Source organism: Ancylobacter radicis (assembly GCF_018449475.1).
Lineage (GTDB): Bacteria > Pseudomonadota > Alphaproteobacteria > Rhizobiales > Xanthobacteraceae > Ancylobacter > Ancylobacter radicis.
The window spans coordinates 112,942-170,612 of record NZ_JAHCQH010000012.1 but is presented as its reverse complement, the minus strand read 5'-3'; the positions used below and the strand labels follow the sequence as shown (position 1 = coordinate 170,612).

Here is a 57,671-nt window from a genome sequence, read left to right as displayed (position 1 = left end):
GGGCCAGCGCGAGTTCACCCTGATCCTGTCGGGATCGAATGGCGAGGCGGTGGAGCAGGCGGCACTGGAACTGGAGCGCGAGATCCGCGCCGATGTGAAGGGGCTGAGCAATGTCGTCACCACCGCCGCGCTGGACCGGCCGGAGCTGCGCGTCGTGCCCAAGCTGGCCGAGGCCGCCGAGCTTGGCGTGTCGGTCGCCGACATCGCCGAGACGGTGCGCATCGCCACCATTGGCGACGTGTCGCAGAACCTCGCCAAATTCTCCGCCGGCGACCGCCAGGTGCCGATCCGGGTGCAGCTCGACGAGGCGGCGCGGGCGGATATCTCGACTTTCGAGACGCTGAAGGTGCGCACCGCGGCCGGCGCCTCGGTGCCGCTCGCGGCGGTGGCCGACATCTCCTTCGGCACCGGGCCGACCGCCCTCAACCGCTATGATCGCGCCCGCCGCGTCGCCATCGAGGGCGATCTGGCCGGCAACACCCAGCTTGGCGAGGCGCTGGCCGAGGTCTATGCCCTGCCCGCCGCGCGGAACCTGCCGCCGGGCGTGGTGCTCCGGGAAACCGGCGACGCCGAGATCATGGCCGAGGTGTTCGGCGGCTTCGCCACCGCCATGGGAGCCGGCGTGCTGATGGTGCTGGCGGTGCTGGTGCTGCTGTTCGCCAATGTGTTCCAGCCGGTGACCATCCTGATCGCCCTTCCGCTCTCGGTGGGCGGGGCCTTCATCGCGCTGCTCATCACCGGCAATGCGATGACGCTGCCGGTGGTGATCGGCTTCCTGATGCTGATGGGCATCGTCACCAAGAACACCATCCTGCTGGTCGATTTCGCCATCGAGGCCATCCATTCCGGCACCGACCGGACGACGGCGCTCATCGAGGCCGGCCGCAAGCGCGCCCAGCCGATCGTCATGACCACCATCGCCATGGTGGCGGGCATGGTGCCGTCGGCGCTGGGGTTGGGGGAGGGCGGCGATTTCCGCTCGCCCATGGCGATCGCGGTGATTGGCGGGCTGCTCGCCTCGACCGCGCTGTCGCTGGTCTTCGTGCCGGCGGTGTTCACGCTGATGGACGATCTCGGCCACTTCTTCGGCCGGGTGTTCGGGCGCTTCGTCGGCGCGCGGGACGAGCCGGACGAGACCGCCACCCCGGCCGCCCTGCCGACGGTGCATGTGATGCCGCAGCCCGTCATGCCGCAGCCGGCGACACCGCGCCCGCCGCATCCCAATCCGCCGATCGCGGCGGAGTAGGGCCGCTACTGGAGCGAGTTGTCGCCGTCGCCGCCGGCGGTGCGGGCCATCGCCATCTGGGTGACGGCGATCAGCATCTCGGCGCGCGCGCCGAGCGTCGGCGCCTCCAGCAGCGCCTGTTTCTCGCGCGGGCCAAAGGGCGACATCATGGCGAGCGCATTGACCAGCGCCTCGTTCGGCGCGTCCTTGATGCTCTCCCAGTCGGCTTCCAGCTGGTTGGCGTCGAGATAGTCGGCGAGCGTGCGCAGCAGCGCCCCGCGATTCACCGCGTCGCCGCCCGCGCCCGGCTTGAAGTCGTCGGCGAAGGGCGCGAAATCCACCTCGCCCTGGCGGAACAGCGTGTCCGCCTCGATCTCCGCCAGCAGGCGGAAACGGGCGACGCCGGAGAGGTTGAGGATGTAGCGCCCGTCGCCGCTCTCGGCGATCTCGGTGATGCGCCCGACGCAGCCGACCCCGGCCAGCGCCGCCCCGCCGGCCATGGGCCGGCCGGTCGGGTCGAAGGCCGGCTGGATCATGCCGATCAGCCGGCTGCCGGCCAGCGCCGCGTCGACCATCGCCACATAGCGCGGCTCGAACACGTTGAGCGGCAACTGACAGCGCGGCAGCAGCAGCGCCCCTTCCAGCGGAAACAGCGGAATGGTGCGCGGCAGCTCGGAAGGGCCGCCATAGGGCTTGTTGATCGCCATCAAGGCTCCTTCGAGCGGGTGAGAAAGGCTCAGGCGAACAGGATGGAGGACAGGCGGCGCCGCCCGGTGAGGGTGTGCTCGTCGGTCGGCCCCCAGGCTTCGAAGAACTGCACGAGCTGCTTGCGCGCGCCGTCCTCGTTCCAAGTGCGGTCCTTGCGCACGATGGCGAGCAGATGGTCGGCCGCCTCCTCGCGCTTGCCATGGGCGTTGAGCGCCAGAGCCAGATCGAACCGCGCCTGATGGTCGAGCGGGTTGGCGGCGACCTTGGCCTCCAGGTCGCGCACATCGCCGAGTTCGGCGGCGGCTTCCTCAAGCTCGATGGCGGCCCGCACGGCGGTCAGCGCCGGGTCATTGGCGATCGCCTCGGGCGCCAGTGCCAGCGTCGCCTTGGCGGCGGCGAGGTCGCCGGCGGTCATCTGGGCGCGGGCGAGACCTGCCAGCGCCTTCACATGGCCCGGCTCCTCGGCGAGCACGGAGGCGAACACTTCCGCCGCGCCGACAAGGTCGCCCTCGGCCAGCAGGGCCTCGCCGGTCGCCACCACTTCGGCGATGTCGCCGGCGGCATCCTCGCCACCGGCCGCCGCGACAAGGCGGTCGATCAGCGCCTGGATCTGGGTTTCCGGCTGCGCGCCCATGAAGCCGTCGACCGGCTGGCCGTTGACGAAGGCATAGACGGTCGGCAGGGACTGGATGCCGAGCTGCTGGGCCACGGACGGGTGCTCGTCAGTGTTCATCTTGGCGAGGCGCACCTTGCCCTTGGCCGCGCGCACCACTTTTTCGATGATCGGCGTGAGCTGGCGGCAGGGCCCGCACCAGGGGGCCCAGAAATCCACCAGCACCGGGCGCTGGCGCGATTCCTCGACCACGTCCTTCATGAAGCTCCGGGTGGTGACGTCGATCACGACATCATCGCCGGCCGGCGTCGTCCCGTTCGGGGGGGTGGCGGGCTGGTTCAGCAACATGGGTGTCGTCCCCTCGCAATCCTCGTCGCGCCCGCCTCTCGCGTGCGCCGCTCTAACATGGTTGGCCGGTGCGTGAATGCAACCGCTTCGGCACGGCACGATCAGCCCGGCGTAGCCTCGCCCCCGGCCTCGCCGCCCGCCTCATCTTTCGTCTCTTCCGCCCGGCGCGGCACGGCCAGGATGATCGGCTCATGGCCGGTGGCGCGCAGGAAGCGGATCAGGTCGTCGCGGGCAATGGTGGTGGTCGCCGTGTTCACCAGCGGGTGGCAGTTGATGACCTCATACGCCATCAGCCCGGCATCGAGCACGACGGTGACGCGGCCCTGCGTGTCGTTGACCGGGCCGAAGGCGGTGACGGCGCCCGGCTTTACGCCCAGCACCTCCTCCAGAAGCTCGGCGCTACCGAAGGAGAGCCGGCTCGCCGCGCCCAGCGGGACATGCAGGCTCTTGAGGTCGACGCGGGCCTCCTCCTCGACCACGACAAGGAAGAGATTGCCCTTCTTGTCCTTGAGAAAGAGGTTCTTGGTATGCCCGCCGGCGATCTCGCCGCGCAGCGCCTGCGAATCCTCCACCGTGAACAGCGGCGGGTGTTCCACCGTGCGGGTGGCGATCCCCAGCTCGGTGAAGCGGTCGAACAAATCCTGCGAGGTCAGAGCTGTCGGCATGGGCGGTCCGCCGTGTGAACGTGCCCCGCTTCTAGTGCCGCCGGCCCCTGTGCCGCAAGAGTGGCGCACGCGAGCGGCGCACGAGAACCGCGCAGGAGGGCGGCACGGATTGCATGGCTCACGCGCGCTCTCCCGGTTGACAGGAAAGGGGTGCCGCTCCCACATCGGGGAACCGGAATTCAGGGTAGGCATCATGCGGCCAGTCATCGGCGTGATCAGCGACGTGAAAACGATCAATGGTCAGAACACTCACGGCGTTACCGAGAAATACATCTATGCCGTCGCGCGCGGCGCGCAGGCCATGCCGGTGCTGATCCCCGGCACCATTTCGGCGGTCGATGCCGCGATGGCGCCGGAGCGCGTGGTGATCGAGGAGATTCTCGATCTCGTCGACGGCATTTTCCTGCCCGGCAGCCCGTCCAATGTCGGCCCGCAGCATTATGGCGACCTGCCGCATGATCCGCCGCTGCCGGCCGATCCGCACCGCGACGATATCTCGCTGCCGCTGATCAAGGCGGCGCTGGAACGCGGCGTGCCGCTGTTCGGCGTCTGCCGGGGCTTTCAGGAGATGAATGTCGCGCTGGGCGGCACACTGTTCCAGAAGCTCTACCAGCAGCCCGGCCGGTTCGACCATCGCGAGGATTCGAGCCTCGACCTCGATGGCCAATACGCGCCCGCCCATGACGTGGCGCTGGCGCCGGGCGGCCTGCTGGCCAGCCTGGCCGGCGCGGATCGCTGGCGGGTCAACTCGCTGCACGGTCAGGGCGTGGCCCAGCTCGCCCCCGCCGTCGAGATCGAGGCACAGGCCGAGGACGGCACGATCGAGGCCTTCCGCGTGCCGAACACGCCGGGCTTCAACATCGCCATCCAGTGGCACCCGGAATGGCGCTTCTGGGAAGACAAACTCTCCTCCGGCGTCTTCACCGCCTTCGGCACGGCCGCCCGGCTCTATGGCGAGGCGCGCCGCGGCGCGCCGAAGCTCAAGGCGGCGGTCTGAGCGATCTTACGACGGTTCCTACCGTCATGGCCGGGCTTGGCCCGGCCATCCACGTCTTGGGCCGCTTCCGCAACGAATTCATGGATGCCCGGGCCAAGCCCGGGCATGACGGCACGACTGTAGCCCCTAGCCCAGCCTGGCCCTCAGATGGCCGATGCCGTCGCGAATGTCGGCCTCGATGGCGCGGCGCAGGGCCGCCTCGTCCCGGGCTTCCAGCGCCGCCAGCGCCTCGGCATGGCGGTCGACCGGGTAATGGGTCTCAAGGTCTTCCAGCGCCATGCGCATGAACGGGCCGATCTGAAGCCAGACCGATTCGATCAGCGGCAGCAGCACATTGTCCGGCCGCCCCCCATACAGCGCGCCATGGAAGGCGAGGTTGGTCTCGATCATCGCCTCGGTGTCGTTCGCCTCCACCGCCGCGTCCGAATCGCGGTTGAGCGCGTGGAGCCGGCGGATGAAGCCGCGATCCGCCAGCGGCAGGGCGCGCGAGGCCGCCTCGCATTCCAGCAGCGTGCGCGCGGCCATCAATTCCTCGAAGCGCCGGGCGGTCATTTCCGGCACGCGCGCCCGGCGGTTGTCGAGCAGCACCAGTGCGCGCTCGGCCACCAGCCGGCGCAGCGCCTCGCGCACCGGCATGGCGGAGACGCCCAGCGCCTCGGCAAGGCCGCGTATCGTTACCGCCTGTCCGGGCGGGAAGCGCCCGCTCATCACCGAGCGGCGAAGGCGGCGGAACACCCATTGCTGGACCGTCTCGCCATGCAGGCGCGGCTCATAGACGAGATCGAGCTGGGACGTGTCCATTGGCGGGGTTCTCTGGGGAGGCAAGATGCGGCGGCTGACGTGAGAATGTCAGCCGGCTGCGCTATATAGCGCAAAATCCCGGTGTCGCGCCGGGCCCTCGTCTGCTTCAGGAGATGCCGCCATGGCCGAGACCACACCGTCCCCCCGTTCCGGCTACGAGCTCGATCCCAAGCTGCTGGAAATCCTCGTCTGCCCGGTAACCAAGGCGACGCTGGAATATGACCGCGCGGCCCATGAGCTGATCTCGCGCCCGGCGCGCCTCGCCTATCCAATCCGCGACGGCATTCCCATCATGCTGGCGGACGAGGCCCGCCAACTCTCCGAGGAAGAGGCCGAGCGGCGCTGAGGCGTTACAACGCCTCGCCGCGCAGCAGGCGCGGGGCCGCCCCGACAATGCCGGCGGCGTCGCGGATGAAGAAGTCCTTCAGCCGCGGCAGGCGCTCCACCAGGCCGAGTCCGACATCGCGCATCAGCCGGGCGACATCGTTGCGCTGGCCGAACAGCCGGTTCAGCCCATCCGTCGCCGCGCCCATGGTCAGCGTGTCGAAGCGGCGCCAACGCTGGTAACGCTCCAGCACGTCGACGCTGCCCATGTCGAGGCCGAGCCGGGCGGCGTCGGTCATCGCCTCGGCGAGTGCGGCGACATCGCGCAGGCCCATATTGATGCCCTGCCCGGCGATCGGGTGGATGGTGTGGGCGGCATCGCCCACCAGAGCGAGGCGCTCGCCGATGAAGCGGCGCGCCATCTGGAAGCCGAGCGGGAACGCCTTCGGCTCGTCCAGAATCTCCAGCGCGCCCCATTCCAGGCCGAAGCGGCGCTCCAACTCGTCGAGCAGCAGGATGCGCGGCAGCCTCAGCAGGCTCTGCGCCGTCTCCGTTGCCTCGGTCCAGACGACGGAGGAGCGGTTGCCGGTCAGCGGCAGGATGGCGAACGGCCCGGCGGGCAGGAAATGCTCGATCGCCTTGCCCTCATGCGGGCGCTCATGGCCGACCGTCATGACGATGGCCGACTGGTGATAGGACCAGCCGACGACGCCGATGCCGGCCATCGCCCGCAGCTTCGAGCGCCCGCCATCGCAGGCCGCGAGCAGCGCCGCGCGGGTCGCCGTGCCGTCGGAGAGGGTGATCTGGGTGGCCGCAGTGCGGGGCGTGAAGGAGGCGACGCCGGCCGGCAGAAGTTCGATGCCGCGGTCGCGGGCCAGCTCGGTCATCGCGTCCTGAAGCACCGCGTTCGGCACCATATGGGCGAAGGGCTCGCCCGGCGCGACCTCGCCGTCGAAGGACAGGAACACCGGCCGTGCCGCGTCGGAGAGCTTGGAATCGGTGATCTCCATGGCGAGCATGGGCTGCGCCTCGCCCGCCACGCGCTCCCACACGCCGAGCGTCTCGAACAGCCGCCGCGCCCCGGCGGCGAAGGCGGAGGCGCGCATGTCCGCGCTCTTGACCTGTGCGCGGGCGAATACCGGATCGGCGACCGCCAGACGCGCCGTCTCGCCCAGCCCCTGGCGCAGCGCGAGCGCCAGCGTCAGCCCGGCGAGCCCGCCGCCGGCGATGACCGCGCCGTGAGATGTGGTGTGATCCATCGCTCATGCCTCCTTGATCGGGCCGTTCTGGCCCCGCTGCCGGCCTCTCTCAATACGTGGGAGTGCGCAGGCGGGACGACGACCCGCCTGCGGCGGATTGTGTCCGCCCCATCCTATGCCTTAGCTACGGGCAGGGGACAATGAGCCGGGAGCCGGAGCGACCATGAGTGACGCCGCAGCATCGCGCCCGCCGGGATCGAGCACCGCCGAACTGGTCGACCTGCTCGATCTTGAACCGCTCGAGGTGAATCTGTTCCGCGGCCGGAATCCGCCGGAATCCTGGCCATTCCGCACCCGTGTCTTCGGCGGGCAGGTGCTGGCGCAGGCGCTGGTGGCCGCGCAGCGCACGGTCGACATCGCCGCCCATTCGCTGCACGCCTATTTCCTGCTGGCCGGCGATCCCGCCGCCCCCATCCTCTACGAGGTCGAGCGGGTGCGCGACGGGCGCTCCTTCGCCACACGGCGCACGGTGGCGATCCAGCACGGGCGGCCGATCTTCATCATGTCGGTCTCCTTCCACCGCGAGGAACCCGGCCTCGACCACCAGCTCGACCTCGAAGGCCCGGTGCCCGCGCCGCAGGATGTGCCGGGTATCCATGATCTCGCCGACAGCGTGCTGGCGGGGTTGCCGGAGCCGGTGCGGAACTATTGGCTGCGCCCGCGTCCGATCGAGCTGAAGCCGATCGGCCTCGGCGAGCGCCATGCCGTGCCCCGGCGCAGGGTCTGGTTCCGCGCCGCCCAGGCGCTGCCGGACGATCCGGCGCTGCATCGTGCCGTGCTGGCCTACGCCACCGACATGACGCTGCTCGAGGCGACCACCGTGGTGCATGGCACCAGCGTGCTGGGTAGCCGCATCCAGGCCGCCAGCCTCGATCATGCGCTGTGGCTGCACCGCCCGTTCCGCGCCGATGGCTGGCTGCTCTATGTCCAGGACAGCCCCAGCGCCTCCGGGGCACGCGGCCTTGCCCGCGGCCTCATCTACGATCAGGCCGGCCGGCTCGTCGCCTCGGTGGCACAGGAAGGCCTGATCCGGCCCGTGGGTGAAGCCATTTGAGGCATTTGCCTAAAAATTAGATAGTGTGTGTCGAATTTTGGGCGGTGCCTAACAGCCGGAATCGTGGCCGATCAAGAATTGTGCAGGGTTGGAGCCGCGAGCGGAGGACGAATCCGGGCGGTCAGCCCCCTCATATCGCGTGAATCGGGGGCGCGAGGCGCATGAAAGGCTTGTTCCGTCACGGTTGGCACGCGAATTGATTCCTATCATCCCGGCTTGACCGAAAGGGTGGGAGTAAACCCGCCTGGCCGAGTACGACATCAAACGCCAGGAGCCCGATGTGCAGGGTTCTAGGCCAAGCGGGGACAGGAACCATGAAGATCGTCATGGCTATCATCAAGCCTTTCAAGCTTGAGGAAGTCCGGGATGCGCTCACTGGGATCGGTGTGCACGGACTGACCGTCACGGAGGTCAAGGGATATGGCCGCCAGAAGGGCCACACCGAGATTTACCGTGGCGCGGAATATGCGGTGAGCTTTCTGCCGAAGCTCAAGATCGAGGTCGCCGTGGCCTCGGAGAACGTGACCAAGGTCATCGACGCCATCACCACCTCGGCGAAGACCGGCCAGATCGGCGACGGAAAGATCTTCGTCTACGCGATCGACCAGGCCGTTCGCATCCGCACCGGCGAGACCGACGCCGACGCGCTCTGAGCCAGCGCCATTGATCCCGACTTTTCCGATTGCGACGGAGCATTGAACCCATGACGATGAAGAATTGGATACGCGCGGGTCTTCCCGCGCTGGCGGTGACGGCGCTGGCATCAGCCGCCGCGTTCGCCCAGGATGCGGCGGTTGCCGCGGCGCCGGCGGCGCCGGCGATCAACAAGGCCGACACCACCTGGATGCTGCTGAGCACCATCCTCGTGCTGATGATGGCCGTCCCCGGCCTCGCTCTGTTCTATGGCGGCCTCGTCCGCGCCAAGAACTTCCTGTCGGTGATCGCGCAGGTCTTCTATTCGGTCTGCATCGTCACGATCATCTGGTTTGTCTACGGCTACAGCCTGGCCTTCACCGGCGGCTCGTCCTTCATTGGCGGCTTCTCCAAGCTGTTCCTCAACGGCGTGACTCTGGAATCGCTGGGCGCCACCTTCTCGGTGGGCGTGGCCATTCCCGAGCTGGTGTTCGTGGTCTTCCAGCTGACCTTCGCCGCCATCACCCCGGCCCTGATCATCGGCGCCTTCGCCGAGCGCATCAAGTTCTCGGCCATCGTGCTGTTCATCCCGCTCTGGGTGACGTTCATCTATTTTCCGATGGCCCACATGGTGTGGTACTGGGCCGGCCCGGACGCGGTTGACGCCGCTGCCAAGGCTCTTGCCGCTGCTACCGATCCGGCTGCCAAGGAGGCCGCTCAGGCCGCTCTTGATGCCATCCTCGCCGACACCGGCCTGATCTTCTCCTTCGGCGCCATCGACTTCGCCGGCGGCACTGTGGTTCACATCAATGCCGGTATTGCCGGCCTCGTCGGCGCGCTCATCATTGGCAAGCGCACCGGCTACGGCAAGGAACTGATGCCGCCCCACTCGCTGCCCTTCGCGCTGGTCGGCACCGCCCTGCTGTGGGTTGGCTGGTTCGGCTTCAACGCCGGCTCCAACCTCGAAGCGGCGCCGCTCACCGTCCTCGCCGTGCTCAACACCTTCGTGGCCCCGGCCGCGGCGGCTCTGGGCTGGGCGCTGGTCGAGTGGCTCGCCAAGGGCAAGCCCAGCCTGCTCGGCCTGGCCTCGGGTGTCGTCGCCGGTCTGGTGGCGGTCACGCCGGCGGCGGGCTTCGCCGGCCCCGGCGGCTCCATCGTCCTCGGCTTCGTCACCGGCATCGTCTGCTTCTTCTTCTGCACCACGGTGAAGAACGCGTTCGGCTATGACGACAGCCTCGACGTGTTCGGCGTCCATGGCGTGGGCGGCATTGTCGGCGCCATCGGCACCGGCATCCTGGTCAGCCCGTCCCTCGGCGGCACCGGCATCTATGACTACGTCGCCGGCGCGGTTGCGCCCTACGACATGGCCACCCAGGTCATGGCGCAGATCAAGGGCGTGCTGGTCACGGTGGTGTGGTCGGGCGTCGGCTCCGCGATCCTGTTCTGGATCGTCAACATCATCGTCGGCCTGCGTCCGTCGGTGGAGAAGGAGCGCGAGGGTCTCGACATCGTCGATCACGGCGAGCGCGCCTATCACAGCTGATTTCGGCGCCGGCGCCTCGCGCGCCGGCCCGTCCCGCTGCTGCCGCTGTCGCGGCCTGCCCCGGCGCTTCGCGCCGGGGTTTTTCATTTCAGCCTCCCGCTGGCGCCCCGCGCCGGGGTTTCCGTTTCAGCCCCTGCGGGCGCCCCGCACCGGGATTTTCCATTCCAGTCTCTGGGGCCTCGCGCTGGGGCTTTCGTGTCCGTTTCTGCCGGAGCCGGGCGCCGTGGTTTCGTTCACGTCCGGCGCGGGCGTCCCGCACCGGTTTTCTTGCGCCCCATCTGGCGTCGGGGCGTACATGGTTAAGAACGCCTTTACCGCGCGCGCTCTATCCTGCCGGCGAGAGCCCGCATTTCCGCGGGGCCTGCCGAGACCTTTTCGTGACCGATCCCCTGCGCAGCGGCGATGCCCGACATTCCTCCGCCCCGGCCCTCGATGCCGGCCCGGCGGCGCGCTCGCCTTTCATCCGCCTCAACGAATTGCTCGCCGGCCTCACCCCCGGCAAGGCCCCGCTCAGCCTCGCGGTGGGCGAGCCGCGCCACGCCATGCCCGATTTCGTCGGCACCGTGCTTGCCGCCCATCTCGACGGTTTCGGCCGCTACCCCGCCGGCAAGGGCCTGCCGGAGTTTCGCCGCGCGAGCGCCGACTGGTTCGCCCGCCGCTACAGCCTGCCGCGCCCGCTCGATGCCGAGCGCGAGGTGCTGGTGCTCAATGGCTCGCGCGAGGGGCTGTTCTTCGCCGCCCTGATGGCACGCCGGCTGCTGTCGCCGCACAAGCAGGGGCAGCTCAATGGTGCGACTCCGGCCGTGCTGCTGCCCAATCCGTTCTACGCCGCCTATGGTGCGGGCGCCGAGGCCGCCGGCTGCGAGAGCGTGCCGCTGCCGCTGCCTCCCGGAGGCGGCTGGCTGCCCGATCTCGATTCGCTGGACCGCGCGCTGCTCGAACGGGCGGTCGCTGTCTATCTGGCCTCGCCGGCCAACCCGCAGGGCACCATCGCCCCGCGCGCCTATCTGGAGCGGCTGGTCGCGCTGTGCCGCTTCCATGAGGTGATGATCTTCGCCGACGAATGCTATTCGGAGATCTGGCTCGGCGATGCGCCGCCGACCGGCATTCTCGAAGTGGCCGGGCCGGACTATGCCGGCGTCGTCGCCTTCAATTCGCTCTCCAAGCGGTCCAGCCTGCCGGGCCTGCGCCTCGGCTTCTGCGCCGGTGACGGCCGCTTCATGGAAGCCTTCGGCGAGTTCCGCAACGTGGCCGCGCCTCAGGTGCCCGAGCCCCTGCAGATGGTCGGCATCGCCGCGCTGGCGGACGAGGCGCATGTGGTCGCCAGCCGCGACCTCTACCGGGCGAAGTTCGATCTGGCGGACCGGCTGCTGGCCGGGCGTTTCGGCTATCAGCGGCCCGATGGCGGCTTCTTCCTCTGGCTCGACGTGGCCAGCGTCGGCGGCGGCGAGGAAGCCTGCCGCCGGCTGTGGCTGCGCGAGGGGCTGCGCACCGTGCCCGGCGCCTATCTGTGCCGCGCCGAGGCGGACGGGCGCAATCCCGGCGAGACTTATCTGCGAATCGCGCTTGTTCAGGATCTGGCCACGACCGAGGCGGCGCTGCAGCGTCTCCTCGTCGGGCTGGGCTGACAGGGCCATAGGGGCGGGCAACCAGCATGGGCCGGACACAGACGACGATGCGGGCGCCGCGCCTCGAACCGGAGGCGCCGCGCGCCGGCCGCGCCCCGCGCAAGGGGGCCGCTCCCGCGCTGCCGCCGACGCCCCGTGGCCCGGCCCGCCGCCGGCAGAAGGTGGGCGGTTTCCTTCCCGAGGAGGTGAGGGGCGCCCTCGGGCGCCGCGCCGAGGAACTGATCGGTCTCACCCTCCTCATTGGCGCGATCGTCCTCCTCACTGCACTCAGCAGCTGGTCGGCGGATGACCCGAGTCTCAGCCGTTCCAGCGCCGCCGCGCCGGCCAATCTGCTGGGTTTGCCCGGTGCCATGGTGGCCGATCTGGTCATCCAGCTGTTCGGCCTCGCCGCCCTCGCCTTCGTGCTGCCGATCGGCGTCTGGGGCTGGCTGACGCTCACCCATCGCCGGCCTAACCGTATGCGCCCACGTCTGTTTTCCTGGGTTGCGGGTCTTGTCTTCGCCAGCGGTTTTGCCGCCTGCCTGCCGCGTTTCGGCGCCTGGCCGCTGCCCATCGGGCTCGGCGGCGTGCTGGGCGAGGGGGTGCTCGCCATTCCCGACGCGCTGCGCTCCAGCTGGCTCGGCAGCTTCGACTATGCGGTGGTCGGCGCGCTCTGCCTGTTCGGCATGGTCCTCACCCTGCCGATCGCCCTCGGCATGGGTCTTCGCTCCACCCAAGTCACTGACGAATATGGCGAAACAACCGACATCGAGGATGACGAACCGAGCCGGTTCGCCTTTCTTCTCGGCATGGCGACGCATGGCCTGCTGACGCTGAAGGCGCGTTTTTCCGGCAGCGGCCGCCGCCGCGCCCTGCGTGAGCGCCCGCGCCGCAGCCTCATGGCGCGCCTCCTCAACCTCGGCGCAGAGGAAGAGACGGATCACTACCGGCCGGGCGCGCGGCTGGAGCCCAATTTCGAGGGGCATGGCGACCTTTCCGTCCTCGATACGGCGGGATTCGCCAGCGAAGATGGGGACTTGGCCGAGGATGAGCCCTTCGAGCCCGCCCCCGCGCCGCCGCCCCGCACCGCCGCCCCGAGCCGGCGTCCGCCGCTCCGCTCCATCAAGGGCGGGCGCGCGGCACTGGAGGAACAGCGGCGCCGCTACATGCTGCCCGGCCTCGATCTCCTCTCGCCGCCCCCGCCGCGTGGTGGGCCGGCCCTGTCGCGCGAGGCGCTGGACCAGAACGCCCGCGATCTCGAAGGCGTGCTCGACGATTTCGGCGTGCGCGGCGCCATCGTCAATGCGCGCCCCGGCCCGGTCGTGACGCTGTATGAACTGGAGCCGGCGCCGGGCATCAAGTCGAGCCGCGTCATCGGTCTCGCCGACGACATCGCCCGCTCGATGAGCGCGATCTCGGCCCGTGTCGCCGTCATTCCCGGCAAGAACGCCATTGGCATCGAACTGCCGAACCCCAAGCGGGACAAGGTGTTGCTGCGCGAAATCCTCGCCGCCAAGGATTTCGGCGAGGCCGCGCACAAGCTCGCCATCGCGCTCGGCAAGACCATTGGCGGCGAGCCGGTGATCGTCGATCTCGCGCGCATGCCGCATCTGCTGGTCGCCGGCACCACGGGTTCGGGCAAGTCGGTCGCCATCAACACGATGATCCTCTCCCTGCTCTACCGCCACCGGCCGGAGCAGTGCCGGCTGATCATGATCGACCCGAAAATGCTGGAACTCTCCGTCTATGACGGCATCCCGCATCTGCTCACCCCTGTCGTCACCGATCCCAAGAAGGCGGTGGTCGCCCTCAAATGGGCGGTGCGCGAGATGGAGGAGCGGTACAAGAAGATGTCGAAGGTCGGCGTGCGCAACATTGACGGCTTCAACGCCCGCGTGGCGGAAGCTATCGCCAAGGGCGAACAGATCGTGCGCACGGTCCAGACCGGCTTCGACCGCGAGACCGGCGAGGCGATCTATGAGCGTGAGGAAATGGACCTCTCGCCCATTCCCTACATCGTCATCGTCGTCGACGAGATGGCGGACCTGATGATGGTCGCCGGCAAGGATATCGAAGGCGCCATCCAGCGCCTCGCCCAGATGGCCCGCGCCGCCGGCCTCCACCTCATCATGGCCACCCAGCGCCCGAGCGTCGACGTCATCACCGGCACCATCAAGGCGAACTTCCCGACCCGGATTTCCTTCCAGGTGACCTCGAAAATCGACAGCCGCACCATTCTCGGCGAGATGGGCGCTGAACAGCTGCTCGGCCAGGGCGACATGCTCTACATGGCCGGCGGCGGGCGCATCTCCCGCGTCCACGGCCCGTTCGTGTCCGACCAGGAGGTCGAGCGCGTCGTCGAGCACCTGAAGGCGCAGGGCGCGCCGGATTACCTTGATGCGGTCACCGCCGATCTCGACGAGGATGGCGGCGACGGTGGCGCCGTGTTCGACAAGGGCGGCATGGGCGAGGAAGGCGGCGACGTCTATTCGCAGGCGGTGGCGGTGGTGATGCGCGACAAGAAGTGCTCCACCTCCTACATCCAGCGCCGCCTCCAGATCGGCTACAACCGCGCCGCATCGCTGGTCGAGCGGATGGAGCGCGAGGGGCTGGTCGGACCGGCCAATCACGCCGGCAAGCGCGACATCCTGATCGAGCCGGGTGAGGGCGACGGTTATTGACGCCGCGTCGATTGATCGGGGCGTTCATTGACCCCGCGTACCCAAGGCGTCGCCACGCCGCGGGCCATAGGATCGCCACAGCGGGACGCTACCCCTGTGGCCAAATCGTCAACCGCACGTCGCGTGCCGCGCGACCGCAGCGAGGCATCATGCGCCATCTACACTGTCTTCGCGTCGCCTCTACCCTCGTCATCGCCTCCGTTGTCGCGCTGAGTGCCGGCATGGCGCTGGCGCAGGTGCCGGCACCGCCCTTTGCCCCGCCGAAGAAGCCGGCCGCCGCATCGACGCCGACCACGGCGCCGGCGGCCGATCCCAATATCCAGATGGCGGCGACATCGGGCCAGCAGGCGGCAGCCGTCACGGTCCAGCGCATCAACGATTATTTCAACAGCTTCAAGGTGATGAGCGGCAATTTCGTCCAGGTGGACCCGGATGGGACCCGGCGGGAGGGCGAGTTCTACATTCTCAAGCCGGGCCGTGTTCTGTTCGAATATGCTCCGCCGAGCCCGATCGAACTGGTGGCTGACGGCCGCTCGGTTGCCGTGCGCGACAAGCGGCTGAAGACGCAGGACATCACCCCCCTCTCGGCAACGCCGCTGCGCTTCCTGCTCGCCGAGAATTTCGATCTCGCGCGCAACGCCAACGTCACCGGCGTCTATCAGGACGACGTCTTCGCCACGGTGGTGATCGAGGAGAAGCAGCCCATGGTCGGTACCTACCGGCTGATGATCATGTTCGACGCCAAGACCATGCAGCTCAAGCAGTGGACCGTCACGGATCCGCAGGGCTACGACACGACGGTCGCGGTATCGAACCTGAACACCAGCGAGCGGCCGGACCCGATGCTGTTCGTCATCAACCGCGATTGAGATTTCCTCTCCCCAGGCGGGCTGCAATACGCGACACGATGCTCTAGGGTCGCGCGCGCTTTATCCAAGGACGTCCCGCCCGTGCCGCTGACCATCGCCACCTGGAACATCAATTCGGTGCGCCTGCGCATCGAACTCGTCGGCAAGCTCGCTGCCGAGCATCAGCCCGACGTCATCTGCCTGCAGGAGACGAAGACGCCCGATGATCGCTTCCCGCTGAAGGATGCGGCGCGATTCGGCTATCCGCATGCGGCGATTCATGGCCAGAAGGGCTATCACGGCGTCGCCATCCTCTCGAAGCGCCCCTTCGAATCGGTGAGCCGGCAGGGCTTCTGCGACATGGGCGATGCGCGCCACATTTCCGTGGTGCTGGGCCGCGAGGCCGGGCTTTCGGCGCCGCTCACCATCCATAACTTCTACATCCCGGCGGGCGGGGATGTTCCCGACCCGGACGTGAACGAGAAGTTCCGGCACAAGCTCGCCTTTCTCGACGAGGCGACGGTCTGGGAGGCCCTTCACCCGCAGGCGCCCGCCGCGCGCTCCGTGCTGGTGGGCGATCTCAACATCGCCCCGCTGGAAGCAGATGTGTGGAGCCACAAGCAGCTTCTCGATGTGGTCAGCCACACGCCGGTCGAGGTCGAGAAACTCGCCCGCCTGCAGTCCGCCGGCCGCTGGGTCGACGTGATGCGCAACTTCGTCCCGCCGCAGGAGAAGCTGTTCACCTGGTGGAGCTACCGCGCCGCCGATTGGGCGGCCTCCAATCGTGGGCGTCGGCTCGACCATGTATGGGCCACGCCGGCTCTCGCGCCGACTGCGCAAGCCATGACCGTCGTGCGCGAGGCGCGTAGCTGGGAACGGCCCTCCGACCATGTGCCGGTGGTCGTCACCTTCGATGTGTGAGGGCGCGCGCGTCTCCTCTCGCCTTTCGCGGCACTGCGTTATAGGTTGCGCCGGAGCTTTGCTGTCGATGCTGTCCGCCCCGCCCGCCGATCCGAGGTCGCCCTTGTCCCGTCCGTCGCGCCGTCCCCTCCGCCTTGCCGCCTTCGCCGTCCTGATGGGCGGAATCCTGGCGCTTGCGGGCTGCGGCGTGAGAGGCCCGCTGGAGCCGCCGCCGGACACGCCGCTCGGCCAGCCCGGCCCGGATGGCAAGATGCCGAAGGATACGGGCCCGGTGAAACCCGACAAGCCCTTCATCCTCGATCCGCTGCTCTGAGCCGCGCCTCGCGCCGAACAGGCGCTCCACCCCGCGTTCCGGGCCACCACGATGCATCATTTCGCCTATCGCGACGGCGTCCTCCATGCCGAGGATGTGAACCTCCTCGACATGGCGCGCGAGGTTGGCACGCCCGTCTATGTCTATTCGACGGCAACGCTGGAGCGGCATCACCGCGTCTTCACCGAGGCCTTCGCCGATACGCGCACCACGTTGTGCTACGCGCTCAAGGCCAATTCCAACCAGGCGGTGATCCGCACCTTCGCCAAGCTCGGTGCGGGCGCCGACATCGTCTCGGGCGGTGAACTCAAGCGCGCGCTGGCGGCGGGCATCGCCCCGCACAAGATCGTCTTCTCCGGCGTCGGCAAGACCCGCGAGGAAATGGCGGCGGCGCTGGACGCCGGCATCATGTGTTTCAATGTGGAGAGCGAGCCGGAACTGCTCACCCTCTCCGAGGTCGCGGTCAGTCACGGGGTTGCCGCGCCGATTTCGATCCGGGTCAATCCCGATGTCGACGCCAAGACCCACGCCAAGATCTCGACCGGCAAGTCGGAGAACAAGTTCGGCATTCCGGTCTCGCGCGCCCGTGCGGTCTATGCCTATGCGAGCGCCCTGCCGGGCCTGCGCATCACCGGCGTCGACATGCATATCGGCAGCCAGATCACCGATCTCGAACCCTTCGACAACGCGACCGCGCTGCTGGCGGATCTCGCCCGCGACCTGATGGCCGATGGCCATCGTCTGACCCATCTCGATCTCGGCGGCGGGCTTGGCGTGCCCTATGTCGCGGGAGAGGCGGAACCGCCGCTGCCCTCGGCTTATGCGGCGCTGGTGAAGCGGCACACGCATAATCTCGGCCTCGGCCTGGTTTTCGAGGTTGGCCGGATGCTGGTCGCCAATGCCGGCATCCTGGTCACGCGGGTCGTTTATGTGAAGGAAGGCGCGGGCAAGCATTTCGTCATCGTCGATGCGGCGATGAACGACTTGATCCGTCCGACGCTCTACGACGCCCATCACGAAATTTTGCCCATCCGCGAAGCCGTGGCCGATGGTGCCCGGATGGTGGCGGATGTGGTTGGTCCGGTCTGTGAAACCGGCGATTTCCTGGCGCTCGGGCGGCGTCTGCCGGAGCTGCGGGCGGGCGATCTCGTCGCGGTGATGACGGCGGGCGCCTATGGCGCCGTGCAGGCCTCGACCTACAACACCCGCGCCCTGGTGCCGGAAGTGCTGGTGAAAGGCGGGGAATTCGCCCTGGTGCGGCCCCGTGTCGAGGTCGACCAGCTCATCGCACTTGACCGCGTGCCGGCCTGGCTCGCCTGAAGCCACGGCGTCCCGCGCCATAATAGCGACGCCTCCCGGGCTCACGATCTGATGATCCCTTGGGCCCGCCCGTTTCCGCGGCAGGGCTGGCGTGTGCTGGACCCCATGCTAAGGTGACGCTTGGGCTGGTGTGGGGCGCAGGCGTCGGAGGTTCGATCGCGTGACGGCGACACCGGAAGGACAGTCGGAGAGCGCAGGGGCTTCGCGCCCTGGCATTGCGCGCGACTCCAGCAGTGCGCAGCTCGCCACGCGACGTATGGAGGCCGCTCTCCAACGCGCCTGGGCCGCCCTGATGTGGGAGCGCGTCTGGCCCGCTCTGGTCGCTCTCGGGGCGGCGATTGGTCTGTTTCTCATCGTCTCCTGGCTCGGCCTGTGGCTGGCGCTGCCGCCTTATGGGCGGATCATCGGCCTTGCCCTGTTCGCTGCGCTTCTCGTCGTGGCCTTGATCCCGGCGCTGCGCATCCGTCCGCCCAATGCCGGCGAGGCGCTGTCGCGGCTCGACCGTGCGAGCCGGCTGCCGCATCGGCCGGTGACGGCGCTGTCCGATCATATCGCCACGCGGCCGGACGATCCGGTGGCCGCGGCGCTGTGGCGGGCGCATATTGCGCGCATGACGGCTCAGCTTGGCAGCCTCAAGGTGGGCCTGCCGTCGCCGCGCGTCGCCGCGCTCGACACCAAGGCCTTCCGCGCGCTGGTCCTGCTTGGCGTCATCGCCACCTTCTTCATGGCCCCCGGCGATCACCTGCGCCGCATCGGCGCCGCCTTCGACTGGGCGGTGTTGACCCCGCCGGCGCCCTACCGGATCGACGCCTGGGTCACGCCGCCCGGCTATACTGGTCGCCCGCCGGTCATGCTGCCGGGGCTTCGCTCTCAGGAAGCGGCGCAGGCTGGCTCTTCCGACCGGACGAACGAACAGGCACCGCAGGATTTTGCCGCGACGGCGCTGACGGTGCCGGTCGGATCGGAACTCGTCGTGCGGATCATCGGCCTCAAGGAGGTACCGCTGGCGGTCGAGGGCGGGCTCGCGCCGCCGCCCCCGCCTGAGGCCACCGAGTCGGCAGCGTCGCCCGCTCCGGCGACGGCCTCGGCCCCGCGCCCGCAGGGTACCGCCGAAGGCCCCCCCGGCGATGAGCGTCGTTTCGTGATCGCGTCGGACGGCTCGGCCCGCATCGAGGGGCCGGATGGGCGGACCATCGCCTGGCATTTCCGCGCGCAGCCGGACCAGCCGCCGACCATCGAGCTGACCAAGGAGCCGCAGGCGTCCGGCCGCACCGCACTGGCACTGAACTACAAGGCGCAGGACGATTACGGCATCGTCGGTGCCGAGGCGACTTTCACGGCGGCGCCGGGCATCGCCCCGCTGCATGGGCTGAAGAACGCGCCGCCGAAACCCGCCGCGCGGCCGCTGGTCAAGGCGCCGAACTTTCCGCTGCCGCTGAGCGGTGGGCGCGGCAAGGTAGTGACCGGACAGACCGTCAAGGATCTCACCGAGAGCCCGTGGGGCGGCACCCGCGTCAACATGGTGCTGACCGTGCGCGACGAGGCCGGGCAGGTCGGCCAGTCGGCCCCGCGCAGCTTCGTCCTGCCGGCCCGCGCCTTCTCCAATCCGCTGGCCCGCGCGTTGATCGAGCAGCGGCGCGTGCTGGCGCTCGACGCCAATGAGCGCATGCGCGTGCAAGCTGCGCTTGATGCGCTGGCCATCGCGCCCGAGCGATTCACGCCCGATCCTTCGCATTATATGGGCCTGCGCACCGCCTATTGGCGGCTGGCCAATGCCCGCAGCGACGAGGATCTGCGCGGTGTCGTCGACTATCTCTGGGAAGTGGCCGTCCGCATTGAGGATGGCGACCTGTCCGATGTCGAGAAGCAGCTTCGCGACGCCCAGCAGGCGCTGCAGAACGCGCTGGAAAATGGCGCCAGCGACGAGGAAATCCAACGCCTGACGCAGGAATTGCGCGAGGCGATGGAGAAATTCATGCAGGCGCTGGCCGAGGAGGCGCAGCGCAACGCCGATCGCGGCGACAGCAACCAGCCGATGGACCCGAACACCCGCACGGTCCGCCCGCAGGATCTGCAGAAGATGCTCGACCGCATCGAGGACATGGCGCGCAACGGCGCCCGCGACGCGGCGCGGCAGATGCTGAGCGAATTACAGAACATGCTCAACGGGTTGCAGGCGGGCCGCCAGCAGCAGCGCCGCCAGCAGGGCCAGAGCCAGATGTCGCAATCGCTCGACCAGCTCGGCGACATGATCCGCCGCCAGCAGCAATTGCGCGACCGCACCTTCCGCGAGGGGCGGCAGGAAGGTCAGCAGGGTCAGCAAGGCCAACAGGGCGAGGGCGGCGAGCAGGAGCAGTCCTTCAACGACCTGCGCCAGAACCAGGAGCAGCTGCGCGACCAGCTTCGCCAGCTGCGCGAGCGGATGCAGCAGGCCCAGCGTGGGCGGCAGCAGGGCGAGCAAGGCCAGCAGGGCGAGCAAGGTCAGGAGGGGCAGCAAGGTCAAAAAGGCCAGCAGGGTCAAGGCGGTACGCCGGGCGACGGCGGGCTTGGCGAGGCCGAGCAGGCGATGCGGGAGGCCGAGGAGGCGCTGCGCCAGGGCGACGGGACCGGCGCGGTCGACGCCCAGAGCGAGGCCCTTCAGGCGCTGCGCCGCGGCGCCCAGCAGATGGCCGAGGCGATGCAGCAGCAGGAGGGTGGTCCCGGTGGCGAGCAGCCGGGCGGGCCGTCCGGGCTGCAGGCCGAGCGCACCGATCCGCTCGGGCGGCCGATGCGCTCGCGCGATTATGGTGACGATACAACGGTTAAGGTGCCGGACGAGATGGACATGCAGCGCGCCCGCCGCGTGCTGGAGGAACTGCGCCGCCGCTTCGGCGAGCCCGATCGGCCGCGCCTCGAACTCGATTATCTCGAACGCCTGCTGCGCGATTTCTGACCGCGCGGGCCTCGCCCAAAATGGGCGATTTCGGCGTGACCGATGAGTGCAGTGAGGCGAACAGTCAGGCCGATGGGGCCGAGACGCGTGGCCGATCGGTGCGGATCGTCCCAAACGCCCCGCCCCCACGATGCGGGGGAGGGAAGGGGACGGCACTGACTCGTCCGCGTTGGCTCGATGCTTCGTCCCTGACCGCCCGCGCCACGCACGGAAGACGTGGATGGCCGGGCTGATCCCCGGATCACGTCCGGGGACGGCCATGACGCTGTATGAGCGGTAACGTCGGCAGCAGGGCCAGCAGCGACGTGGTGCCTGTCCCCTCCGGGCCCTGCCCCCCTAGCGCCACGCAGGGAAGACGTGGATGGCCGGGTCAAGCCCGGCCATGACGGTGTTTGAGCGGCCAACGTCGGCAGCAGGACCGCCAGCGACGTGGCGCCTGTTTCCCCCTGGGCCCGGCTGCCCGTCACCCACGCCCTCTCAAATCCCCGCGTCGTCGGTGAGGGGTTCCGTCTTGTGGAACACGCCGGTCTCCGTCAGCAGCGCCCCGACCCTGCACGCCCGAGCTTGCACGTCCAGCCCGCCCGCTCAACCGGCACGCGAGCGGCGCGCGGTCGACACACCCGACAGACCCAAGCCGCTCCCCGCGCGTCACCCCTCGGCGTCGGGGATGTAGCCGATGAAGGGCAATTGCCGGTAGGCGTGCGACACGTCCATGCCATAGCCCACGACGAAATAATCCGGGCATTTGAAGCCGACGAAATCGGCGTCGATCTGCACCGCGCGCTTGTGCGGCTTTTCCAGGAGCACGCAGACCATCACCCGGTTGGCGCCGCGCGCGGCCAGAAGATCCTTGGCGAAGGCGAGGGTGCGGCCGGATTCGAGGATGTCGTCCACCAGCAGCACGTCGCGCCCGCGCACCTCGGTCTCGATGTCCCTGAGCACGGTGACATGGCCGGAGGACACCCGCGCGTCGCGGTAGCTCGACAGGGTGATGAACTCGACCTCCGGTGCCAGCCCGGCATGATGCATGGCGCGGATCAGATCGGCGGCGAACACGAAGCTGCCCTTCAGCACGGCGATGACGACCAGCTTCTGCGGCCGGGCGGCGACGATTTCGTCCACCAGTTCGCTGTTGCGGACCGCGATCGCCTCCGCGTCATACAGCACTTCCACATGCGGCAGCAGGGTCTGGGAAAGGTTCATATCGCTCTCGGCGCCCGTGGCGCCGGTCTCCGTCGGCTTGGTCATGCGGTCCTCGTTGCGGCGGCGCTTGCGGCCGCCCTTTTCCTTCGCCCAAGATGAACGCGCGGGACCATCGCGTCCAGTTGTCCCCGACCGGGCTGCCATCGGGTACCGGCGCTCGGCGTTTTGGCGCATGGACCCGCGCTCTATGCTAGGAGTGCTCAGGCGAGAATCATCCGCCCCGGGCGGAGCGTCGAGGGAAAGAACTGTTGGTCCGATTCGAGAATGTCGGCCTGCGCTACGGCATGGGGCCGGAAGTGCTGCGGGACGTCACCTTCGGCATACCGCCGCATTCGTTCCAGTTCCTCACCGGGCCTTCCGGCGCCGGCAAGACGACGCTGCTGCGCCTGCTGTTTCTCTCGCTGCGGCCGACGCGCGGGCTGATCAACATCTTCGGCCGTGATGCGGCGAAACTCGGGCCCGATGAAACCGCGGCGCTGCGCCAGCGCATCGGCATCGTGTTCCAGGATTTCCGCTTGCTCGACCATCTCACCACCTATGAGAACGTCGCCCTGCCGCTGCGCGTGCAGGAAAAGGAAGAGGCGAGCTACCGGGCCGAGGTGCGCGAACTGCTGCAATGGGTCGGGCTCGGCGAGCGCATGCATGTGCTGCCGCCCGTGCTCTCCGGCGGCGAGAAGCAGCGCGCCGCCATCGCCCGCGCGCTGATCAGCCGGCCGGAAATCCTGCTGGCCGACGAGCCGACCGGCAATGTCGATCCCGGCCTTGCCCGCCGGCTGATGCGGCTGTTTCTCGAACTGCACAAGACCGGCACCTCGGTGCTGATCGCCACCCACGACATCGGGCTGATGGACCAGTTTGACGCCCGCCGGCTCGTCATCAATCAGGGGCGGCTGACGGTCTATGACTGAGACCCCCGCGCGCCACCCCTTCTCGCTGTTCTCTCGCCTGCGCGGGCACCACGCCGCTGCGGGCGAGGAGGGGCATGAGCAGCGTCAGGGCCGCCCGCAGCCCCGCTCCATCGTGCCGAGCGCGACCATCACCGGCAGCGCGCTGGTCGCGGTGGTCGCCATCATGACCTTTCTCGCCGGGCTGACCATCGGCAGCGTGGCGGCGGTGCGGACCGTGGCGGCCGACTGGACCTCGCAGATCGCCCGCGAGACGACCATCCAGATCAAGCCGGGGGACGGGCTCGACGTGGCCGCCGCGCTCGACAAGGCGGTGGCGGTGGCGCGGGCGACGCCGGGCGTCGCGGACGCGCAGGCGCTCGGCAATGCGGAGACGGCGGCGCTGCTCGAACCCTGGCTCGGCTCGGGGCTCGACATTGCCAGCCTGCCGGTGCCGCGCCTCGTCATCGTCAAGCTGGCGCCCGAGGCCGGCGCCCAGACCCTGCTGGCGCTGCGCGCGGGGCTGGCGGCGCAGGTGCCGTCCGCCAGTTTCGACGATCACCGGCAATGGTCCGACCGGCTGCTCACCACGGCCCGGCTGGTGGTGCTGATCGGCCTCGCCGTGCTCGCTTTGGTCGGCGCGGCGACAGTGCTCTCCGTCGTCTTTGCCACGCGCGCGGCGGTGGATGCGGCCCGTGCCATCGTCGAGGTGCTGCATTTCGTCGGCGCCCGCGACGCCTTCATCGCGGCCGAATTCCAGCAGCATTTCCTCTGGGTGGGACTCAAGGGTGGGCTGATCGGCGGCGGCGCGGCGATGGCGCTGTTCTTTTTCAGCGCCACCCTGCCGGGTTGGCTCGGCCTCACCTCGCGGGCGGATACGCTGATCGGCGCCATCGCCCTCGATGGGCGCGGTTATGGCGGTATTCTCGGCGTGTCGGTGCTGGTCGCGCTGGTAACGGCGATCACCTCGCGCCTCACCGTCTATCGCACCCTGCGCCGCATCAGCTAGGCTTGTTCACGTGTCGACCCTCGCCATGCCAGATCCCGCACCCGGCCCCCAGCGCCGCCGCTCGATGCCGCCTCTGCTGCGCGTCGGCTTGTTCTGCGCCGTGGCGGTGATCGTGCTGGTGTTGACCGGTTTCGCGATCTTCCTGTTCTCGCTGGAGCGGGGGCCGTCGGCGACCCTGCCCACGGCCGACGGCATCGTCGTGCTCACCGGCGGCGCCGACCGCATCACCGACGCGACGATCCTGCTGACCGAGCGGCGCGGCAAGAGGCTGCTGATCACCGGCGTGCATCCCGACACCACGCTGACCGAGATCAGCCGCACCGTGCCGGCAACCCGCGAGGCGCTGGAATGCTGCGTCGAACTCGGCCGCTCGGCGCTCAACACCCGCGGCAACGCGATCGAGACGGCGGTGTGGGCGCGCGCCAATGATTTCCGCTCGCTCATTGTCGTCACCTCCGCCTGGCACATGCCGCGGGCCCTGGTGGAACTGCGGCGGGCCATGCCGGACATCGCGCTGCTGCCCTATCCGGTGGTGGCGCGCGGGCCGCGCGAGGCCAACTGGTGGGGCGCGCTCGCCACTATCCGGCTGTTCTTCGTCGAATATCTGAAATTCCTCGCCGCCTATGTCGGCATCGGTCCCTGGCCGGCCGTCACCTCGGAAATCGGCACCATGCCGGACGGTCCCACACCCTGACGTGATCACGTAACGGGAACATTCCGGCCTCCTTGCGGATTCAGGCTGCAAGGCGTGTTGACGCCGTGGCTGGATGTTCTAGATTTGTTCTCATGATCACACGCGATCCGAAGCACAGCGATTCGCTTACCGATGACGGCCCGCTCAGCGCCGCAGACGCGCTGCTGGCCCGCCGTTTCCGTCTGTGGCGCGGGCCCGATGGCCGGCGTCAGGTCTATTCGGTCTATGGCGTCGACGACGCGCCGGACTATCCCGATGCGGTCGCCATGGCGGTGCGCACCGAGGGCGGGCGCCGCGTGGCGATGTGGAGCGGCCCGGCCGGGGCCCGTGCCCGCGCCGCCGCCTATGCCATGGGCGCGCAGGAAATCCATCTGCGCATCCTGCTCGATACCGACAGCGGCTCGCTCGCGCCCATGTAAGGCGGTTGCCGGGCGGCCGCGCCGGGCCCCTAAAGCCGCTCGACCAGCCAGCGCAGTTCGCGATCCTCGATGCCGAGTTCGGCGAGGTGGCCGGCGGTGGCGGTGACGTAATCAATGTTCGGCCCGCCGACCCCATGGCCCTGCCGGATCAGGTGCAGCCTTTCCTCGCGCGCGAGCGCGCCGGCATATTGCGCATGGCCGCGATCGACCAGGAAGGTGACCGCGCGCACCGCCCGCTGGCTGCCATCCCGCAGCCAGACCCGGCGCACCCCTTCGCGGTAGATGTTGGTCACCTGCTCGCGCTCGCGCAGATAGGCCAGCGTGTGCTCCGCCCGCTCGGGGGCGATGCGGAAGGCGATGCCGATGCAGGCCCCGCCCTGATCGAGACCGAGCACGAGGCCGGGCTTTTCCGGCGTGCCACGCCAATGCACCGATTTCACGCAGAAGGAGCGATGCGCGCCGATCAGCTTTCCCGGCACCCGCTCCTCAAAGGCGAAGCCCGGATTCCACATCAGCGAGCCATAGCCGAAGACCCAGAGTTCGTCGGCGGGGGAGGAGGCACTCATGTCGGCAAACCGTCAGGAGGGAAAGGCGGCGGGCAAGGAGGTGGCGGGCGGGGATAAAGCCGTCGCTCGCGGCGAGACTATGACGTAAGAGGGGGCATGAACGTAAGAGGTTGCGGTGAGCCCGGCGATCCGCCACACCCGCGCCGCACGCGCGGACCAGCTTGACGCGATGCCCACGAGGAATTCCCGATGAGCCTTCCCGATGCACCGGAGCCCGCCTCTGCACCGTCCCCGGCGCGGCGTCCCCGCCCGTGGCTCATGCTGGGCCTGTTCGCGTTCATCGTGATCGGCGGGCTCGGCTGGACCGGCGCGTGGTTCTACGCCTCCGGCCGGGTGATGGCCGAGATCGATGGCTGGATGGCGGCGGAAGCCACCAAGGGGCGGAACTGGAGCTGCGCCGACCGCCAGTTCGGCGGCTTTCCCTTCCGCTTCGAGCTGATCTGCACCGCGCCGACCGTCACCTTCACCGACCCGGTCGGGGGCAGCGCCCGCGCGGCCCGCGCGCATGCGGTGGCGCAGGTGTGGAATCCGCGTCACATCATCGCCGAGTTCGACGGGCCGGGCGTGATCTCGACCCCCGCCAATGGCGGGGACGTGATCGCCAACTGGACGCTGCTGCAGGTCAGCGGCGTCGGTCGCGGGGGCGAGCTGGACCGTCTGTCGCTCGCCGCCAATGATTATGCGCTGGCGCAGGGCGGCACGACCTATTTCACCGCCCGCCACGCCGAGATGCATGTCCGCCACACGCCCGGCGCCGATGCCGCGACGGTGGACATCGCCGCCGGGGTGAAGGGGGCGACGGGGCTGACGGCGGGGGCCGGCACGGCGCCGATCGACGGCGATCTGGAAATGACCGCGACGCAGGTGCCGGACTGGCGGGCGGTGATGCTGCCGGTCGCGCGGCTGGAAGCCTGGCAGGCCGCCGGCGGGCGGGTGAAGCTGCTGGAAGCGCGGCTGAGCGGCGGCGGCGGATCGATGAACGCCACCGGCGAGATCGGCCTCGACGCGCAGCGCCGCCCAATCGGCACCATCAACCTCGCCATGAGCAATGCGCCGGCGCTGATGGGCGCGCTCTCGGCCGCCGGCCTGATGCCGCCCTTCATGGTGAACCTCGCCCCGGCGCTGTCGGTGGTCGGCATGCCCGGCACGCTTGACGGCGCGCCGGCCAGCACCTTCCCCTTCACCTTCCGCGACGGGCGGATCTTTTTGGGCATGCTGCCGCTCGGCAAGGTCGGCCCGGTCTACTGACCGCGCCGGCACTTTCCGTTCAAAGGCCTACACCGCGAAGATGCTGGCGCCGGTATCGGCCGTGCCGACGGCGGCGCGGAACGCGGCGAACAGTTCGCGCCCGACGCCGACATGCGAGGCGGCAAGATTGGCCGGCACCGGGGCGCGCTCGGCCCAGGCTTCCGCGTCCACCAGTACGGTCAGCGTGCCCGCCACCGCGTCGAGGCGGATCATGTCACCATTGCGGATCAGGGCGATCGGCCCGCCATCGGCGGCCTCGGGGGTGACATGGATGGCCGCCGGCACCTTGCCGGAGGCGCCGGACAGGCGGCCATCCGTGACCAGCGCGACCTTGTTGCCGCGATCCTGAAGAACGCCGAGCGGCGGCATCAGCTTGTGCAGTTCGGGCATGCCATTGGCCTTGGGACCCTGATAGCGCACCACGGCGACGAAATCGCCGGTCAGCGACCCCGCCTTGAACGCGGCCTGAAGCTCCTCCTGGCTGTGGAACACCCGTGCCGGCGCCTCGATGATGTGGCGCTCCGGCGCGATGGCCGAGGTCTTGATCACCGCCTTGCCGAGATCGCCCGCCAGCAGCCGCAGCCCGCCGGTGGCCTGGAACGGCGCGGTGGCGCCGCGCAGCACCGTCTCGTCGCCGCTCACCGATGTGCCGTCGCGCCAGTCGAGCGCGCCCTCAGAGGTGAGCACCGGCTCGCGCGTATAGACGCCGAGGTCGCCGCCCCACACGGTCTCGACGTCCCGGTGCAGAAGACCCTCGCCGAGCAGCGAGCGGATGACGAAAGCCATGCCGCCGGCGGCATGGAAGTGGTTCACATCCGCCTTGCCGTTCGGGTAGACGCGGCAGAGCAGCGGGACGACCTCGGCGAGATCGGAAAAATCGTCCCAGGTCAGCTTGATGCCGGCCGCCGCCGCCATGGCGACGACGTGCAGCGTGTGGTTGGTCGAGCCGCCGGTGGCGTGCAGGCCGACCACGCCATTGACGAACACCTTCTCGTCCAGCATCCGGCCGACCGGCGTGTAGTCATTGCCGAGCGCGGTGATCGCCATGGCGCGTTCGGCCGCCGCGGTGGTCAGCGCCTCGCGCAGCGGCGTGTTCGGGTTGACGAAGGAGGCGCCGGGCAGATGCAGGCCCATGATCTCCATCATCATCTGGTTGGTGTTGGCGGTGCCGTAGAAGGTGCAGGTGCCCGGCCCGTGATAGGACTGCGCCTCGGCTTCCAGCAGCGCATCGCGCCCGATCTTGCCTTCGGCAAAGAGCTGGCGGATCTTCGCCTTCTCGTCATTGGGCAGGCCCGAGGTCATCGGCCCGGCCGGGATGAACACCGCCGGCAGATGGCCGAAGGAGAGCGCGCCGATGACGAGGCCCGGCACGATCTTGTCGCAGATGCCGAGGAACACCGCCGCGTCGAAGGTCTGATGCGACAGCGCCACCGCCGTCGCCAGCGCGATCACGTCGCGCGAGAACAGCGACAATTCCATGCCGGCCTCGCCCTGGGTAATGCCGTCGCACATCGCCGGCACCCCGCCGGCGACCTGCGCCACACCACCGGCGGCGCGGGCGGCGGCACGGATCAGTTCGGGATAGTTCTCATAGGGCTGGTGGGCCGAGAGCATGTCGTTATAGGCGGTGACGATGGCGAGGTTGGCGCCGGCGCCCTCGCGCAGCATCGCCTTGTCGGAGGGGCCGCAGGCGGCGAAGCCGTGGGCCTGGTTGGCGCAGCCGAGCTTGGCGCGGCCGGGGCCGCGCTCGGCGGCGGCGGCGATGCGATCCAGATAGCGCGCGCGGGCGTCGTGGGACCGCTTGGCAATGCGTTCCGTGACCTCGCCGATACGGGCATTCACGCTGGACGGGATGGCATCGGCCATGCGGCTCTCCTCAGGTGGTCAACGGCCGGACGACGCCGGCTGTGTCTTCTAGAGCGTGTTCGGTGAACTCCGATTCACCGAACACGCTCTAGGTTACTGTTCTGACGCATTTTCCTCACGCGGACCGGAATCCACTTCGCTGGAAAATGCTCTTGCGGGGGTGCGGGTGACGGACGGTCACGGGCACCAGAAAATGTCGAGCGGCCGCTTGGCGCGCAGAACGGCACGGATCGGCATGTCGGTAGCCGGTCCATCTTCCATCGCCTGTGCCAGCACCGGGCGCTTCGCTTCGCCCTCGATGTGCAGCGCCAGCGAATCGGCGGCCAGCAGAACCGGCAAAGTGAGGGTGATGCGCGGCTCGCCGGCATTGGGGGCGTTCATGGCAATGAGGCCGAGCGTCCCGTCGGGGTCGATCGCTTCTTCCAGATGATCGCCGCCCGGAAAGAAGGAGGCGGTATGTCCGTCATCGCCCATGCCGAGCACGGCGCAGGCGAGCGGCCAGGGGAGATCCTCCAGCGCCTCATTGACGGCGAACAGCCCGGCTTCCGGGCTTGGCGCGTCATTGGCGAGCGGCACGAATTTGGCGGCGGCGGCCTTGTTCCGAATCAGGTGCTGCCGGACGAGGCGGGCATTGGACCGTTCGGAGGTCTCGCGCACCCAACGCTCATCCACCAGCGTGACGGCGATCTTGTCCCAGGGCAGGTCGCGGGTGGACAGCTCCTCGAAGAAGCGGGTGGGGGTGCGCCCGCCGGAGACGGCGAGGCTCGCCATCCCGTCGCGGGCCACGCGCGCGGCAAGGGCCGCCGCCACATGGTCCGCCAGCGCCCGCGCCACATCGGCGCTGTCCTTGAGTTCATGCATGTCCGGCACGCTTACGCTCCCTCACCCTGCCGCCGGCCGTGGCCGGCGTGTCCTGTTCGTCGTCCTGCGACGTCACGGCTGTCAGTCTACCCGTTCGGCGCCCGGCGCGCCTTACACGAGCGCATGACGCGCCGTCTTTAAGCTAGTGGCGCCTCAGGCGCCGTCTTCCAACCAATAGGCGCCGTCAGGCGCCGTCTTCGAGCCAATAGGCGCCGTCAGGCGCCGTCTTCCAGCCACGTGCGGCCGTCGCGCTCGATGAGGGCAATGGCCGATGAAGGACCCCAGGTGCCGGCGGTGTAGGGACGCGGCGCCTCTTTGGAGTTGCGCCAGGCCTCCAGAATCGGATCGACCCATTTCCACGCCGCCTCGACCTCGTCGCGGCGCATGAACAGGGTCTGGTTGCCGCGCACGACATCGAGGATGAGGCGTTCATAGGCGTCCGGGTTGCGGACCTTGAACGCCTTGGCGAAGCTCATGTCGAGCGGCACATGGGTGAGGCGGATGCCGCCCGGACCCGGGTCCTTGATCATCAGCCAGAGCTTCACGCCCTCATCCGGCTGGAGGCGGATGACCAGTCGGTTGGATTCCACCGGCCCGGCGCTCTCGTCGAACACCGAATGCGGCACCGGGCGGAAACCGATGACGATTTCCGACACGCGCGAGGCGAGGCGCTTGCCGGTGCGCAGATAGAACGGCACGCCGGCCCAGCGCCAATTCTCGACCTCGGCCTTCACGGCCACGAAGGTCTCGGTCTGGCTCTTGCCGGATTCCAGTTCGTCGAGATAGCCGGGCACGGCGCCGCCGGCCGAGGCCCCGGCGCGGTACTGGCCGCGCACGGTGAGCGCCGCCATATTGTTCTCGCCGATCGGCTTCAGCGCGCGCAGCACCTTCAGCTTCTCGTCGCGCACGGCGTCGGCGCCGAGCGAGGAGGGCGGTTCCATCGCCACCAGACAGACGAGCTGGAGGATGTGGTTCTGCACCATGTCGCGCATGGCGCCGGCCGTATCGTAATAGCCGGCGCGCTCCTCGACGCCGAGCGCCTCGGCGACGGTGATCTGCACATGGTCGATATGGGCGTTGTTCCACAGCGGCTCGAACAGCGCATTGGCGAAGCGCAGCGCCATCAGGTTCTGCACCGTCTCTTTGCCGAGATAGTGGTCGATGCGGTAGACGCGATCTTCCGGGAAGATGCGCCCGACCTGCTCGTTCAGCGCCAGCGCCGACTTCAGGTCCTTGCCGATCGGCTTCTCGATGACGACGCGGCCCTTCTCGGACAAGCCGTATTTGCCGAGCCGCTCGCAGATCGGTCCGAACAGATGCGGCGCGGTGGCGAGATAATAGACCGGGATCATGTCCCCGGCCGCCCCGACGCGGGCGGCAAGCTCAGCCCAGCCGGGATCGGCGTCGGCATCCGCCGCCACATAGGACAGGCGGTGCAGGAAGCGTTCGACCTCCGGTTCCTTCAGCTCGGCGGCGGGAATGTGATCGATCAGCGCCTTATGGGCAAAGGCGCGGAATTCCTCATCGCTCATGGTCCGGCGCGAGACGCCGATGATGAGCGCCTCGTCCGGGATCTGGCCGTCCGCATCGCGGTGGAAGAGGGCGGGAATCAGCTTGCGGCGGGAGAGATCGCCGGTGGCTCCGAACACCGTCAGGACGAAGGGTGGAACCGGGATCAGGCGACTGGTCATGAACGATCTCTCCAGATGGCGCGGCAAACGGCGGTCGGGCGGCGAGCGTGTCGGATGCGGCAAGGCAGGCCTCGCCGTTCCGGCGGTAGTGCGGTTACGGCCGGACTGTCTGCGTAGCAAAAACGAGACCGAGCCGCGACGCCCCACCGGTAGCAGGGCTGCACGCTAGCCGCGCCGCGCGACGGGGGGATGATCGCGGAGGGCGGCGAGGCGTTCAACCCGACCCACGGCCGGCATCCATTCCATGATGCGCTGCAATATTATGGCCCAAAAATGACCCTGACGCGATGAAGCCAGGTCGCGCAGCAAAGCCCACAGTATTCGCGAGGGGAGCTGTCTTGCTGTGCCGGGATGCCGGGCCGCGGCTGCCCCAGAGGGATGGCGTGAGCCGGGCGCGATGTTCCGCAGGGGCGGCGGAGATGGAAAGGCGTTTTCGTACAATGGTTTGTTTAATAAGGTATGCGTCCGCACTTTATAAAAAATAAGGCATTCCACATTTGGTATGCCAAATACAAAATTCCTATAATACGTAATACAAACTGACCTTGCGTCGCACCATTGAACTTTAGAATTAGGGCTTGGCTTTGTTCTAATCTTGGTACAACTTATTACACAGAGTATCCGGCAGAGAGACGAAACAACCACCCTGCCGGTTATCGAGGGACCGCGCGGTTCTTCCGCAGCGACGCCCCAAAAAAAGACCGACTTAAGATCGGTTGAACGCCAAAACCCTTTTGGGAAGGAAAACGCCAAATGAAACATTTCCAAGCTCTTGGCCTGGGCGCAATTACCGCGCTCGGCATGACCGCCCTGTCGATGCTGCCCGCGTCGGCTGCCTGGCAGCCGACCAAGCCCGTTGAATTCATCGTTCCCGCTGGTACGGGCGGCGGCGCCGACCAGATGGCGCGCACGCTCCAGGGCATCATTGCCAAGCACAGCCTGATGTCGACCCAGCTGGTCGTCATCAACAAGTCGGGCGGCGCCGGCGGCGAGGGCTTCCTCGACGTCAAGAGCAACAAGGGCAACCCGCACAAGATCGTCATCTCGCTGTCGAACCTGTTCACCACCCCGCTGGCGACCGGCATTCCCTTCAACTGGAAGGATCTGACCCCCGTCGCGATGCTGGCGCTCGACGAATTCGTGCTGTGGGTGAACGCCCAGTCGCCCTACAAGACGGCGCAGGAATATGAGGCCGCGATCAAGGCCGCGCCGGACGGCACCTTCAAGATGGGCGGCACCGGCTCCAAGCAGGAAGACCAGATCATCACCGTCGCCGTCGAGAAGGCGCTCGGCAAGAAGATGACCTACATCCCCTATAAGGGCGGTGGCGAGGTCGCGGTCCAGCTGGTCGGCGGTCACATCAATTCGAGCGTGAACAACCCGATCGAGGCCGTCTCCCAGTGGCGCGGCGACAAGCTGCGTCCGCTCTGCGTGTTCGATTCCAAGCCGCTTCCCTACACCGACAAGATCCTCGGCGATCAGTCCTGGTCCTCGGTGCCGACCTGCATCTCGGCGGGTCTGAACGTCGAATATCTCATGCTGCGCGGCGTCTTCATGCCCCCGGGCGTGACCGACGAGCAGGTCGCCTATTTCGTCGACCTGTTCAAGAAGGTCCGCGAGACCCCCGAATGGAAGCAGCTCATGAAGGACGGCGCCTTCAACCCGACCTTCATGTCGGGCGACGAGTTCAAGACCTGGCTCGACGGCGCCGAGAAGACCCATAAGGGCCTGATGCAGGAAGCCGGCTTCATCGCCGGTAACTGATGCAATTCTCTCCGGACCGGTTTAGCCGGTCCGGCTGAGGGAGGCGGTCCGCGAGGGCGGCCCTTGCCGAGTGCCGCGAGAGGGAGCCGGGCCTTGCCCCGCCCTTCTCGCGAGGCACCGGACGCAGCAGCAACCAACATTAAAACAAGCTGGCGTCGAACATGCCGCTGGCGGGGTCTTCCCGCCGGACGCTTCTTTTGCGCGGATTTTTCGGAGACATCAGATGGAACAGGCTCACCATGGGGCGGGCGGGGGAGGCCCCAAGCAGCGCAGCGTCGAAATCGGCACCGCTCTGCTGACCCTGCTGTTCGGCCTCATCGTTCTTTACGGAAGCTACATCGTCGGCTTCGGCTGGGGGGCGGATGGCCCGCAGGCCGGCTTCTTTCCCTTCTATGTCGGGCTCATCATCTGTGTGTGCAGCCTGATCAATTTCGTGCATGGCATGCGCGAGGATCCCCAGCCGCTGTTCGCTGAATGGAGCCAGCTCGGCCAGGTCCTCCGGGTCCTCATCCCGGCCTGCATCTATGTCGCCCTGGTGCCGTTCCTCGGCATTTACTTCCCCTCTGTCGCGCTGATCCTCGGCTTCATGATGTGGATCGGCAAATACAAGCTGCCGCTGTCGCTCGCCGTGGCGGTCGGTGTGCCTGTCTTCTTCTACATGACGCTCGAGCGCTGGTTCCTGATCCCGCTCCCCAAGGGGCCGATCGAGGCGATGCTCGGACTCTGACCAACGACAGATAAGGCGGAAACGGCGACAGCCGCCTGCCAGGGAAAGCGCCCATGCTCGAGAATTTCACCTATCTTTATCACGGGTTCGGTATTGCATCCGACCCCTTCAACATCCTGCTGATGGCCATCGGCATCCTGCTCGGTGTCATCATCGGCGTGCTGCCGGGCCTCGGCGGCGCCAATGGCGTCGCCATCCTGCTGCCGCTCACCTTCTCCATGTCGCCCACCTCGGCGATCATCCTGCTGACCTGCATCTACTGGGGCGCCCTGTTCGGCGGCGCCATCACCTCGGTGCTGTTCAACATTCCCGGCGAACCATGGTCGGTGGCGACAACCTTCGACGGGCATCCAATGGCCCGATCGGGGCGGGCGGGTGAGGCGCTGACGGCGGCCTTCACCTCGTCCTTCATCGGCGCCTTCTTCGCGGTCGTGATGATCACCCTGATCGCGCCGCTGGTCGCCCAGTTCGCCCTGCAATTCGGTCCAGCCGAGAAATTCGCGGTCTACTTCCTCGCCTTTGCCTCCTTCGTGGGCATGAGCAAGGAGCCGCCGGCCAAGACCATCGTGTCGATGATGATCGGCTTTGCCCTCGCGGCGGTCGGCCTCGACATGGTCACCGGCCAGCTGCGTCTGACCTTCGGCGTCACGGAACTGCTCAACGGCTTCGACTTCCTCATCGCGGTCATTGGTCTCTTCGGCATCGGCGAAATTCTGCTGACGATGGAAGAAGGGCTCGAATTCCGCGGCAAGGCGGCGAAGATCGACCCCAAGGTCGTGTGGAAGACCTGGAAGACGCTGCCCAAGTACTGGGCCACGTCGCTGCGCTCCATCGTCATCGGCTGCTGGATGGGCATCACGCCCGCCGGTGCCACCCCGGCCTCCTTCATGGCCTATGGCATCGCCAAGCGCGTGTCGAAGAACGGCAAGAACTTCGGCAATGGCGAGATCGAGGGCGTCGTGGCTCCCGAGACCGCCGCGCACGCCGCCGGTACCGCCGCCATGCTGCCCATGCTGGCGCTGGGTGTTCCCGGTTCGCCGACCGCCGCGGTTCTGCTCGGCGGCCTGCTGATCTGGGGTCTGCAGCCCGGTCCGATGCTGTTCGTCGAGCAGGCTGAGTTCGTGTGGGGCCTCATCGCCTCCATGTATCTCGGCAACATCGTCGGCCTCATCCTCGTGCTGACCACGGTGCCGCTGTTCGCCTCGATCCTGCGTATCCCCTTCTCGATCATCGCCCCGGTGATCCTGGTGATCTGCGCGATCGGTGCCTACACGGTGAACAACAACGTGTTCGACGTGCTGATGATGATGGTGTTCGGTGTCCTCGGCTACCTGCTGAAGAAGACCAACTACCCGCTGGCGCCGCTGGTGCTCGCGATCGTCCTCGGCGACAGCGCGGAAGAAGCCTTCCGTCAGTCCCTGCTCGGCTCGGCCGGCTCGATCTCGGTGTTCTGGTCGAACCCGCTCGTCTCGTCCATCATGGGTCTCGGCCTTCTGGCCGGCCTGTGGCCGCTGATCGGCATGCTCTTCAACAAGCTGCGGGCGTCGCCCCAGCCGGCCTGAGCCAGCCCTGCGAATAGCCCGCCGCGCGCTCGTCGCGCGGCGGGTTTTAAGCCGAGAGGGCTGTCCTTGTGGCCGCTCTGACGGCGCCCAGGCGAAGGGCGGGGTCAATCGCCCTTCCGCCGAATCCCTCGCCCCCGGAGAGGGAGATCGGGCAACCAGCGACCGCCAGCCAGACCCGTCTCCCGAGCAAGGCCATAGAAGCTTGCCGGAGGCAGGAGGCGGATCGAGAGATCGGGGGTTCGGGAGGCAACGCCAATGTTCTGTGCCGATATCAGGCTTCGTCTTCACATCCGATCGACCGGCACCCTGCCGGCGGCGGAAACCGGGATGGAAGCCGCATGATGAGCATCGAAAGCACTATTCGCCGGGTGAACGGCGGGGCTCAGAAGCTCTCCGTGGCACCGCTGGAAGACACGTCGACCTTCAAGAATCGCGCCTACACGGCGCTCAAGGAAGTCATCGTCTCTCTCAATATTTACGACCAGACGCAGGAGGTTCGCCTCGACGAGCGCCAGCTCGCCCAGAGTCTGGGCGTCAGCCGCACGCCCGTGCGGGAGGCGATGGCTCAGCTCGAGCGCGAGGGCTTCGTCCATTCGGTGCCGCGCCGCGGCATCTATGTGGTGCGCAAGACCAAGCGCGAGGTGATCGAGATGATCCAGGTTTGGGCGGCGCTGGAAAGCCTCGCCGCCCGGCTCATCACCCAGCACGCCACCGATGACGAAATCGGCCGGCTGCGGGAAATGTTCGCCTCCTTCGACGACGGCACGCTGCACGCCAAGCTGGACGAATATTCCGAGCTCAACATCCAGTTCCACCAGACCATCATCGCCATGGGCGGCAACGGCATTCTGGTCAATCTGGCCGAGAACCTGTTCACCCATATGCGCATGATCCGCCGCAAGACGATCGGCGAGGAGGACCGGGCGGACCGCTCGATCCAGGACCACCTCGCCATCATCCAGGCGCTGGAGGCCCGCGACACCGATCTCGCCGAGGTGCTGGTGCGCAACCACGCTCTCGGCCTCGCGGATCATGTCGCGCGCTTTGCCGACTATCTGGAATAGGCGCCGTCCCACACGGCACCACCGCGCTTCCTCTCCCCGGCGGGTTCCTCGGACCCCGCCGGTTTTTTTGTTGGGAGGTCCGTCATTGGGGCATCCCGGACCTACCGGTCACACCGTCATCCCCGGGCTTGGCCCGGGGATCCGCGTCTTGGCCCTGGGCGCCTCGCGTGCCCGTCGCCCGTCGCCCGTTGCGCGGCGATGGGGCGGGATTGCGAAGCTCTCGGGGGAAGCGTTGCGCGGGCCCGGCGATTGCGTTACGCACAATCACCTATGGCTATCGCAGCCGTTCGTTCCCCCTGATCCCTCACGAGAGCCCACGGCATGCTGCGCAGCCTGACCGATTTCATCGCCGAGATCGCCGGCGGCACGCGCGAGGCGGCCTTCGCCGAGAACGACTACCGGCTCGCCGCCGCGGCCCTTCTGGTCCATGTCGTGACCATTGACGGGGTGATCGGCGCCGAGGAGATGGCCAAGCTGCGGCGCATTCTCGAAGCCCATTTCAGCCTCGGCAAGGATGACGCCGAGCGTCTTCTGGAAGCCGCGATCGCGCGCGATGCCGAGGCGGTCGACCTTTACGCCTTCACCAGCGTGCTCAACCGGGCGATGGATGACGAGGGCCGCAAGCGCGTCGTCGCCCTGATGTTCGAGGTGGCCTATGCCGATGGCGGGCTGACCGAATTCGAGGACAATCTGGTCTGGCGCGCCGCCGAGCTGCTCAACGTCTCCTCGCGCGACCGGGTGCAGCTGCGAAAGCAGGTTCGCGACAGCTTCGAGGTCGATCGTTAAGCGGAGACAGGTGCGTTGAGCGCGGCCCGGCGGCTTGCTTGATTGGCAGGTCCAACTGGCGCCATCCTTGCCTGACATGAGTCGTGCGCGGCCAGCCCGGCCCGCCTGATGCCGACGCCTGGAGAAAATGCCGCTACCCGTGCTGATCGTGCTTCATCAGGAGCATTCCTCGCCCGGCCGCATCGGACGCCTGCTGACCGAGCGCGGCCATCGGCTGGATATTCGCCGCCCCTGCCTCGGCGAGAGGCTGCCGGCGACGCTGGCCGAGCATGCCGGCGCCATCATCTTCGGCGGCCCGCAGAGCGCGAATGACTGCCATGATTATGTGCGCTCGGAGATCGACTGGATCGGCGTCCCGCTCCGGGAGGGTAAGCCCTATCTCGGCATCTGCCTTGGCGCCCAGATGCTGGCGCGCCATCTCGGCGCCTCGGTCTCGCGCCATCCCGAGGGGCTGGTCGAGATCGGCTATTACCCGATCCGCGCCACCGCCGCCGGCGCGGCCCTGCTCGGCGGGGACAGCGACACGCCATGGCCCGACCATGTCTATCACTGGCACAATGAAGGCTTCGAGCTGCCTGATGGCGCGCAGCTTCTGGCCGAGGGCGAGGCCTTTCCCCATCAGGCCTTCGGCTATGGCGCGCGGGCGCTCGGCATCCAGTTCCACCCGGAGGTGACGCATCACATGATGTGCCGCTGGACGGTGACGGGGGCCGACAGTTTCGACCTGCCCGGCGCCCGCCCGCGCCGCGCCCATTTCATTGACCGGCTCCAGCATGACGGACGCATCCGCCTGTGGCTCGACGCCTTCCTCGACCGCTGGCTGGCCAGCGACCAGCCGCTCGCGGCCGAGTGAGCCGGAAGGCTGGCGCATGTTCGAGCGACGTGGATTCCGGTTCGCGTGAAGAAAATGCGTCGGAACAAAAGCTCTAGCGCGCCTTGAGCTCCCGGAAGAACCCGTCGAGCTGCCGCCCGATCGGTTCCCATTCATGCGCGGACAGATCCGGCTCGCCGGCGCGGCCCGGCCGCTTGAGCCAGGCGATGAAGCGGGCGACCGCGCCCGCATCGAACTCGCCCTCATAAAGATGGAGCCAGTCCTCGCCGACCTGCTGTTGCAGCTCGATCAGGCTGCCGAGGCGCGGCGCCAGCACCGGCCGGGCACGCGACAGGGCGAAGATCGCCGAGCCGCTGTTGAGAATGTCGCGATAGGGCAGGATGACCGCATCGGAGTCGTCCACCTGCCGCTCCAGCGCCTCATCCGACAGCAGGCCGATCGACAGATGCACATTCGCCGCCTGGCCGGCGAGATCGCGCAGGCGCTGGGCGAAATGCCCATCCGGGCAATTGCCGCCCACCTTCAGCGTCACCGCCTGCTCGGGCATGGCGCGCACGATCTCGATCAGCGTGTCGGCGGATTTATAGGCGCGCAACTGGCCGATATAGGCGAGGCGCACCGGATCGGCGGGCGCGCGGGGCGGGGTGATCGGTGCGATCGCCCGTCCCTTATAGTGGCCGTGACAGACCACGGTGGAGGGTTTCGACGCCAACTCGGGCCAGCGTTGATAGAGCAGCGCGCGCGAGGTCTCGGACAGGAAGACCAGCCCGTCGATCGCCGCGAACAGCGCCCGGCGCCCGGTGGTGAAACCGGGCTTCTCCTTGTCGTGCGGCTCGATATTGTGCACCACCCAGACGAGGCGGGCGCCGAGCAGCCATTTGAACAGAAGAAACAGGAAGGCGCGGGCGGTCGCCTTGGCCGAGCGGACGAAAAAATACTCGTCCGGCCAGTGCAGAACGATCACATCGGCGCCGAACGGGTAGAAGCGGAAGCCGCCAATGCTGTCATGAACCGTGTTGCCCTGCGCCGCCAGCGCCTCCGCGAACATGATGGTGAAGGGGTTCTGGCTGTTCCAACCGGGCCGCACGCAGATGTTCAGCGCGCGGCGCGCGGGGGCCAGCTCCGGCGTCGCGGCGGCCTCGGGGCGGGCGCTGATAGGGGAGGTGGCCTGGTTCATCGGCGGCGGTCCGGCGGTTCGGCTTCGGGGAGGCGCGGGTTCGCGCCCGATTCGCTCAGGCCGTCACCGGCTGGTCGGCGGGCGGCGCCTCGTCGGCTGCTGTGATATTGGCCAGTTCGCGGAACTCCGGGCAGGTGGCGATCAGTTCGTCATAGGTGCCGACCGCGGCGACCCGCCCGGCCTTGACGAAGAAGATGCGGTCGCAGTTGCGCACCGTGCTCAGCCGGTGGGCGATCATCACCAGCGTGCGGCCGCTCTTGGCCTCCTCGATCGCCGCCATCAGGCGCCGCTCGGTGGCGTTGTCGAGCGCGGCGGTGGCCTCGTCGAGGACCAGCACCTCGGGCGCGTAATACAGCGCGCGGGCGATGCCGATGCGCTGGCGCTGGCCGCCGGACAGGCGCACGCCGCGCTCCCCGACATTGGCGCCCAGCCCTTCCGGCAGGGTGCGGACATAGTCGGCGAGCTGCGCCGCCTCCAGCGCCCGCCACACCGCCGCGTCGTCGATCTCGTCCTCGGGAACGCCGAGCGCGACATTGCGGCGGACCGAGGCGTCGGTGAGATAGATGGCCTGCGGAATATAGCCGATGAGCCGCTGCCATGCCGGCAGGTTCTCGCGGATGGAGCGCCCGCCTATGGTGATGTCACCACCGCTGCACTCCATGAAGCCGAGCATCACGTCGACCGCCGTGGTCTTGCCGGAGCCGGTGGGGCCGACAAAGGCGACCGAGCTGCCGGCCGGGATGGTGAGCGAGAGCTGGTGCAGCGCGTCGTGATCCTGGCCGGGATAGCGGTAGGTCACATCCTTGAAGACGATGTCGCCCATGGGCAGGGCGGGGCCCGTTACCGAGGTGTCGGGGTCGGGAGTGTCGGCGGTGATGCCGAGGGCCCGGTACTCCTTCACCAGATTGGTCACGGCCGACAGGTTCGCACGCATCGTGCCGAGCGAGATGGCCAACTGGTTCAGCGTCGGCAGCATGCGCACGGCGACCGCGCCGAGCATGGCGAGGGTCGGAACGACGAGATCGGGCGAGCGCCCCTGCATCAGCATCACGAAGACGAGCAGGATCAGGGCGGTCAGGCCCACGGTCTCGAAGACCGGCTTGGACAGGCCCTGATTGAAACGCATGGTGCGCTGGGCGGCCTCGCGCACATCCGCATGGCGGGCGAAATCCCGGCGAATGTCCGCCTCAAGTCCCCGCAGGCGCGTGTGCTTGAAGGAGCCGAGGCCCTCGTTCAGCGTCTGGGTCAGGCGCCGGTTGCGCTCGCTGAACTCGGTGCCGACCCGGTGCAGCTTGTCCCGGTGCATCCGCACGAAGACAAAGCAGGCCCCGCCGGCCGTGACGCCGAGCATGAGTGCCATGAAGGGATCGGACACGACCACCAGCAGGGTCAGTGCCACAAGGATGAACAGCGCCTGTGCCGCACCGATCAGGGGCTGGACAAAATTGCCGATCATCCGCGCCGTTTCACCCATGACGAGATGGATGAAATGGGCGGTGTTGCGGGTGAGGTGGAAAAGGTACGGCGCGTGCAGATAGGCGGTGAACAGGCGCAGCGACAGGTCGCCGCCGACCGCCGCCATGAACCGGGCCTGTACTTTCAACACGACGAGGTTGAAGGCTCCCCGCACCAGGAAGATAACAATGACGCCGACACCGCCGGCATAGAGCAGGGTCAGAACGTCGTGAATGCCGATCCAGTCCAGCCAGGCGCGAACCTGTGGCATGGCCATGACCTCGGCGGATTGGCTCATCAGCAGCACATAGGCGGGCACGGCGCCGACGGCGATGAATTCCAGCACGCTCAAAGCAAGCTGCAACCCCATCAGCACAATGAATTGCCGCCGGCGATGTCGCGGCAGAAGGCTCCAGAAGTCGGATAGGCCGTCGATCTTCATCTATCCTCACAGCCCCTTGGGGCGTTGCATGCCGGCAACCAAGCGCCTCTTGAGACATCTCGCAAAAGCGGAAAGCGGGCGACTGATATATCCTGACCAGTAAGACCGAAGGAGCCACGCCACGGTCAACATGGCGGCTGTCAGTTCCGCGCTGGACATGGCGTTGGGCGACACGGCAAATATTGCTGCAACGCACATGGCGAAGGCCACACCACGTATAGGGCCTTGCGCGACAAGGAGCTTGTTGCCCCCGGAACGATACACCGCATAGGTCATCCACATGGCGACCGATTGCGCGAGCAGGAGCGCCGCGCCCACCAAAAGGCTGGGCAGAACAAAAAGAAAAGGAAACAGCTTGGCGGCCTGGAGCAACGGATAGACAAAGATACGCCGACGCTCTGGCAGCCGATTATAGACGTAGAAGGCAAGGCGCGTGCCCAGGAGCGTGACCAGCCAGAAAGTGGCCAGCCAGCCGAAGCGAATGGGGTCGAACACGTCACCGGTGACGTGGAGGCTGGCGAGGAGGCTCCCCACAAGGCCGAGCGGCACTGCCCAGCTCCATGCGTGGCGCGCCAGCGGAAAATGGCGAAAACGTCCGGCTTGCGGTGTCAGTGTCGGCTTTTCCTCGCGCGTAGCGGCGCTCTGATCGTTTTCATAATAACCGATCTCATAGACGGCCAGCATAGAGACATAGAGCGCAAGCAACGCACCCAACCAGAGCCACGGAGAACCGGAAAAGGGCAGGGTGGCGAGTGCGAGTATTGGCAGTTCGACCGTGAATATCTGCCGCATCACATGGCTGGCCGGGTACTTGGCGAGGGTTGTGTAACGCATCGGCAGGTACAGGGATTCCTCCGCCGCGCTTTTCTCCCCCACCGGCTCGACCAGCAGGGGAATCTTCACGCGATCCAGCAGATCGCGGTCATCTTCCGAATCGGTCACCAGCGCGGCGGTGGCGATGACGCGCGGCGGAAACAGCCCGTCGACAAGGCGCGCCTTGCCCTGCCGCAGCAGGCCGAAAAGGCTCGGGTGCAGCCGGAACGGCACGCAGGCGCGCCGGCAGCTTTCCCAGTGCGAGCCCTTCAGCAGGGGTTCGATCAGCATGTCGAAGCCGAAGGAGACGATGACGGTGCGCTCGGCCGGCACGACTTTGAGCGCCTCTGCCAGCTCATGCGTGCCGCGCGTGGCGAACAGTGCCGGTGCATTGCGGCGCCAGCGGACGAGGTTCCACGGCATCAGCAGCGTTACGGCGACGACCGCGGCATAGTCGCGGAAGCGGAACCAGTGCGTGCCGAAGACTTTTTGCCAGGGCAGCACGCCGCGCACCAGCGCAAGGATGAGGCTGACCAGCACGGCCGGCCGGGCCTGCCGCAGATATTCCTCGGTCGTGTTGCCGGCGAACAGCGTGTGATCGAAATCGAGGAAGACGGTCCGCGCGGAAGGGGTGGCGAGGGCGGCATAGACGTCTTCTGGAGAGACAGGATCTGGGCGAAGCTCCGCGCTCTCCGCCTCTGCCGCTCCGGGTTGTTCGCCTGGCGGTGTGTCCTTCGCCTTTTCGGTTGTGCCAAGGCAGCTTTCCAGAAGCTCCACGGCCTGCTCAATCCCGCGCAGTCCCTCGATCGGTGCGGGATGGGATATGACATATGAACTTAAAATATAGCCTGAGAGGGCGTCAAATCGTGCCCGGCGTCGGGCAAGATCATCAGCATCAGCCGTGAGCGCACTCTCGATGACCCCTCGCAGGTCATCAGGCTTCTCGATCTCGAAGAAAATGCCTTTCCCGTGATAGGCGTCGCGAACCAGATGAACCACTGGCTTGCCGAGCCCCACCGCCATGTTGGTCAGCGAGCCGCCCATCGAGACAACGACATCGGCGCTCTTCAGCAGAGTGGCGGGCGGCCCTTCGACGATGGTGACATTGCCGGGATAACCCTGCTCATCCACCAGATGCAGCGCGTTCGGGTGGATCTTCAGCAGCACATCCATGTCGGGACGGGCTTCGGCAACGGCGCGCGCGGCGTCGAAGGATGTCAGGAAACCCGGCAGCAGGGCTTTGCGGTCGGGATGGTCGGTCGGATGAATGCCGACGGTCATGTCGTCGGTGGTCAGAAACACGATTCGCTTGCGGCCTGAGGGCGAGGGCGCCGTACTTGCGCCTTCTTGCCGATAGCGATCAAGCTCATTCAGCGTGACTGCTTCGAAGAAGTTGGCTGAAAGCCGCTGGTGTGCTTTTGCGCTTTGTTCGTCGGGAATAATTTCGGAGTAGGCGAGTCGGCTAAGTATCGATTCGGCGAAATATCCGTGAGGATCAAGATGCCATGTGTTCGGTAGCGGAGAGCGTTCGATGGTCGCCGTGGGAATCCCACGCTCCCGACACAGGTCATAGGCGACGCCGACCCGCACCTCATAGGGGTTCCAGGCAACAAACAGGTCAGGTTGTACGCTTGCAAGCACGTGCTCGCTCACCGCGCGCACCACATCATAAAGCTGAGGAGCCGCCGAGGACGGGAAGCCCTGCCGGGTCAGCACCTCCAGGCGTGAAATCCATTTCGCGCTCTGGGTGTCGCGCGTCGATGACGGGGCGAACTGAAAGTGGCGGCCCCATTCGCGAATGGCGTAGGGCATCGGCAGGCAAATAGATTCAAACCCGGCCAGCGGAGCCGGGGACCAGAGCCGTACATCGTGCCCCTTCTCTTGTAGAGACGATATCAGCTCGGAGAAGAATGCGCCGGTCCGGGCAGTAGGATGGAGTAGTGTGGATAGAAGTATCGTTGCCATCGGCTCGATTTTAATCCTTGTGACCCGTCATGCCAGACCGATCTCACCGTTTCATGATCATGAACAGCGCGTCGCTGGTGACCGCGGCCTCTCGTGCCGCCCGCCACGTCGTCTCGAGCCACCAGCGATCCGTCCCCTCGAAGAGATCGGGATTGGCGCCCTGCGGCTTGTTGAAGTGAATCCAGTGGAAGTAGTTGAAGATGCCGTAGCGCTGATAGCCATGGACGCCGACGTGGCGGAAATCGCCGGCGCGGCGGGCGACGTTCTCCAGCGTGTGACGCGAGAAATAGGAGATGTGCTCGGCCATGAAGGATCGCTCGCGGAAGCTGGGCGACAGGGCCTGCAGATCATCGTCGACATTGGGCACCTCGACACAGATCACCCCGTCCTCGCGGATGAGGCGCGCGGTGTTGCGGAGCAGGTCGACAGGGTCGGTCAGGTGCTCCAGCACATGCCAGAGGGTCACGATGTCGAAGGCGCCGGCATGACGCGCGGCAAAATCCTCATCCACGATCTCGACCAGGAATTCCGGCACCGGCGTTCCGTCGCCAGCGTCCTTCAGATAACCCTTTCCCATTTCCACGCGTGACGAGCTTGGCTCGACAACCGTCACGTCGATGCCGGGTACCGCCCGCATCAATTCCGCGCCGAAGAAGCCGTAGCCGCCGCCAATGTCGAGCACCCGCAGCGGCCGGTCGTCGCGGCGCAGGGCGATGCCATGCTGGGCGAAACGCTGCACGCGGCGGCGGGCTTCGATCCAGCTATGTTCCACCAGAACGTTCATCGGCGTGCCGTACATCCGAAGAACGTTGTTCACCTGCCCGTTCTCTTCGTAGAAATCCAGACTGTATTCCGGGGGATTGAGCTGGATGTGGCCGCAGGCGCGGCAACGAACCGCCGTCAACGTGCCGGATGCGTCGCCCTTGATATGGTCAATGACTTCGGTCGGCGAAGCAGAATCATGGCAGATGATGCAGTGAAAATTGGTCACCTGGCGTCCTCTTTGAAAAGAGAGCTATGTCTTGAGTATCAAGGCTTCAGAATATCTCATTGAATAGATCGCAAGGCGTTTATTTACGAGGGAGGTCTCAGAACTCGGGTGTCGGAACCTTGTTCTCGGTGATCCACTCCTCGGTCAGCTTCAGGTCTTCCAGCGAGTGGATGTCGAGGCAGCCATGGGTCTCGTAGGGCAGGATGACCGGGCCCATGCAGTTCCAGGGAAGCTGGCCGTCGGGGGCGAAGATGGCGGAGCGTCCGCGCAGTACCCAGAAGGAATGGTCGAAGAACAGCGCCTTGGGCAGGTCCTGCCGGTTGGCGGAGACCGGCCCCGCCGTTTCCACGAAGGGCACCAGCATGCCGTCGGCGGTCACGCGCTTGGCCCGCATCGGGTGATATTCGGCCTTGTCATGCGAGGGCACGACGGAGGAGGCATGGGGAGTGGCGAGCAGCAATTCGATGCACTCGTCGATCATCTGCGCGGTGATCGTGCCGACATTGGCATGCTGGACGACGACGATGTCGGCCGGGCCGCCATCCGCCTCGATGATCTCCAGCGCGTGGCGTACGGCATCGCAGCTCTGGGCGGTGGCTGACGACAGCGCCTCCGGCCGCACGATCGGCTTGTAGCCCGCCTGGCTGGCCGTGCTCAGTATCTTCTCGTCGTCGCTGCTGACGTAATAGTCGTTCACATAGGTGCTGCGCACGGCAGCCGATGCCGACCAGAGAAGGAGCGGAATGCCGAAGACGGGCAGGATGTTCTTGTCCTTGAGGGAGCTGCCGCCACGGCCGATGATGAGGGAGACAACGCGCATGAGATCGGTCCTGGATCAGCTCGCCTTGCGGCGGTATTTGTGGTGTTCGCTCGAATTGACCTTCTTTTCTTCCTCGCCGACGATCCGCTCGGCTTCGCGGATGTGGTCGACATAGTCCTTGAAGGCCGGCGTGGTGAGGTCGACCGCGACCGCGTCGAAATGCGCCCATTCGGTATTGCCGAGCTTGACGTGCTTCTCGACCATGCGGGCACCCGCCGCCACGGCCAGCGCCGAGCCGAGCCAGCCGAAATCATGGCTCGAATAGGCCGGCACGATGTGCGGGTGGACCTTGGACAGTTCGTGATAGTGCCGGACGATGCCGACGCCGCAATCCTCCAGCGGGGTCGGGTAGGCCGAATTGGCCTGCATCAGGATGAGCTGCTCGCAGGAGGTGAAGGTCTCCAGAACCCAGCGTTCATAGGCATCGTCGGTCATGCCGGTCGAGAGCACGACGCTGCGCGTGTAGTTCTTCGAGACATAATCGAGATAGTCGCGGTGCTCGGAAATGGTCGAGGGCAGCTTGATGATCGGCGGGTCGAATTCCTGGAGGAAGCGGAAGGAGGGTTCGTCCAGCACCGAGACGAACCAGCCGATATTGAGGTCGCGGCACAGCTTGTCGACAAAGGCGAAATCGTCGCGCGAGAGTTCGAGCTGATGCCGATAGTCGGCAAAGGTCTTGCCGAAGGGCGAGACATAGGGCGCGGTGAGCTGCTCGGGCGCGTAGAAGCTGTCGACGTCGCGCTTCTGCAGCTTGATATGGTCGGCGCCCGAGGCCTTGGCCGAGCGGATCATGCGCTCCAGCCGCAGCCGGTCGCCGAAATGATTGGTGGTGAGCTCGGCGACCACCGAGACCTTGCGCGGGTGCCCGTCTTCCGGGGCATCGAGCCGCCGGCCGAACATGTGGTTCAGCTCGGTCGGCGAGAGCACGCTGAACGGCTTGGCGCCGACATGCTTCACCTCCAGCTCGGATCCCTTGAGGATGTAGAGCGCGTTGATGAAGAAGAATTCCTGCATGGTGAAGACCAGCCGGCGGTCCGCCTCGCTGCCGGCGGCGAAGTCGCGCTCGACGCGTTCGCTATAGGTGTGGCCGGCCTCGAAGTTGAAGTCGAAGCCGACCATGTAGATGGTCTGCGGCCGGCCGCGCAGCGCCGCCACCTTGCGCGCGACCTGCAGCGCCGTGATGAACAGGATGTCCTCGATCACCAGCACGCCCGCCTGGAAGCGCTGCATCATCAGATCGGTGGATTCCTGGGTCAGCGGCGTATGCTCGACATGCACGACCTGGCGCAGCGGCGCGGTGAAGTCGGTCGAGGTGAGATAGGCGCGCGAGCGATAGCCGTTCGCGGCGATGCTCGCCTTCGCCCAGTCGGCGTGGAAGATGGAGATGTCGGCCGGGGCGATCTGCTCGGCATCGTTGAGCGCGATCACCATGGCGGAGGAGAAGACCTGCGGGTCGATGAGATCCGCCGAAGGCCCCTTACCCAGGATGAAGATCGTATCGGTGGCGTATGTCGAAGCGATATTTGCGATCAGGTCGGAGATAGTGTCCGCCATAGAGTGCCCCCTCCACGTCGATGTCGCAGCCGTGTTCACGCGCCAGCATGAGACCCGCAAGAATGTCCCAGCTTTTGGCGCCGGCCGGATTTGAGAACCCCGCCAGCGCCCCGCGCGTGACGTTGAACAGATTATAGACCGCGCAGCCCATGATCCGCGCTTCCCCCGCGCGGGCCACTCGTGCCGCCAGTTCATCTGTGATCGACGACGAGAAACCGATGATGCGCGAACGCTGATACTCGATTTTGTCGCCGCTCATCAGGCTGTCGCCGAGCTCCGGCAGCAGCAGCGCGCTACCCGCATGGGCGCCCTCGTGCCAGAGCGAGAGCGAGACGCCCCATTCCTTGAAGCCGGAGCAGAAATTCTCCGTGCCGTCGATCGGGTCGAGCACGGCGGTCCAGGCTGTGGGGCTTTCATCCCCGCCCGGCGCGTAGCTCTCCTCGCAGACGAAGGTGAGGTCCGGCAGATGCGCGCGCAGATAGGCATGTACGTGCTTCTCGACCCGCAGGTCGGCATCCGTCACCGGGCTGCCGTCGTCCTTCCAGGTGATGTTGCGGCGCATGGACAGCAGGGTCGGCAGATCCTGCCGGACCATCTCATACACGCCCGTCAGCAACGCTCGAACGTCGGTCATTCCATTCCACCGCACTGCAACATGGCGAGCTTACACGAAAGCGGATTTTTCACGCGATATGATGTCAGTTTCATACCGTTTTCGACACAAGGAGTGTCGCCAGCGCATCCATCTGCCGCTGGTTCCATGCCTGTGCGGCGGCGAATGCGCTGTCCGCCATGAGCCGGCAGCGATCCGGGTCCGCCAGCAGCGCGACCACCGCTTCGGCGAAGCCGTCGGGGTCATCATCCGGGACGGTGGCGATATAGGCGTCGCGTTCCGGGGCCTCGAAGCCGCGGCTGCCGGTCTGCGTGCTCACGCTGGGCACGCCCGCCGCCATGGCGTCGAGCTGCTTGATGTTGATGCCGGTGCCGAAGATCGTCGGGTTGAGCGAGATCGGGGCGTGGGCGAAGGCGTCCGAGACGTGATTGACCTGTCCGAGCTTGACCACGCCGGGCTGGTCGGGAACCCGCTCGCAGATCGCCCCGGCCACCACGAGGCGGAAATCCGGCCGACGCGCGAGAATGCGCGGCAGGATCGCCTTTTGCAGATGATCGACGGCACTGATGTTGATGTCGTTGCGCGAGCCGACGAACACCGCCGCCGGCGCATCGCTCAGCGTCGCGCGGCGCGACAGGTCGAGAAAATGGCTGATCGTGTGCATCTGCGGCGGCGTGCTGCCCAGATCACGGGAAAAACGCTCGGCCTCGCTCGGCTGGATGGCGATCACCGCATCGGCGCGCCGGAACCCGCGCAGTTCCTGCGCCTTGGGGGTGGAGAACCATTGCGGCGTCCGCCCGACCTTGAGGAATTCGAGGTGCCGGTCGCCGAACGCATCATGCGTGTCGAGAATCTTGAGCGTCGCGGCATCGAAGTTTTCGAGCGCGCGGGACATGAAAACATATTCGCAGATCACCGCATCAAACCGATGCGTATCTTGCAAAAATCTTAGACTGCGATCGTAGCTTGGATAGTAAAATTCATCCAGACGGTAGATGTGTGGGTTGAATATGTTGTATTCACGCCGAGCCCGGCGCCAGCGCGCGCGAATTCTGCTGTGCAGCGTGTCCTTGTCGCTGAGCGAAACGAGATGAAAGCGCCCCCGGCCGAATTCGGGCTCGTTGTCGGCATGGGCTGTTGCGTCGTCCGTATGAATGGGGGCGAGAAACGCGAAATGCAGTTCGTGGCCGAGATCGCGGACGGCCCGCGCCAGCGCGACTACGCGCGCCCGGTTGCCCGCCGTCGGCGGGCACGCCGTTATTGGGGATACCATCAGGATCTTCATCGTGCGCTCGTCCGTCTGGCGGCTGGTCGGCCCGTGCCTGCCCGTTGGCGGGGAGCCAACCTGATAGGGCCGATCGGACCGGCAGGCGCGACGATCGGTTGTTCTTCAGCTTGGTACCTGAGTGGGTCGAAGCTTTCGCACTGTTAGCGGCGAATGGGCTGTTTGGGAACAGAGCAACTGCAGCATGGGTGCAAAAAGAAAGCCCCGGCAGGAGAACCCGCCGGGGCTTTGTAAAACGCGATGCCTGAAGATCAGGCGGCCTTCTTGCGGGTGCGCGGCTTCGGCGCCGGGACGACGGGCTTCTTGCGCTGCTGGCCGAGGCCCATCTTCTTGGCGAGGTTCGAGCGGGCTTCCGCATAGCTCGGCGCCACCATCGGGTAATCATTGGGAAGACCCCACTTCGCCCGGTATTCCTCGGGCGTCATGTTGTACTTCGTCCGCAGATGGCGCTTCAGCGATTTGAACTTCAGGCCATCTTCAAGGCAGATGATATATTCCGGCGTCACGGACTTCTTCACCGGGATCGCGGGCTTCAGCACTTCTTCTACCGCCGCCGGGGCCGGCGTCGAGAGACGAAGCAGAGCGCCATGAACCTTGGCGATGAGATCGGGCAGCTCGGTCGCAGGTACGCTGTTGTTTCCCACAAAGGCGGCAACAACATCGGCCGTAAGGCCGAGATAATCGACCGGCGAAGCTTCCTGTTCGGACATCTATTTCCTCCATCGCGAACGTGATCTGTGTAGCACCGTCTGCATGAAGGTCAACAAGTAATCAAGCCAATATGACGTGAGCATCAAGATAAAAATCGCTTCACCTCAGCCCGTAGAGTCGCGAGCTATTGTGGTTGCGGGCGCGCCTGCTGGTTGTCCTGCATCACTGGTTGGGGGCGAAGACGCGCGGCGCCTTGATTTCAAAGGCTTCGCGCCGGTGTTTGTATGCCAAGCATCAAAAAAACGAATGCAGATTCAAAATATGTCCAAATATGAACTTGTGTATTCGGGCGTGACATTCGCGAATAGGCCTGCCGCCAGAAATGGCGGCGGCAGGCGGCGGGAGATACCGTTCAGGCATATATGTGATCGAAGAAATCGCGCTCCAGCGCGACGGCCCGGCCAAAAAAATACGCCGCTGATTCGCGCCGTGATGCCTCGCTCACCGCGCCAATGCGGTCGAGTTCGCCGCGCAGCCAGGTCACGAAGCTGCGAAAACCGTCATTATTGTGCAGCGTGATCCATTCGGCATGGATGAAGGCGGGCGGGAGCGTGGTGTCCGGCCGGTCGGCCCAGTCGAGATATAGTCCTTCCGCGACCGTGAGCACGGCAAGACAGTTCGCATAGTCGTTGGTCGCCGCGGCCTCCTGCATCAGGGCGAGGAAAGCGGCGGTGGGCGCGCTGAGGACGGGATGGTGCCGCTCGGCCTCGGCAACGCTGAGCGCGTCGAAGGCGCGCAGGAAATAGGTGTTCTCGTCGCTGGTGATCATGGCGGCGAACTGGGCGAAGCGCACGCGCGAATCGAAGCGGTCGGCGGTGGCGATCGCCATGCCGAGCAGGGCGACGAAGCGGTCGATGAACTGGTAGTCCTGCGTCAGATAGCGACGCATCACATCATCCGGCACGGTGCCGGCGAATATTTCCTCTACGAAACGATGCTTGGTAGCCGCTTCCCAATGGCCTGCATTGGCCTGGCGCAGTTCCTCGCTGAAGCTCATCCGGTCCTCCCTGGCTTGCCGGCCCCCGCTCTAGAGTGGGAGCCGGCGCGCGTCGAGAGGCGCCCGGCTCACATCCGCACGGTCTGCCCGCCATCGACGACGAGGATGTGGCCATTGACGAAGGAGGCCTCGTCCGAGGCGAGGAACACCGCCGCCGCGCCGATCTCCGCCGGGCGGCCCCAGCGGCCGACCGGCACGCGCAGGTCGACGAAGGCGGCCAGATCAGGGTTCTGCACCATGGCCTGGTTGGTCTCGGTGGCGAACATGCCGGGCGCGATGGCGTTGGCGGTGATGCCGGCCCGCGCATAGTCCACCGCCAGCGCCCGTGTCAGGCCGTTCAGCCCGGCCTTGGCGGCGCTGTAGACCGCGTCATGGCCATAGATGACGGCGGCGGCGATCGAGGAGATGTTGATGATCCGGCCGTGGCGATGGCGCGCCATCAGCTCGGCGGCGTCCCGCGCGAGCAAAGCGGGGGCAATGAGATCGGCGCCGAGCAGGGCCTGCATCTCGGTCGCGGTGAAGTCCTTCAGCGGGCGCCGGTCGCGCATGCCGACATTGTTGACGAGAATGTCGAGCCGGCCGAAACGCCGGTCGATGTCGGTGATCGCCGCGCTGGCCGCGGCCGTGTCGGCGACATCGAAGGCGGCGGTCTCCACATGCCGGCCTGCCTCAGCCGCGATGGCCTCGGCGGGGCCGCGCAGCCGCGCCTCGTCGCGACCATTGATGATCACCGTGGCGCCTGACAAGGCGAGCGCCCGCGCCATCTCGAAGCCGAGCCCCCGGCCGGCGCCGGTGACGAGGGCGACGCGGCCCTCCAGGGAAAACGGGCGGCGGATATGGGCGGCCTCGGTCATCGGCACGGCTCTCCTCTCAGGGGGGCGCGCGATCTTTCATCGGCACGCGCTCCCGCGACACCCGCTTTCGCTGAGGCATCGCTTTTCTCGCAAGGGCGGATCATGCCTAATGGCGGAAGGCGCGCCGGCGCGCCAGCCTGTTCCCGCTCTGGCATTGCTTTCGCATGGCAGCGGAAGGGCGGAAGAGGGCGTGAGGGAGACGATGATGGCGCTGATCCGAAACAGCTATGGCAAGGGCCGCGTGCGCGTGATGCGCGTGGCGCGCGACAGCGCCTGCCACGAGGTGCGCGAACTGAACGTGCAGGTCATGCTCTCCGGTGCCTTTGATGCCGCCTATACGGAAGGCGACAACAGCTCCGTCATCGCCACCGATTCGGTGAAGAACATCGTCAACTTCCTCGCCCGCGATCATGTCGGGGCGGAGAACGAGGTGTTCGTCGGCATCATCGCCAGCCATTTCCTCGATCGTTACCCGCATGTCGCCGGGGTCGACATCCTTGCCAGCGAGACGAAGTGGAGCCGCATCGGGGTCGATGGCGCGCCGCATGACCACGCCTTCACGCTGGACGGCAATGGCCGCCCCTTCGTCAAGCTCGCGGCAACGCGGGAGAGCCGGACCCTCGCCTCCGGCATCACCGGCTTCACCTTCCTCAAGACCACCGAATCGGGCTGGGAGAATTACTGGTTCGACGAGGCGACGACGCTGAAGCCGACCGCCGACCGGCTGTTCGCGACCGCCATGGATGCCTCCTGGGTGTGGTCCGGGGTGCCCGCTTCCTATGAGAAGGCCAATGCCGCCATTCTCGATGCGGGGCTCAAGGTCTTCGCCACCACCTACAGCCCCGGCGTGCAGAACACGATGTATCTCATGGGCGAGGCCGCGCTCGCCGCCGTGCCGGAGATCGCGGAAATCTCGCTGGCCTGCCCGAACAAGCATTATCTGCCGATCGACCTCTCGCCCTTCGGGCGCGCCTTTGACGGGCAGGTCTTCACGCCGACCGACGAGCCGCACGGGCAGATCGAGTGCACCATCGGGCGCGGTTGAGCGGCGGGGGCGGGATGGACCTCAACGCCGTGACCGCCGTGCTGCGCCCACGCACGCGCAGCGACCTCGCCGCCCTCGGGACGGGAGAGACCGCGACGGCGGTCAGCGCCGGTCTCGCCGGTGGCACCTTTCTCGCCGGTGGCACCTGGCTGTTTTCCGAGCCGCAGCCGGGCGCGCACCGCCTTGTCGATCTCACCGCGCTGGGCTGGACGCCGCTGGCGATCCGCGACGACGTGCTGTCGATCGCCGCGACCTGCACCATCGCCGACCTCAACGCCTTCGAGCCGCCGCCGGACTGGCGCGGCGGCGGGTTGATCCGCGCGTGCTGCCGCGCCTTCCTCGCCTCCTTCAAGGTCTGGAACATGGCGACCGTGGGCGGCAATATCTGCCTTGGCCTGCCGGCCGGGCCGATGATCTCGCTGGTGAGCGCGCTGGAGGGCGAGGCGCTGATCTGGGCGCCGGACGGGACGGAGCGGCGCATGCCGGTCGCTTCCTTCGTGCGCGGGCCGCTCGATGTTGCGCTGGGGCCGGGTGAGGTGCTGCGCGCGGTGGAAATTCCCGTGGCCGCGTTGCGCCGCCGCGCCGCCTTCCGCCGGGCCTCGCTGACCCCGCTCGGGCGCTCGGGCGTGCTGCTGATCGGCACGCGGGGCGCGGCGGGCGATGTGCGCCTCACCATTACCGCCGCGACGCGGCATCCGGTGGTGCTCGCCTTCGACGCGCTCCCCGATGCCGCGGCGCTGGAGCAATATATTACCTCTATGGTGCCGGACGCGCTCTATTATGACGACGTGCATGGCCGCCCCGACTGGCGCCGCCACATGACGCGGCTTTATGCGCGGGAAATCCGCGCGGAACTGGCGGAGGGGGCGGCGTGAATCTCACCGTCAACGGTCAATCCGTCAGCGTCGATCCCCGTCCCGGCCAGTGCCTGCGCACCCTGCTGCGCGAGCTCGGCTGGTTCGGGGTGAAGAAGGGCTGCGATGCCGGCGATTGCGGCGCCTGCACCGTGCATGTCGAGGGGCGGGCGGTACATAGTTGCCTCTTCCCCGCCTTTCGCGCCGAGGGCTGCGCGGTCACGACGGTGGAGGGCCTTGCCGCTCTTGCCGAGGGGCCGGGCCTGCATCCGATGCAGGAGGCCTTCCTCAAGGCGCAGGGTTTTCAGTGCGGCTTCTGCACGGCGGGCATGCTGATGACCGCCGCCGCGCTCGATCAGGGGCAGAAGCGCGATTTGCCGGCGGCGCTGAAAGGTAATCTGTGCCGCTGCACCGGCTACCGCGCCATTGCCGACGCGATCGAGGGCATCGCCTATGCCGCCCCCGATGTGGCGGCGGGCGTAGCGGGGGGCGCGGTCGGGCGCAACGTGCCCGCCCCGGCGGGGCCGGACGTCGTCACCGGCGCGGCGCGCTACACCATGGATGTCGCGCCGGAGGGGGAGCTCGCCGGGCTGCTCTATATGAAGATCCGGCGCGCCGAGGTGCCGCATGCGCGGATTGTGTCGATCGACACCGCCGCCGCCCGCGCCCTGCCGGGCGTCGTCGCCGTGCTGACCCATGAGGACGCGCCGACCCGGCTGTTCTCCACCGCGCGGCATCATCACATGAGCGATGATGTTGATGACACAAGCCTGATCGGCCTGATCGTCCGCCACATCGGTCAGCGAATAGGCGCTGTGGTGGCGCAGAGCGAGGCCATCGCGGAGGCCGCCTGCGCGCTCATCCGGGTGGAGTATGAGATGCTGCCGGCGGTGTTCGATCCCGAGGCGGCAATGGCCGAGGGGGCGCCGGCGATCCATGGCGACAAGGGGGCGGAATCACGCATTTCCAACCCTTTGCGTAACATCGTCGCGCAGATTCACACCGCAACCGGCGACGTCGCGGCCGGCTTTGCCGCCGCCGATATCGTGCATGAGGCGAGCTATAGCAGCCAGAGAGTGCAGCACGCGCATCTGGAAACCCATGGCGCGATCGGCTGGCTGGACGGTGATGGGCGGCTCAACATCCGCAGCTCGACCCAGACCCCGTTCCTCACCCGCGATGCGCTGGCGACGCTTTTCTCCTTGCCTGCCAACAGGATACGGGTTTTCGCGGCGCGTGTCGGCGGTGGTTTCGGCGGCAAGCAGGAAATGCTGGTCGAGGACATCGTGGCCCTGGCCGTGCTGAAGACCGGCCGTCCGGTGAAGCTGGAATATAGCCGCGCCGAGCAGTTCGCCGCCTCCACCAGCCGCCATCCCATGCGCGTGAGGGTGAAGCTGGGGGCGACGCGCGCGGGAAAACTCACCGCGATCCAGCTCGAAATGCTCCTGAATACAGGGGCTTACGGCAATCATGCGGGCGGCGTGCTGTTCCATGGCGCGGGCGAGTGCGTGGCGCTCTATGCCTGCCCGAACAAGAAGGTCGACGGCTACAGCGTCTACACCAACAGCCTGCCGAGCGGCGCCTTTCGCGGCTATGGCCTGAGCCAGACCATCTTCGCCGTCGAATCCGCTCTGGACGAACTGGCGGACAAGCTCGGCATCGACCCCTTCACCCTGCGCCGGCTCAACGTCATCACCCCCGACACGCCGCTGCATGGAGCCGATGCGGGCCATAGCGACGTCGAACTGGGCAGCTATGGCCTTGATCAATGCCTTGATTTTGTTGAGACATCCCTGTCCCAGCCCAGCCTCGCGCCGGGGCCGGACTGGCTGGTCGGGCGGGGCATGGCGGCGGCGATGATCGACACCATTCCCCCGCGCGGCCATGTCGGCGAGACCCGCCTGCGCCTGACGCCGGAAGGGCGGTACGATATTGCCACCGGCACCGCGGAATTCGGCAATGGCACCACGACGGTGCACACCCAGATTGCCGCCACCATCCTTGGCGCCGCCATCGCCCAGATCACCATCCGCCAGTCCGACACCGATCATGTGACGCACGACACCGGCGCCTATGGCTCCACTGGTACGGTGGTAGCGGGCGAGGCGACCCGGCGCGCGGCGGAGGCGCTCGCGGCGATGATCCGGGAGGCCGCCGGAGCGCGTCTGTGTGTGGCGCCGGAGGCCTGCCGCATCGAGGGCGACATGGTGCTGGCGGGGGAGCGCCGGATCGCGATCGGCGACCTCGCGCCGCTTGAAAGCCTAGGCCAATCAAATGGTTCGCCCCGCTCCATCGCCTTCAATGTGCAGGGTTTCGAGGTGGCCGTGCACCGCCATTCCGGTGAAGTCCGCATTCTCCGTTCGGTGCATGGGGCGGATGCCGGCACGGTGATCAACCCGATGCAGTGCCGGGGGCAGGTGGAGGGCGGGGTGGCGCAGGCGATCGGGGCGGCGCTGTATGAGGAGCTGCGCATGGATGATGTGGGTGGGGTGAGCAATCCGAGCTTTCGCGGCTACCACATTCCTGCTTTCGCCGATGTGCCGGTGACGGAGGTATCATTTGCCGCCACCCATGACCGTATCGGCCCGCTCGGCGCCAAGTCGATGAGCGAGAGCCCGTTCAACCCGGTGGCGCCGGCGCTGGCCAACGCGATCTTCAACGCCACCGGCGTAAGGCTGCGGCAGACGCCGTTCACGGCGGATAGGCTCTACAAGCTGCTGCCGGACCAGCAGGAGAGCGACATGCGGACGGGCGATCCGTCGCGTGCTGTCGCCGGGACGTGAGGAGGCCGCGTGACCGAAACCCTTTCGCTGCAACAGCTTAACGAGCTGGACGAGGCGGGCTTCATCGCCGCGCTGGATGGCATTTTCGAGCACGCGCCCTGGGTGGCGGCGGGCGCCTATGCCCGGCGTCCGTTCGCGACCGTGACGGCGCTGCATGGCGGCTTGATGCAGGCGGTGATGGAGCGCCCGGAGGAGGAGCGCGTCGCCTTCGTCGCCGCTCATCCCGATCTGGCCGGTAAGGCGGCGCGTGCGGGTGCCATCGCACCGGCGTCGGTCTCCGAACAGGCCGGGCTCGGGCTCGACCGGCTGTCGGACACCGAGTATGAGCGTTTCGAGCGGCTGAACGCGGCCTATCGCGCTCGCTTCGGCTTTCCCTTCGTCATCTGCGTGCGGCGCCAGACCCGCGACGCCATTCTCGACGCCTTCGAGGCGCGGCTGGCCCATGAGCGGGCGCAGGAACTCGCCACCGCGCTCGATGAGATCGGTCATATCACAAGGCTGCGGCTGGTCGAGCGGGTGACCGGCGCGGGTCTGCCGAAGACCACCGGGCGGCTCTCCACCCATGTGCTGGACACCCATAAAGGCGCGCCGGCGCAAGGGGTTAAGGTCGAGCTGTTCGAGGTCGGCGCCTCCGGGCGGGCGCTGTTGGCGCAGGCCGTCACCAATGCGGATGGGCGCACCGCTGCGCCGCTGATCGGCGACGTGCCGCTGCGCATTGGCACCTATGAGATCGTCTTCGCCATCGGCGCCTATTTCGCCGCGCGCGGGCTCGATCTGCCGGAAAAGCCGTTCCTCGGGGAGGTGCCGATCCGCTTTTCCATCAGTGAGCCGGAGGGGCACTACCATGTGCCTCTGGTGGCAACTCCCTGGAGTTACTCGACTTACAGAGGAAGCTAGCGGGGTTTTAGGGCTGCCGTGCCGAGCTTTTTCAGTTGTTCGATCGAGGTGAGGCCCATCAGGCCCAGAGTGAGGCTCACCTCCTCGGTGAGATGGGCGAGGATGCGGGCGACGCCGGCCTCGCCGGCCGCCGCCAGACCATAGACATAGGCGCGGCCGAGCAGCACGCCGGAGGCGCCGAGCGCCAGCGCCTTGATGATATCGGCGCCGCGCCGAATGCCGCCGTCGAACAGTATTTCTATACCTCCATCGACCGCTTCCGCGATGCCCGGCAGGGCGGCTATGGTCGAGGGCGCGCCATCAAGCTGGCGCCCGCCATGGTTGGAGACGACGATGGCATCCGCTCCGGCCGCGCGGGCAAGGCGCGCATCCTCCGGCGACAGGATTCCCTTGAGCACCAGTCGGCCCTTCCAGCGCGCGCGCAGGCGCTCGACATCGGCCCAGGAA

The 57,671-nt window shown here is 67.2% G+C and carries 50 protein-coding genes (2 of these 50 only partly in view); 28 read left to right on the top strand and 22 right to left on the bottom strand.

Translation table 11 applies throughout. The annotated features are described in order from the left end of the window. On the top strand, positions 1 to 1,246 hold the end of the coding sequence (locus KIP89_RS02745; RefSeq protein WP_213753874.1) for an efflux RND transporter permease subunit. Its footprint begins 1,976 nt before the window's first position; the window shows 1,246 of its 3,222 coding nt (coding positions 1,977-3,222); the start codon falls outside the window, past its left edge; its stop codon occupies positions 1,244 to 1,246. A 5-nt stretch (positions 1,247 to 1,251) separates the two neighbouring features. Here the strand turns inward: KIP89_RS02745 and KIP89_RS02740 are convergent, their stop codons facing one another. From KIP89_RS02740 to KIP89_RS02730, 3 genes are all read right to left on the bottom strand, one after another. Continuing rightward, positions 1,252 to 1,932, bottom strand: a complete 681-nt coding sequence (locus KIP89_RS02740; protein WP_213753873.1) for an LON peptidase substrate-binding domain-containing protein — start codon at positions 1,930 to 1,932, stop codon at positions 1,252 to 1,254. A gap of 29 nt (positions 1,933 to 1,961) precedes the next feature. Then, a complete protein-coding gene (trxA, locus tag KIP89_RS02735; RefSeq protein WP_213753872.1) occupies positions 1,962 to 2,894 on the bottom strand; it encodes a thioredoxin in 933 nt (310 codons plus the stop codon). A gap of 101 nt (positions 2,895 to 2,995) precedes the next feature. Next, the gene (locus tag KIP89_RS02730; protein WP_213753871.1) at positions 2,996 to 3,559 is read right to left on the bottom strand and encodes a prolyl-tRNA synthetase associated domain-containing protein; all 564 of its coding nucleotides are present in this window, start codon (positions 3,557 to 3,559) and stop codon (positions 2,996 to 2,998) included. A 193-nt stretch (positions 3,560 to 3,752) separates the two neighbouring features. On the opposite strand from KIP89_RS02730, the gene KIP89_RS02725 reads away from it, so the two are divergent. Beyond that, the gene (locus tag KIP89_RS02725; RefSeq protein ID WP_213753870.1) at positions 3,753 to 4,556 is read left to right on the top strand and encodes a gamma-glutamyl-gamma-aminobutyrate hydrolase family protein; all 804 of its coding nucleotides are present in this window, start codon (positions 3,753 to 3,755) and stop codon (positions 4,554 to 4,556) included. A 126-nt stretch (positions 4,557 to 4,682) separates the two neighbouring features. Here the strand turns inward: KIP89_RS02725 and KIP89_RS02720 are convergent, their stop codons facing one another. Then, complete coding sequence (locus KIP89_RS02720) at positions 4,683 to 5,357, bottom strand: GntR family transcriptional regulator (RefSeq protein ID WP_213753869.1); 675 nt, start codon at positions 5,355 to 5,357, stop codon at positions 4,683 to 4,685. A gap of 121 nt (positions 5,358 to 5,478) precedes the next feature. Here KIP89_RS02720 and KIP89_RS02715 point away from each other — a divergent pair, with 121 nt between their 5' ends. After that, entirely contained in the window at positions 5,479 to 5,703 is a 225-nt protein-coding gene (locus KIP89_RS02715; RefSeq protein ID WP_213753868.1) for a Trm112 family protein, read from the top strand. 4 nt (positions 5,704 to 5,707) lie between these two features. On the opposite strand, the gene KIP89_RS02710 is transcribed toward KIP89_RS02715, so the two are convergent. Continuing rightward, complete coding sequence (locus KIP89_RS02710) at positions 5,708 to 6,940, bottom strand: ubiquinone biosynthesis hydroxylase (protein ID WP_213753867.1); 1,233 nt, start codon at positions 6,938 to 6,940, stop codon at positions 5,708 to 5,710. 163 nt (positions 6,941 to 7,103) lie between these two features. On the opposite strand from KIP89_RS02710, the gene KIP89_RS02705 reads away from it, so the two are divergent. From KIP89_RS02705 to KIP89_RS02660, 10 genes are all read left to right on the top strand, one after another. Further along, positions 7,104 to 7,994, top strand: coding sequence for an acyl-CoA thioesterase (locus KIP89_RS02705; RefSeq protein ID WP_213753866.1), 891 nt, complete (start codon positions 7,104 to 7,106; stop codon positions 7,992 to 7,994). Between the two features lie 314 nt (positions 7,995 to 8,308). Then, positions 8,309 to 8,647, top strand: coding sequence for a P-II family nitrogen regulator (locus KIP89_RS02700; protein ID WP_213753865.1), 339 nt, complete (start codon positions 8,309 to 8,311; stop codon positions 8,645 to 8,647). 50 nt (positions 8,648 to 8,697) lie between these two features. After that, positions 8,698 to 10,170 carry an ammonium transporter gene (locus KIP89_RS02695; RefSeq protein WP_213753864.1) on the top strand — a complete coding sequence of 491 codons (1,473 nt, stop codon included), beginning with the start codon at positions 8,698 to 8,700 and terminating at the stop codon, positions 10,168 to 10,170. Between the two features lie 377 nt (positions 10,171 to 10,547). Continuing rightward, a complete protein-coding gene (locus KIP89_RS02690) occupies positions 10,548 to 11,798 on the top strand; it encodes an aminotransferase class I/II-fold pyridoxal phosphate-dependent enzyme (protein WP_369807029.1) in 1,251 nt (416 codons plus the stop codon). Between the two features lie 47 nt (positions 11,799 to 11,845). Further along, a complete protein-coding gene (locus tag KIP89_RS02685; RefSeq protein ID WP_250152155.1) occupies positions 11,846 to 14,458 on the top strand; it encodes a DNA translocase FtsK in 2,613 nt (870 codons plus the stop codon). Positions 14,459 to 14,607: 149 nt separating this feature from the next. Continuing rightward, positions 14,608 to 15,327, top strand: coding sequence for a LolA family protein (locus tag KIP89_RS02680; protein ID WP_213753862.1), 720 nt, complete (start codon positions 14,608 to 14,610; stop codon positions 15,325 to 15,327). 81 nt (positions 15,328 to 15,408) lie between these two features. Next, the gene (locus KIP89_RS02675; protein WP_213753861.1) at positions 15,409 to 16,227 is read left to right on the top strand and encodes an exodeoxyribonuclease III; all 819 of its coding nucleotides are present in this window, start codon (positions 15,409 to 15,411) and stop codon (positions 16,225 to 16,227) included. A gap of 103 nt (positions 16,228 to 16,330) precedes the next feature. Further along, positions 16,331 to 16,540 carry an LPS translocon maturation chaperone LptM gene (lptM, locus tag KIP89_RS02670; protein ID WP_213753952.1) on the top strand — a complete coding sequence of 70 codons (210 nt, stop codon included), beginning with the start codon at positions 16,331 to 16,333 and terminating at the stop codon, positions 16,538 to 16,540. A 51-nt stretch (positions 16,541 to 16,591) separates the two neighbouring features. Further along, entirely contained in the window at positions 16,592 to 17,860 is a 1,269-nt protein-coding gene (gene lysA / locus KIP89_RS02665) for a diaminopimelate decarboxylase (RefSeq protein WP_213753860.1), read from the top strand. A gap of 130 nt (positions 17,861 to 17,990) precedes the next feature. Then, a complete protein-coding gene (locus tag KIP89_RS02660; RefSeq protein WP_440131636.1) occupies positions 17,991 to 20,792 on the top strand; it encodes a TIGR02302 family protein in 2,802 nt (933 codons plus the stop codon). 648 nt (positions 20,793 to 21,440) lie between these two features. Here KIP89_RS02660 and hpt read toward each other — a convergent pair. Then, the gene (gene hpt / locus KIP89_RS02655; RefSeq protein WP_213753943.1) at positions 21,441 to 21,995 is read right to left on the bottom strand and encodes a hypoxanthine phosphoribosyltransferase; all 555 of its coding nucleotides are present in this window, start codon (positions 21,993 to 21,995) and stop codon (positions 21,441 to 21,443) included. Between the two features lie 248 nt (positions 21,996 to 22,243). On the opposite strand from hpt, the gene ftsE reads away from it, so the two are divergent. The 4 genes from ftsE (at position 22,244) to KIP89_RS02635 (ending at position 25,001) form a co-directional block, all read left to right on the top strand. Beyond that, a complete protein-coding gene (ftsE, locus tag KIP89_RS02650) occupies positions 22,244 to 22,903 on the top strand; it encodes a cell division ATP-binding protein FtsE (protein WP_213753858.1) in 660 nt (219 codons plus the stop codon). Then, on the top strand, positions 22,896 to 23,888 hold the full coding sequence (locus KIP89_RS02645; RefSeq protein WP_250152153.1) for a cell division protein FtsX: 993 nt from the start codon (positions 22,896 to 22,898) through the stop codon (positions 23,886 to 23,888). Before ftsE ends, KIP89_RS02645 begins: the two co-directional genes overlap by 8 nt. A 25-nt stretch (positions 23,889 to 23,913) precedes the next feature. Further along, positions 23,914 to 24,582, top strand: coding sequence for a YdcF family protein (locus KIP89_RS02640; protein ID WP_213753857.1), 669 nt, complete (start codon positions 23,914 to 23,916; stop codon positions 24,580 to 24,582). 92 nt (positions 24,583 to 24,674) lie between these two features. Next, entirely contained in the window at positions 24,675 to 25,001 is a 327-nt protein-coding gene (locus KIP89_RS02635) for a hypothetical protein (RefSeq protein ID WP_213753856.1), read from the top strand. Between the two features lie 29 nt (positions 25,002 to 25,030). Here KIP89_RS02635 and KIP89_RS02630 read toward each other — a convergent pair whose 3' ends face one another. Further along, positions 25,031 to 25,567 carry a gamma-glutamylcyclotransferase gene (locus tag KIP89_RS02630; protein ID WP_213753855.1) on the bottom strand — a complete coding sequence of 179 codons (537 nt, stop codon included), beginning with the start codon at positions 25,565 to 25,567 and terminating at the stop codon, positions 25,031 to 25,033. A gap of 189 nt (positions 25,568 to 25,756) precedes the next feature. Between KIP89_RS02630 and KIP89_RS02625 the strand changes: the two genes are divergently transcribed. Beyond that, positions 25,757 to 26,815 (top strand): DUF2125 domain-containing protein, encoded by a 1,059-nt coding sequence (locus KIP89_RS02625; RefSeq protein ID WP_213753854.1) that lies wholly within the window; start codon positions 25,757 to 25,759, stop codon positions 26,813 to 26,815. A 27-nt stretch (positions 26,816 to 26,842) separates the two neighbouring features. Here KIP89_RS02625 and edd read toward each other — a convergent pair whose 3' ends face one another. From edd to zwf, 3 genes are all read right to left on the bottom strand, one after another. Further along, complete coding sequence (edd, locus tag KIP89_RS02620) at positions 26,843 to 28,681, bottom strand: phosphogluconate dehydratase (protein WP_213753853.1); 1,839 nt, start codon at positions 28,679 to 28,681, stop codon at positions 26,843 to 26,845. 177 nt (positions 28,682 to 28,858) lie between these two features. Beyond that, complete coding sequence (gene pgl / locus KIP89_RS02615; protein WP_369807028.1) at positions 28,859 to 29,551, bottom strand: 6-phosphogluconolactonase; 693 nt, start codon at positions 29,549 to 29,551, stop codon at positions 28,859 to 28,861. A gap of 206 nt (positions 29,552 to 29,757) precedes the next feature. After that, entirely contained in the window at positions 29,758 to 31,233 is a 1,476-nt protein-coding gene (zwf, locus tag KIP89_RS02610) for a glucose-6-phosphate dehydrogenase (protein WP_213753852.1), read from the bottom strand. Positions 31,234 to 31,986: 753 nt separating this feature from the next. Here zwf and KIP89_RS02605 point away from each other — a divergent pair. From KIP89_RS02605 to KIP89_RS02580, 6 genes are all read left to right on the top strand, one after another. After that, a complete protein-coding gene (locus tag KIP89_RS02605) occupies positions 31,987 to 32,997 on the top strand; it encodes a Bug family tripartite tricarboxylate transporter substrate binding protein (protein WP_213753851.1) in 1,011 nt (336 codons plus the stop codon). A gap of 223 nt (positions 32,998 to 33,220) precedes the next feature. Beyond that, a complete protein-coding gene (locus KIP89_RS02600) occupies positions 33,221 to 33,724 on the top strand; it encodes a tripartite tricarboxylate transporter TctB family protein (protein ID WP_213753850.1) in 504 nt (167 codons plus the stop codon). Between the two features lie 53 nt (positions 33,725 to 33,777). Continuing rightward, entirely contained in the window at positions 33,778 to 35,286 is a 1,509-nt protein-coding gene (locus KIP89_RS02595; RefSeq protein ID WP_213753849.1) for a tripartite tricarboxylate transporter permease, read from the top strand. Between the two features lie 338 nt (positions 35,287 to 35,624). Beyond that, entirely contained in the window at positions 35,625 to 36,350 is a 726-nt protein-coding gene (locus KIP89_RS02590) for a GntR family transcriptional regulator (RefSeq protein ID WP_213753848.1), read from the top strand. Between the two features lie 321 nt (positions 36,351 to 36,671). Continuing rightward, positions 36,672 to 37,136: a tellurite resistance TerB family protein gene (locus tag KIP89_RS02585; RefSeq protein WP_213753847.1), complete on the top strand. Its 465-nt coding sequence runs from the start codon at positions 36,672 to 36,674 to the stop codon at positions 37,134 to 37,136. A 127-nt stretch (positions 37,137 to 37,263) separates the two neighbouring features. Beyond that, positions 37,264 to 37,989: a glutamine amidotransferase gene (locus KIP89_RS02580; protein ID WP_213753846.1), complete on the top strand. Its 726-nt coding sequence runs from the start codon at positions 37,264 to 37,266 to the stop codon at positions 37,987 to 37,989. A 73-nt stretch (positions 37,990 to 38,062) separates the two neighbouring features. Here the strand turns inward: KIP89_RS02580 and KIP89_RS02575 are convergent, their stop codons facing one another. From KIP89_RS02575 to KIP89_RS02525, 11 genes are all read right to left on the bottom strand, one after another. Then, positions 38,063 to 39,145 carry a glycosyltransferase family protein gene (locus KIP89_RS02575; RefSeq protein ID WP_213753845.1) on the bottom strand — a complete coding sequence of 361 codons (1,083 nt, stop codon included), beginning with the start codon at positions 39,143 to 39,145 and terminating at the stop codon, positions 38,063 to 38,065. Positions 39,146 to 39,200: 55 nt separating this feature from the next. Then, on the bottom strand, positions 39,201 to 41,042 hold the full coding sequence (locus tag KIP89_RS02570) for an ABC transporter ATP-binding protein (protein ID WP_213753844.1): 1,842 nt from the start codon (positions 41,040 to 41,042) through the stop codon (positions 39,201 to 39,203). A gap of 6 nt (positions 41,043 to 41,048) precedes the next feature. Next, on the bottom strand, positions 41,049 to 43,667 hold the full coding sequence (locus KIP89_RS02565; RefSeq protein WP_213753843.1) for an HAD family hydrolase: 2,619 nt from the start codon (positions 43,665 to 43,667) through the stop codon (positions 41,049 to 41,051). Positions 43,668 to 43,863: 196 nt separating this feature from the next. After that, entirely contained in the window at positions 43,864 to 44,811 is a 948-nt protein-coding gene (locus tag KIP89_RS02560; protein ID WP_213753842.1) for a class I SAM-dependent methyltransferase, read from the bottom strand. Between the two features lie 97 nt (positions 44,812 to 44,908). Continuing rightward, positions 44,909 to 45,631: an acylneuraminate cytidylyltransferase family protein gene (locus tag KIP89_RS02555; RefSeq protein ID WP_213753841.1), complete on the bottom strand. Its 723-nt coding sequence runs from the start codon at positions 45,629 to 45,631 to the stop codon at positions 44,909 to 44,911. Positions 45,632 to 45,646: 15 nt separating this feature from the next. Next, complete coding sequence (locus KIP89_RS02550; RefSeq protein ID WP_213753840.1) at positions 45,647 to 47,185, bottom strand: N-acetylneuraminate synthase family protein; 1,539 nt, start codon at positions 47,183 to 47,185, stop codon at positions 45,647 to 45,649. Then, on the bottom strand, positions 47,109 to 47,819 hold the full coding sequence (locus KIP89_RS02545; protein WP_213753839.1) for an inositol monophosphatase family protein: 711 nt from the start codon (positions 47,817 to 47,819) through the stop codon (positions 47,109 to 47,111). The genes KIP89_RS02550 and KIP89_RS02545 overlap by 77 nt, the downstream gene beginning before the upstream one ends. A 70-nt stretch (positions 47,820 to 47,889) precedes the next feature. Further along, positions 47,890 to 49,083: a glycosyltransferase family 4 protein gene (locus KIP89_RS02540; protein ID WP_213753838.1), complete on the bottom strand. Its 1,194-nt coding sequence runs from the start codon at positions 49,081 to 49,083 to the stop codon at positions 47,890 to 47,892. Between the two features lie 251 nt (positions 49,084 to 49,334). Next, entirely contained in the window at positions 49,335 to 49,793 is a 459-nt protein-coding gene (locus KIP89_RS02535; RefSeq protein WP_213753837.1) for a Ros/MucR family transcriptional regulator, read from the bottom strand. A gap of 353 nt (positions 49,794 to 50,146) precedes the next feature. After that, the gene (locus tag KIP89_RS02530; RefSeq protein ID WP_213753836.1) at positions 50,147 to 50,791 is read right to left on the bottom strand and encodes a TenA family protein; all 645 of its coding nucleotides are present in this window, start codon (positions 50,789 to 50,791) and stop codon (positions 50,147 to 50,149) included. A gap of 68 nt (positions 50,792 to 50,859) precedes the next feature. Further along, positions 50,860 to 51,645, bottom strand: coding sequence for an SDR family oxidoreductase (locus KIP89_RS02525; protein ID WP_213753835.1), 786 nt, complete (start codon positions 51,643 to 51,645; stop codon positions 50,860 to 50,862). A 205-nt stretch (positions 51,646 to 51,850) separates the two neighbouring features. Between KIP89_RS02525 and pucL the strand changes: the two genes are divergently transcribed. The 4 genes from pucL to uraD are packed head-to-tail and all read left to right on the top strand — an operon-like array spanning position 51,851 to position 57,224. Further along, entirely contained in the window at positions 51,851 to 52,690 is an 840-nt protein-coding gene (pucL, locus tag KIP89_RS02520; protein ID WP_213753940.1) for a factor-independent urate hydroxylase, read from the top strand. A 14-nt stretch (positions 52,691 to 52,704) separates the two neighbouring features. Further along, on the top strand, positions 52,705 to 53,565 hold the full coding sequence (locus KIP89_RS02515; RefSeq protein WP_213753834.1) for an FAD binding domain-containing protein: 861 nt from the start codon (positions 52,705 to 52,707) through the stop codon (positions 53,563 to 53,565). Beyond that, complete coding sequence (locus tag KIP89_RS02510; RefSeq protein WP_213753833.1) at positions 53,562 to 56,327, top strand: molybdopterin-dependent oxidoreductase; 2,766 nt, start codon at positions 53,562 to 53,564, stop codon at positions 56,325 to 56,327. Before KIP89_RS02515 ends, KIP89_RS02510 begins: the two co-directional genes overlap by 4 nt. Positions 56,328 to 56,336: 9 nt before the next feature. Continuing rightward, positions 56,337 to 57,224, top strand: a complete 888-nt coding sequence (gene uraD / locus KIP89_RS02505; RefSeq protein ID WP_213753832.1) for a 2-oxo-4-hydroxy-4-carboxy-5-ureidoimidazoline decarboxylase — start codon at positions 56,337 to 56,339, stop codon at positions 57,222 to 57,224. Here uraD and KIP89_RS02500 read toward each other — a convergent pair. Continuing rightward, a protein-coding gene (locus KIP89_RS02500) for an alpha-hydroxy acid oxidase (protein ID WP_213753831.1) crosses the window boundary here: on the bottom strand, positions 57,221 to 57,671 show its 3' portion. The gene runs 692 nt beyond the window's last position; the window shows 451 of its 1,143 coding nt (coding positions 693-1,143); the start codon falls outside the window, past its right edge — the gene reads right to left on this strand; its stop codon occupies positions 57,221 to 57,223. The genes uraD and KIP89_RS02500 overlap by 4 nt on opposite strands.

Coding starts and splice junctions, on each gene's coding strand:
- KIP89_RS02740 (WP_213753873.1), bottom strand. CDS start 1,932: ATGGCGATCAACAAGCCCTATGGCGGCCCTTCCGAGCTGCCGCGCACC.
- trxA (WP_213753872.1), bottom strand. CDS start 2,894: ATGTTGCTGAACCAGCCCGCCACCCCCCCGAACGGGACGACGCCGGCC.
- KIP89_RS02730 (WP_213753871.1), bottom strand. CDS start 3,559: ATGCCGACAGCTCTGACCTCGCAGGATTTGTTCGACCGCTTCACCGAG.
- KIP89_RS02725 (WP_213753870.1), top strand. CDS start 3,753: ATGCGGCCAGTCATCGGCGTGATCAGCGACGTGAAAACGATCAATGGT.
- KIP89_RS02720 (WP_213753869.1), bottom strand. CDS start 5,357: ATGGACACGTCCCAGCTCGATCTCGTCTATGAGCCGCGCCTGCATGGC.
- KIP89_RS02715 (WP_213753868.1), top strand. CDS start 5,479: ATGGCCGAGACCACACCGTCCCCCCGTTCCGGCTACGAGCTCGATCCC.
- KIP89_RS02710 (WP_213753867.1), bottom strand. CDS start 6,940: ATGGATCACACCACATCTCACGGCGCGGTCATCGCCGGCGGCGGGCTC.
- KIP89_RS02705 (WP_213753866.1), top strand. CDS start 7,104: ATGAGTGACGCCGCAGCATCGCGCCCGCCGGGATCGAGCACCGCCGAA.
- KIP89_RS02700 (WP_213753865.1), top strand. CDS start 8,309: ATGAAGATCGTCATGGCTATCATCAAGCCTTTCAAGCTTGAGGAAGTC.
- KIP89_RS02695 (WP_213753864.1), top strand. CDS start 8,698: ATGACGATGAAGAATTGGATACGCGCGGGTCTTCCCGCGCTGGCGGTG.
- KIP89_RS02685 (WP_250152155.1), top strand. CDS start 11,846: ATGCGGGCGCCGCGCCTCGAACCGGAGGCGCCGCGCGCCGGCCGCGCC.
- KIP89_RS02680 (WP_213753862.1), top strand. CDS start 14,608: ATGCGCCATCTACACTGTCTTCGCGTCGCCTCTACCCTCGTCATCGCC.
- lysA (WP_213753860.1), top strand. CDS start 16,592: ATGCATCATTTCGCCTATCGCGACGGCGTCCTCCATGCCGAGGATGTG.
- hpt (WP_213753943.1), bottom strand. CDS start 21,995: ATGAACCTTTCCCAGACCCTGCTGCCGCATGTGGAAGTGCTGTATGAC.
- KIP89_RS02645 (WP_250152153.1), top strand. CDS start 22,896: ATGACTGAGACCCCCGCGCGCCACCCCTTCTCGCTGTTCTCTCGCCTG.
- KIP89_RS02640 (WP_213753857.1), top strand. CDS start 23,914: ATGCCAGATCCCGCACCCGGCCCCCAGCGCCGCCGCTCGATGCCGCCT.
- KIP89_RS02635 (WP_213753856.1), top strand. CDS start 24,675: ATGATCACACGCGATCCGAAGCACAGCGATTCGCTTACCGATGACGGC.
- KIP89_RS02630 (WP_213753855.1), bottom strand. CDS start 25,567: ATGAGTGCCTCCTCCCCCGCCGACGAACTCTGGGTCTTCGGCTATGGC.
- KIP89_RS02625 (WP_213753854.1), top strand. CDS start 25,757: ATGAGCCTTCCCGATGCACCGGAGCCCGCCTCTGCACCGTCCCCGGCG.
- edd (WP_213753853.1), bottom strand. CDS start 28,681: ATGGCCGATGCCATCCCGTCCAGCGTGAATGCCCGTATCGGCGAGGTC.
- zwf (WP_213753852.1), bottom strand. CDS start 31,233: ATGACCAGTCGCCTGATCCCGGTTCCACCCTTCGTCCTGACGGTGTTC.
- KIP89_RS02605 (WP_213753851.1), top strand. CDS start 31,987: ATGAAACATTTCCAAGCTCTTGGCCTGGGCGCAATTACCGCGCTCGGC.
- KIP89_RS02600 (WP_213753850.1), top strand. CDS start 33,221: ATGGAACAGGCTCACCATGGGGCGGGCGGGGGAGGCCCCAAGCAGCGC.
- KIP89_RS02595 (WP_213753849.1), top strand. CDS start 33,778: ATGCTCGAGAATTTCACCTATCTTTATCACGGGTTCGGTATTGCATCC.
- KIP89_RS02590 (WP_213753848.1), top strand. CDS start 35,625: ATGATGAGCATCGAAAGCACTATTCGCCGGGTGAACGGCGGGGCTCAG.
- KIP89_RS02585 (WP_213753847.1), top strand. CDS start 36,672: ATGCTGCGCAGCCTGACCGATTTCATCGCCGAGATCGCCGGCGGCACG.
- KIP89_RS02580 (WP_213753846.1), top strand. CDS start 37,264: ATGCCGCTACCCGTGCTGATCGTGCTTCATCAGGAGCATTCCTCGCCC.
- KIP89_RS02575 (WP_213753845.1), bottom strand. CDS start 39,145: ATGAACCAGGCCACCTCCCCTATCAGCGCCCGCCCCGAGGCCGCCGCG.
- KIP89_RS02570 (WP_213753844.1), bottom strand. CDS start 41,042: ATGAAGATCGACGGCCTATCCGACTTCTGGAGCCTTCTGCCGCGACAT.
- KIP89_RS02565 (WP_213753843.1), bottom strand. CDS start 43,667: ATGCCCTACGCCATTCGCGAATGGGGCCGCCACTTTCAGTTCGCCCCG.
- KIP89_RS02555 (WP_213753841.1), bottom strand. CDS start 45,631: ATGCGCGTTGTCTCCCTCATCATCGGCCGTGGCGGCAGCTCCCTCAAG.
- KIP89_RS02550 (WP_213753840.1), bottom strand. CDS start 47,185: ATGGCGGACACTATCTCCGACCTGATCGCAAATATCGCTTCGACATAC.
- KIP89_RS02545 (WP_213753839.1), bottom strand. CDS start 47,819: ATGACCGACGTTCGAGCGTTGCTGACGGGCGTGTATGAGATGGTCCGG.
- KIP89_RS02540 (WP_213753838.1), bottom strand. CDS start 49,083: ATGAAGATCCTGATGGTATCCCCAATAACGGCGTGCCCGCCGACGGCG.
- KIP89_RS02535 (WP_213753837.1), bottom strand. CDS start 49,793: ATGTCCGAACAGGAAGCTTCGCCGGTCGATTATCTCGGCCTTACGGCC.
- KIP89_RS02530 (WP_213753836.1), bottom strand. CDS start 50,791: ATGAGCTTCAGCGAGGAACTGCGCCAGGCCAATGCAGGCCATTGGGAA.
- KIP89_RS02525 (WP_213753835.1), bottom strand. CDS start 51,645: ATGACCGAGGCCGCCCATATCCGCCGCCCGTTTTCCCTGGAGGGCCGC.
- pucL (WP_213753940.1), top strand. CDS start 51,851: ATGGCGCTGATCCGAAACAGCTATGGCAAGGGCCGCGTGCGCGTGATG.
- KIP89_RS02515 (WP_213753834.1), top strand. CDS start 52,705: ATGGACCTCAACGCCGTGACCGCCGTGCTGCGCCCACGCACGCGCAGC.